Annotated in this window: 52 protein-coding genes and 7 pseudogenes; 29 read left to right on the top strand and 30 right to left on the bottom strand. The window is 68.9% G+C overall.

Annotated elements, in window-relative coordinates:
• Window positions 1-15 precede the first annotated feature (15 nt).
• Entirely contained in the window at window positions 16-2,229 is a 2,214-nt protein-coding gene (locus ACFWDI_RS26730; RefSeq protein WP_385307474.1) for an FUSC family protein, read from the top strand.
• Here the strand turns inward: ACFWDI_RS26730 and ACFWDI_RS26725 are convergent.
• The 6 genes from ACFWDI_RS26725 to ACFWDI_RS26700 form a co-directional block, all read right to left on the bottom strand.
• Window positions 2,157-2,693 (bottom strand): phosphate-starvation-inducible PsiE family protein, encoded by a 537-nt coding sequence (locus tag ACFWDI_RS26725; RefSeq protein ID WP_385307473.1) that lies wholly within the window; start codon window positions 2,691-2,693, stop codon window positions 2,157-2,159. The genes ACFWDI_RS26730 and ACFWDI_RS26725 overlap by 73 nt on opposite strands.
• 387 nt (window positions 2,694-3,080) lie before the next feature.
• The gene (locus tag ACFWDI_RS26720) at window positions 3,081-3,476 is read right to left on the bottom strand and encodes a hypothetical protein (RefSeq protein WP_385307471.1); all 396 of its coding nucleotides are present in this window, start codon (window positions 3,474-3,476) and stop codon (window positions 3,081-3,083) included.
• Window positions 3,476-3,724, bottom strand: a complete 249-nt coding sequence (locus ACFWDI_RS26715) for a hypothetical protein (RefSeq protein ID WP_385307469.1) — start codon at window positions 3,722-3,724, stop codon at window positions 3,476-3,478. The genes ACFWDI_RS26720 and ACFWDI_RS26715 overlap by 1 nt, the downstream gene beginning before the upstream one ends.
• The gene (locus ACFWDI_RS26710; RefSeq protein ID WP_385307467.1) at window positions 3,702-4,121 is read right to left on the bottom strand and encodes a hypothetical protein; all 420 of its coding nucleotides are present in this window, start codon (window positions 4,119-4,121) and stop codon (window positions 3,702-3,704) included. The genes ACFWDI_RS26715 and ACFWDI_RS26710 overlap by 23 nt, the downstream gene beginning before the upstream one ends.
• Before the next feature lie 243 nt (window positions 4,122-4,364).
• Complete coding sequence (locus tag ACFWDI_RS26705; RefSeq protein ID WP_385307465.1) at window positions 4,365-4,718, bottom strand: hypothetical protein; 354 nt, start codon at window positions 4,716-4,718, stop codon at window positions 4,365-4,367.
• Window positions 4,715-5,419, bottom strand: coding sequence for a DUF4386 domain-containing protein (locus tag ACFWDI_RS26700; RefSeq protein ID WP_385307463.1), 705 nt, complete (start codon window positions 5,417-5,419; stop codon window positions 4,715-4,717). Before ACFWDI_RS26700 ends, ACFWDI_RS26705 begins: the two co-directional genes overlap by 4 nt.
• 119 nt (window positions 5,420-5,538) lie before the next feature.
• On the opposite strand from ACFWDI_RS26700, the gene ACFWDI_RS26695 reads away from it, so the two are divergent.
• On the top strand, window positions 5,539-6,222 hold the full coding sequence (locus ACFWDI_RS26695) for a TetR/AcrR family transcriptional regulator C-terminal domain-containing protein (protein WP_385307462.1): 684 nt from the start codon (window positions 5,539-5,541) through the stop codon (window positions 6,220-6,222).
• Between the two features lie 515 nt (window positions 6,223-6,737).
• Here the strand turns inward: ACFWDI_RS26695 and ACFWDI_RS26690 are convergent.
• Both ACFWDI_RS26690 and ACFWDI_RS26685 read right to left on the bottom strand, forming a co-directional pair.
• Window positions 6,738-7,228: pseudogene (locus ACFWDI_RS26690) on the bottom strand (ATP-binding protein); the annotation flags it as partial.
• A gap of 12 nt (window positions 7,229-7,240) precedes the next feature.
• Entirely contained in the window at window positions 7,241-7,432 is a 192-nt protein-coding gene (locus tag ACFWDI_RS26685; RefSeq protein ID WP_385307460.1) for a hypothetical protein, read from the bottom strand.
• 388 nt (window positions 7,433-7,820) lie between these two features.
• Here ACFWDI_RS26685 and ACFWDI_RS26680 point away from each other — a divergent pair, with 388 nt between their 5' ends.
• Genes ACFWDI_RS26680 through ACFWDI_RS26670 form a run of 3 tightly spaced genes read left to right on the top strand, consistent with a single transcriptional unit; the run spans window position 7,821 to window position 10,338 of the window.
• Complete coding sequence (locus ACFWDI_RS26680; protein ID WP_385307458.1) at window positions 7,821-8,105, top strand: polyprenyl synthetase; 285 nt, start codon at window positions 7,821-7,823, stop codon at window positions 8,103-8,105.
• Entirely contained in the window at window positions 8,098-9,150 is a 1,053-nt protein-coding gene (locus ACFWDI_RS26675; protein WP_385307456.1) for a polyprenyl synthetase family protein, read from the top strand. Before ACFWDI_RS26680 ends, ACFWDI_RS26675 begins: the two co-directional genes overlap by 8 nt.
• Window positions 9,151-9,174: 24 nt before the next feature.
• Complete coding sequence (locus tag ACFWDI_RS26670) at window positions 9,175-10,338, top strand: oxygenase MpaB family protein (protein WP_385307454.1); 1,164 nt, start codon at window positions 9,175-9,177, stop codon at window positions 10,336-10,338.
• Between the two features lie 94 nt (window positions 10,339-10,432).
• On the opposite strand, the gene ACFWDI_RS26665 is transcribed toward ACFWDI_RS26670, so the two are convergent.
• Window positions 10,433-10,777 carry a hypothetical protein gene (locus tag ACFWDI_RS26665; protein WP_385307452.1) on the bottom strand — a complete coding sequence of 115 codons (345 nt, stop codon included), beginning with the start codon at window positions 10,775-10,777 and terminating at the stop codon, window positions 10,433-10,435.
• Between the two features lie 107 nt (window positions 10,778-10,884).
• Window positions 10,885-11,391 (bottom strand): annotated as a pseudogene (locus tag ACFWDI_RS26660) (ATP-dependent DNA ligase); the annotation flags it as partial.
• 268 nt (window positions 11,392-11,659) lie between these two features.
• Here ACFWDI_RS26660 and ACFWDI_RS26655 point away from each other — a divergent pair.
• A complete protein-coding gene (locus ACFWDI_RS26655; protein WP_385307451.1) occupies window positions 11,660-11,983 on the top strand; it encodes a hypothetical protein in 324 nt (107 codons plus the stop codon).
• 280 nt (window positions 11,984-12,263) lie between these two features.
• On the opposite strand, the gene ACFWDI_RS26650 is transcribed toward ACFWDI_RS26655, so the two are convergent.
• Window positions 12,264-13,826 (bottom strand): FAD-dependent monooxygenase, encoded by a 1,563-nt coding sequence (locus ACFWDI_RS26650; protein WP_385307449.1) that lies wholly within the window; start codon window positions 13,824-13,826, stop codon window positions 12,264-12,266.
• A gap of 483 nt (window positions 13,827-14,309) precedes the next feature.
• On the opposite strand from ACFWDI_RS26650, the gene ACFWDI_RS26645 reads away from it, so the two are divergent.
• Entirely contained in the window at window positions 14,310-15,338 is a 1,029-nt protein-coding gene (locus ACFWDI_RS26645) for a hypothetical protein (protein ID WP_385307448.1), read from the top strand.
• A gap of 224 nt (window positions 15,339-15,562) precedes the next feature.
• On the opposite strand, the gene ACFWDI_RS26640 is transcribed toward ACFWDI_RS26645, so the two are convergent.
• Together ACFWDI_RS26640 and ACFWDI_RS26635 are read right to left on the bottom strand one after the other, a co-directional pair.
• Window positions 15,563-15,991: a VOC family protein gene (locus tag ACFWDI_RS26640; protein WP_385307447.1), complete on the bottom strand. Its 429-nt coding sequence runs from the start codon at window positions 15,989-15,991 to the stop codon at window positions 15,563-15,565.
• Between the two features lie 281 nt (window positions 15,992-16,272).
• Window positions 16,273-16,689, bottom strand: a complete 417-nt coding sequence (locus ACFWDI_RS26635) for a peptidase inhibitor family I36 protein (RefSeq protein ID WP_385307445.1) — start codon at window positions 16,687-16,689, stop codon at window positions 16,273-16,275.
• Between the two features lie 545 nt (window positions 16,690-17,234).
• On the opposite strand from ACFWDI_RS26635, the gene ACFWDI_RS26630 reads away from it, so the two are divergent.
• From ACFWDI_RS26630 to ACFWDI_RS26615, 4 genes and pseudogenes are all read left to right on the top strand, one after another.
• Entirely contained in the window at window positions 17,235-17,357 is a 123-nt protein-coding gene (locus tag ACFWDI_RS26630) for a hypothetical protein (protein ID WP_385307443.1), read from the top strand.
• Window positions 17,358-18,100: 743 nt separating this feature from the next.
• Window positions 18,101-18,622: a hypothetical protein gene (locus ACFWDI_RS26625; RefSeq protein ID WP_385307442.1), complete on the top strand. Its 522-nt coding sequence runs from the start codon at window positions 18,101-18,103 to the stop codon at window positions 18,620-18,622.
• Window positions 18,568-19,029 (top strand): reverse transcriptase domain-containing protein, encoded by a 462-nt coding sequence (locus ACFWDI_RS26620; protein ID WP_385307441.1) that lies wholly within the window; start codon window positions 18,568-18,570, stop codon window positions 19,027-19,029. The genes ACFWDI_RS26625 and ACFWDI_RS26620 overlap by 55 nt, the downstream gene beginning before the upstream one ends.
• Window positions 18,921-19,262, top strand: a pseudogene (locus ACFWDI_RS26615) (group II intron maturase-specific domain-containing protein); the annotation flags it as partial. The gene ACFWDI_RS26620 and the pseudogene ACFWDI_RS26615, both read left to right, overlap by 109 nt.
• Window positions 19,263-19,296: 34 nt before the next feature.
• On the opposite strand, the gene ACFWDI_RS26610 reads toward ACFWDI_RS26615, so the two are convergent.
• Window positions 19,297-20,184: a GyrI-like domain-containing protein gene (locus ACFWDI_RS26610; protein ID WP_385307440.1), complete on the bottom strand. Its 888-nt coding sequence runs from the start codon at window positions 20,182-20,184 to the stop codon at window positions 19,297-19,299.
• Window positions 20,185-20,546: 362 nt separating this feature from the next.
• Here ACFWDI_RS26610 and ACFWDI_RS26605 point away from each other — a divergent pair, with 362 nt between their 5' ends.
• Entirely contained in the window at window positions 20,547-21,662 is a 1,116-nt protein-coding gene (locus ACFWDI_RS26605; RefSeq protein WP_385307439.1) for a serine hydrolase domain-containing protein, read from the top strand.
• Window positions 21,663-21,790: 128 nt separating this feature from the next.
• Here ACFWDI_RS26605 and ACFWDI_RS26600 read toward each other — a convergent pair whose 3' ends face one another.
• Window positions 21,791-22,426: a hypothetical protein gene (locus tag ACFWDI_RS26600; RefSeq protein WP_385307437.1), complete on the bottom strand. Its 636-nt coding sequence runs from the start codon at window positions 22,424-22,426 to the stop codon at window positions 21,791-21,793.
• Between ACFWDI_RS26600 and ACFWDI_RS26595 the strand changes: the two genes are divergently transcribed.
• Window positions 22,392-22,931, top strand: a complete 540-nt coding sequence (locus ACFWDI_RS26595) for a putative immunity protein (RefSeq protein WP_385307436.1) — start codon at window positions 22,392-22,394, stop codon at window positions 22,929-22,931. The genes ACFWDI_RS26600 and ACFWDI_RS26595 overlap by 35 nt on opposite strands.
• A gap of 188 nt (window positions 22,932-23,119) precedes the next feature.
• Here the strand turns inward: ACFWDI_RS26595 and ACFWDI_RS26590 are convergent, their stop codons facing one another.
• The 4 genes from ACFWDI_RS26590 to ACFWDI_RS26575 all read right to left on the bottom strand — a co-directional run bounded on the left by ACFWDI_RS26590 (window position 23,120) and on the right by ACFWDI_RS26575 (window position 24,977).
• On the bottom strand, window positions 23,120-23,521 hold the full coding sequence (locus ACFWDI_RS26590) for a patatin-like phospholipase family protein (protein WP_385307538.1): 402 nt from the start codon (window positions 23,519-23,521) through the stop codon (window positions 23,120-23,122).
• A gap of 101 nt (window positions 23,522-23,622) precedes the next feature.
• A complete protein-coding gene (locus tag ACFWDI_RS26585; protein WP_385307548.1) occupies window positions 23,623-23,823 on the bottom strand; it encodes a hypothetical protein in 201 nt (66 codons plus the stop codon).
• On the bottom strand, window positions 23,824-24,078 hold the full coding sequence (locus ACFWDI_RS26580) for a hypothetical protein (RefSeq protein ID WP_385307435.1): 255 nt from the start codon (window positions 24,076-24,078) through the stop codon (window positions 23,824-23,826).
• A 401-nt stretch (window positions 24,079-24,479) separates the two neighbouring features.
• Window positions 24,480-24,977 carry a hypothetical protein gene (locus ACFWDI_RS26575; RefSeq protein ID WP_385307434.1) on the bottom strand — a complete coding sequence of 166 codons (498 nt, stop codon included), beginning with the start codon at window positions 24,975-24,977 and terminating at the stop codon, window positions 24,480-24,482.
• A gap of 281 nt (window positions 24,978-25,258) precedes the next feature.
• Here ACFWDI_RS26575 and ACFWDI_RS26570 point away from each other — a divergent pair, with 281 nt between their 5' ends.
• The 4 genes from ACFWDI_RS26570 to ACFWDI_RS26555 all read left to right on the top strand — a co-directional run bounded on the left by ACFWDI_RS26570 (window position 25,259) and on the right by ACFWDI_RS26555 (window position 30,921).
• Complete coding sequence (locus ACFWDI_RS26570) at window positions 25,259-25,528, top strand: hypothetical protein (RefSeq protein ID WP_385307433.1); 270 nt, start codon at window positions 25,259-25,261, stop codon at window positions 25,526-25,528.
• 144 nt (window positions 25,529-25,672) lie between these two features.
• Window positions 25,673-26,272 (top strand): MBL fold metallo-hydrolase, encoded by a 600-nt coding sequence (locus ACFWDI_RS26565; protein WP_385307536.1) that lies wholly within the window; start codon window positions 25,673-25,675, stop codon window positions 26,270-26,272.
• A 115-nt stretch (window positions 26,273-26,387) separates the two neighbouring features.
• Complete coding sequence (locus ACFWDI_RS26560) at window positions 26,388-28,604, top strand: hypothetical protein (RefSeq protein WP_385307431.1); 2,217 nt, start codon at window positions 26,388-26,390, stop codon at window positions 28,602-28,604.
• Between the two features lies 1 nt (window position 28,605).
• The gene (locus ACFWDI_RS26555) at window positions 28,606-30,921 is read left to right on the top strand and encodes a toll/interleukin-1 receptor domain-containing protein (RefSeq protein ID WP_385307430.1); all 2,316 of its coding nucleotides are present in this window, start codon (window positions 28,606-28,608) and stop codon (window positions 30,919-30,921) included.
• Here the strand turns inward: ACFWDI_RS26555 and ACFWDI_RS26550 are convergent.
• Together ACFWDI_RS26550 and ACFWDI_RS26545 are read right to left on the bottom strand one after the other, a co-directional pair.
• On the bottom strand, window positions 30,899-31,792 hold the full coding sequence (locus ACFWDI_RS26550) for a DUF4231 domain-containing protein (RefSeq protein WP_385307428.1): 894 nt from the start codon (window positions 31,790-31,792) through the stop codon (window positions 30,899-30,901). The genes ACFWDI_RS26555 and ACFWDI_RS26550 overlap by 23 nt on opposite strands.
• Window positions 31,793-31,882: 90 nt before the next feature.
• On the bottom strand, window positions 31,883-32,062 hold the full coding sequence (locus ACFWDI_RS26545; protein WP_385307427.1) for a hypothetical protein: 180 nt from the start codon (window positions 32,060-32,062) through the stop codon (window positions 31,883-31,885).
• 23 nt (window positions 32,063-32,085) lie between these two features.
• Between ACFWDI_RS26545 and ACFWDI_RS26540 the strand changes: the two genes are divergently transcribed.
• A complete protein-coding gene (locus ACFWDI_RS26540) occupies window positions 32,086-32,721 on the top strand; it encodes a hypothetical protein (protein ID WP_385307426.1) in 636 nt (211 codons plus the stop codon).
• Here the strand turns inward: ACFWDI_RS26540 and ACFWDI_RS26535 are convergent.
• A complete protein-coding gene (locus ACFWDI_RS26535; protein ID WP_385307425.1) occupies window positions 32,646-33,227 on the bottom strand; it encodes a GNAT family N-acetyltransferase in 582 nt (193 codons plus the stop codon). The genes ACFWDI_RS26540 and ACFWDI_RS26535 overlap by 76 nt on opposite strands.
• Window positions 33,228-33,397: 170 nt before the next feature.
• On the opposite strand from ACFWDI_RS26535, the gene ACFWDI_RS26530 reads away from it, so the two are divergent.
• The 5 genes and pseudogenes from ACFWDI_RS26530 (at window position 33,398) to ACFWDI_RS26510 (ending at window position 37,435) form a co-directional block, all read left to right on the top strand.
• Window positions 33,398-33,898: a hypothetical protein gene (locus ACFWDI_RS26530; RefSeq protein ID WP_385307424.1), complete on the top strand. Its 501-nt coding sequence runs from the start codon at window positions 33,398-33,400 to the stop codon at window positions 33,896-33,898.
• 144 nt (window positions 33,899-34,042) lie between these two features.
• Window positions 34,043-35,170 (top strand): annotated as a pseudogene (locus tag ACFWDI_RS26525) (transposase); the annotation flags it as partial.
• A 275-nt stretch (window positions 35,171-35,445) separates the two neighbouring features.
• Window positions 35,446-35,760: a hypothetical protein gene (locus ACFWDI_RS26520; RefSeq protein WP_385307423.1), complete on the top strand. Its 315-nt coding sequence runs from the start codon at window positions 35,446-35,448 to the stop codon at window positions 35,758-35,760.
• Between the two features lie 636 nt (window positions 35,761-36,396).
• A pseudogene (locus ACFWDI_RS26515) lies at window positions 36,397-36,948 on the top strand (transposase); the annotation flags it as partial.
• Window positions 36,949-36,982: 34 nt separating this feature from the next.
• Window positions 36,983-37,435, top strand: coding sequence for a DUF4279 domain-containing protein (locus tag ACFWDI_RS26510; RefSeq protein ID WP_385307422.1), 453 nt, complete (start codon window positions 36,983-36,985; stop codon window positions 37,433-37,435).
• A 208-nt stretch (window positions 37,436-37,643) separates the two neighbouring features.
• Here the strand turns inward: ACFWDI_RS26510 and ACFWDI_RS26505 are convergent.
• The 3 genes and pseudogenes from ACFWDI_RS26505 to ACFWDI_RS26495 all read right to left on the bottom strand — a co-directional run bounded on the left by ACFWDI_RS26505 (window position 37,644) and on the right by ACFWDI_RS26495 (window position 40,530).
• A pseudogene (locus ACFWDI_RS26505) lies at window positions 37,644-38,733 on the bottom strand (IS630 family transposase).
• A 343-nt stretch (window positions 38,734-39,076) separates the two neighbouring features.
• Window positions 39,077-39,807 (bottom strand): annotated as a pseudogene (locus ACFWDI_RS26500) (IS110 family transposase); the annotation flags it as partial.
• A gap of 357 nt (window positions 39,808-40,164) precedes the next feature.
• A complete protein-coding gene (locus ACFWDI_RS26495; protein ID WP_385307421.1) occupies window positions 40,165-40,530 on the bottom strand; it encodes a hypothetical protein in 366 nt (121 codons plus the stop codon).
• Window positions 40,531-40,955: 425 nt separating this feature from the next.
• Here ACFWDI_RS26495 and ACFWDI_RS26490 point away from each other — a divergent pair, with 425 nt between their 5' ends.
• Window positions 40,956-41,927, top strand: a complete 972-nt coding sequence (locus ACFWDI_RS26490; RefSeq protein ID WP_385307419.1) for a zeta toxin family protein — start codon at window positions 40,956-40,958, stop codon at window positions 41,925-41,927.
• 41 nt (window positions 41,928-41,968) lie between these two features.
• On the top strand, window positions 41,969-42,805 hold the full coding sequence (locus ACFWDI_RS26485; RefSeq protein ID WP_385307534.1) for a zeta toxin family protein: 837 nt from the start codon (window positions 41,969-41,971) through the stop codon (window positions 42,803-42,805).
• Here ACFWDI_RS26485 and ACFWDI_RS26480 read toward each other — a convergent pair.
• Entirely contained in the window at window positions 42,781-43,086 is a 306-nt protein-coding gene (locus ACFWDI_RS26480; RefSeq protein WP_385307418.1) for a hypothetical protein, read from the bottom strand. The two genes, ACFWDI_RS26485 and ACFWDI_RS26480, sit on opposite strands and share 25 nt — an antisense overlap.
• A 222-nt stretch (window positions 43,087-43,308) precedes the next feature.
• Between ACFWDI_RS26480 and ACFWDI_RS26475 the strand changes: the two genes are divergently transcribed.
• The 3 genes from ACFWDI_RS26475 (at window position 43,309) to ACFWDI_RS26465 (ending at window position 49,657) form a co-directional block, all read left to right on the top strand.
• Window positions 43,309-44,427 (top strand): pentapeptide repeat-containing protein, encoded by a 1,119-nt coding sequence (locus ACFWDI_RS26475; protein ID WP_385307417.1) that lies wholly within the window; start codon window positions 43,309-43,311, stop codon window positions 44,425-44,427.
• 158 nt (window positions 44,428-44,585) lie between these two features.
• Window positions 44,586-47,258: an ATP/GTP-binding protein gene (locus tag ACFWDI_RS26470; protein WP_385307415.1), complete on the top strand. Its 2,673-nt coding sequence runs from the start codon at window positions 44,586-44,588 to the stop codon at window positions 47,256-47,258.
• A gap of 65 nt (window positions 47,259-47,323) precedes the next feature.
• A complete protein-coding gene (locus ACFWDI_RS26465; protein WP_385307414.1) occupies window positions 47,324-49,657 on the top strand; it encodes an NACHT domain-containing protein in 2,334 nt (777 codons plus the stop codon).
• A gap of 390 nt (window positions 49,658-50,047) precedes the next feature.
• On the opposite strand, the gene ACFWDI_RS26460 is transcribed toward ACFWDI_RS26465, so the two are convergent.
• The 3 genes from ACFWDI_RS26460 to ACFWDI_RS26450 form a co-directional block, all read right to left on the bottom strand.
• Entirely contained in the window at window positions 50,048-50,416 is a 369-nt protein-coding gene (locus ACFWDI_RS26460; RefSeq protein ID WP_385307532.1) for a hypothetical protein, read from the bottom strand.
• Between the two features lie 8 nt (window positions 50,417-50,424).
• Window positions 50,425-50,682 carry a hypothetical protein gene (locus ACFWDI_RS26455; RefSeq protein ID WP_351461799.1) on the bottom strand — a complete coding sequence of 86 codons (258 nt, stop codon included), beginning with the start codon at window positions 50,680-50,682 and terminating at the stop codon, window positions 50,425-50,427.
• A 131-nt stretch (window positions 50,683-50,813) separates the two neighbouring features.
• Window positions 50,814-51,224: a winged helix-turn-helix transcriptional regulator gene (locus ACFWDI_RS26450; RefSeq protein WP_385307413.1), complete on the bottom strand. Its 411-nt coding sequence runs from the start codon at window positions 51,222-51,224 to the stop codon at window positions 50,814-50,816.
• 110 nt (window positions 51,225-51,334) lie between these two features.
• Between ACFWDI_RS26450 and ACFWDI_RS26445 the strand changes: the two genes are divergently transcribed.
• On the top strand, window positions 51,335-52,258 hold the full coding sequence (locus tag ACFWDI_RS26445) for a zinc-binding dehydrogenase (protein WP_385307411.1): 924 nt from the start codon (window positions 51,335-51,337) through the stop codon (window positions 52,256-52,258).
• A gap of 465 nt (window positions 52,259-52,723) precedes the next feature.
• On the opposite strand, the gene ACFWDI_RS26440 is transcribed toward ACFWDI_RS26445, so the two are convergent.
• Complete coding sequence (locus ACFWDI_RS26440; RefSeq protein WP_385307410.1) at window positions 52,724-54,070, bottom strand: hypothetical protein; 1,347 nt, start codon at window positions 54,068-54,070, stop codon at window positions 52,724-52,726.
• Window positions 54,071-55,528 lie beyond the last annotated feature (1,458 nt).

The following is a 55,528-nucleotide window of genomic DNA, read 5'->3' as shown; positions in this document are numbered from 1 at the left end:
GCTAGGCTCACACCCGTGACATGGCTGCGGGCCTTCGGGGAGGTGCTGCGATCCGGGCTCACGATCGAGGAGACGCGGCTGGAGCCTCTGCTCGCGCTGCGCACGGCTGCTGGGGTGGCAATCGTCATCGGGTCGGCGCTGTGGCTGGTCTCCCCTGCGTACGCAGCGTCCGCCGCCCTCGGTGCCTACTCCGCGGGTGGGGCCACCTTCCAGCGCACCTGGCGTCCGCGCAAGGTGATCGCGCTCGGCGCGGGCGCGGGTCTGGCGCTCAGCACCTTTGTGGGCTACCTGGCGGCGGGGCGACTCGTGACGTTCCTCCCACTGCTGGCCGTATGGGCCTTTGCTGCGGGGATGGCGTGGGCCGTCGGATCGACCGCTGGGATCGTCGCAGCGACGACGGTCGGCAGCATGCTGGTGACCATCACCCTGCCCACGAGCGTCGGGCGAGCCCTGGAGCACGCCGGGATCATCGCGCTCGGAGGCGTGGCGCAGGCCGTGCTGATCTTGCTGTTCCCGATCCGCCGTTGGGGGGCGCATCGTGACGCGCTCGCCGACGCCCTGGCTGCCGTGGCGGACTACGCCCGCCGGCTGCGGCACGACCCGACCGCCCCGTTTGACCCGGAGCCGTTGATGACGGCCCGGGACGCGGCCGCCGTGACGCCATCACAGGCCCGCACCCGTCCCCCCGTCCTCCACGGCCCCCGGGGCCTCGCCGAGCGCATTCGGCCGGTCGTCGCCGCGCTCGCCGACCCGGACGTCGGCGCCCCGGCGGAGGGACCCGGGCGGGACCGCGCGCGGGAGTTGCTCGACGCGGCCGCCGACGTCCTGGACGCGGCTGCCCGTTCGATCCGCCGCGGCACTCCCGCCGAGGTGCCGCCCGGGAGCGCGGACGTCCTGCGCGTCGACGAGGAGCACGAGGTGCTGGAGGGGCCCGCCCGGCAGGCCGCCGAGCGGCTCGTGGAACTGCTCGGCGAGGCGTTGGAGATCGCCGGGAGCGGCGGCGCGCGCGGGAAGACGCCCACGCCGCCCGGCCCCGCGGGCGCCCAGTTCCTGGTGCGCCCGACAATGTTCCGGCTGGTCCCGGTCGTCGTCCGGGCGGTCCGCCGTGAGCTCCGCCGGGACTCGCCCGTGTTCCGGCACGCCGTCCGCCTGGCGGCGGTGGCCACCCTCGGCTATCTGATCGCCGCCCGGCTACCCCTGGGCCACGGCTACTGGGCGCCCATCGCCTCGGTGATGGTGATGCGGCCGGACTTCCACCGGACGTACGCGCGTGCGGTGGCCCGTCTCGCCGGGACCCTGGCGGGGGTCGCGCTCGCCACCGGGATGGTGCGGGCCCTGGGACCGGATGCCCATGTGTTCGGCGCGCTGGCGGTCGTCTCGGCGGGCCTGTCATACACGCTGATCCGTACCGGCTACGCCTACTCCCAGTGCTTCACTGCCGCGTACGTCGTCTTCCTGCTCGGCATGGGCGGCCAGGCGTGGGAGCAGACGGTCCCGGAGCGGGTGGTGCTCACCCTGATCGGCGGGGCCCTGGCAATGCTGGCGTACGTGGTGTTCCCCGCGTGGGAGACGCCCCGGCTGCCGGGCCGGCTTGCGGACTGGCTCGCTGCCAACGGCCGCTACGCGGCCGCGGTGCTCCGCAGCTACGCCGAGCCGTCCCGGGAACATCGCGCCGACATGCGCAGGGCCCTGCTGGCGAGCAGGGAAGCACGTGCCGCCTGGCAGGAGGCCTACGACCGGGCAAGGCAGGAACCGGTCCGCCCCAGGGGTCTGACGTCGCGCGAGGCGCAGGAGGCGCAGGAGGCGCTCAAGCAGTTCGGCCGGGCGGCGATGCTCATGGAGAGCCATGTCCCGAGGGCCGACAGCCGTTTCGTCCCCGAGGCGGAGCGGTTCGCCGAGGCCCTGGAGGCCGACACCGAGCAGGCGGCAGTCGACGTGCGCGAGCACAGAAATCCGGACTGGGGGCACGTGGACGAGGCGCTCCAAGCGTGGGAGGGCGCGGCCGGGGACCGGAGCCCGGTGGTGCGGCGCGGGGCGGAACTGCAGAAGCGGGCCTTGGAGGACCTCGCGGCGGCCGTGAGCCGCACACCCCTGGAACGGGACGTCGGCTCTGCTCGCGAGGAGCAGCGGGTGCGGGCGGCCGTGGCTGTGACGGATCAGGGCCCGCGCACCGGGGTGGGTGACGGCTCCGGCGACGGGGAGCGCCCCGCCTCCTGGAGCGGGAAGTAGTCTCCCGGCCGCGTCGAGCGCCGCCACACGTACACCGCTGTCGCCATCACGAGGATCAGCCCCGCCAGGATGAGCAGTTCGATCCCCTCGACGTTCCACCGGAAGGACTTCTCCGCCTCGGCCGTCACGATGAGCACCTTGCGGATGCCGGCAATCAGGCCGACGACGAGGAACGGCTCCGCGTCGAGGGTCTGGTTCCTGATGGTGAGGCGGACGGTGTGGAGCAGTTCGGCCACGATGAACAGCACAAGGCCGTTGTCCAGGGCGGAGAGAACGACCGTCTCCTCGCGGTACGGCCCCTGGATCGACCTGATGACGTCGTGGACGACCCCGACGGTCAGGAGCCCCGCGAGCAGTACGAGGAGCGCCGCGACGACGAGGTGGATGCCGTCCTCGATGAGCTGCAGGGCGCCCTGTACCCGGCCGCCCTCGATCTTCGGGAGAATGGGTCGCACAGTCAGCATGCTAGGGGTGCCCCGGCCCGCAGGCGCGGCGTGCTGCCGAACGGGTGGACGAGCGGCTCCCTCCCTGTGGTGGCAGCCTGAGGGAAGGGGCGAGGCGCGACATCACCACCCGCGTCTCCAACCGCCTGCGAGGCCTGCTGACACAGATCCATCCGCACCTTGAGCGGGTTCTCGGCCCGCGCCCGCTCGCTGTAGTTCCCCCGCGGGTGGTTGGCCTGCTCAGGATGATCTCCACGGCGTGCTGCCACCTCATCGCCAGGCCGCTTTCCTCGCATCGCCGCCAGGGCGTGGCCGACGAACGTGGGTCGGGAGACGAGGGTGTACGTGCGCGTGCTGCCCCCTCTCATCGGGTCACCCTAACGAGACACATGATCGCGTGGATAAGTCCTATTTGGCGGAGGGGAAAGGTGCGAGTCTCCGGTTGTTGTCGCGCTTCTTCAGGGCCAGGTTCTCGTAGTACAGGTTCGCGGTGACCGCCGCGAGTGCGTCGAGTTTGCTCTGAAGTTCGGTCACCGTCGCCTTCGCCTCACGAAGCTGTCTGCGTAATACGGCAATGGTCTCGTCGCGGGCAGTCTCGCCCGGGGTGCGCAGCACGGGGCAGGCGACCTGGGCGTCCCATTCGGCCAGGACGTTCTGGGCCCGGTGCATGGTGGCGTGGCTGACTTGGGCCTCGCGGGCGAGGTTGGATTTGCTCAGTGCGCCGCTGGTGTGCTGAGGCTGGCCGGCCAGCAGCCGGGCCATGGCGGCGTGTAGTTTCGACTCGGTGGCGGCAGAGACGGGCATCAGGGGCTGTCTTCCTGTGGGTTGAGCGCATGGGTGATGCGCTGGACGTCGGCGAGGCGGGCGAGGACGGCCTCGCGGCGGGCCGGAGCCAGGCGCTGGTCTTTGAGAGTGGCTATCAGGTCGTGTTCCTCAGCAATCCAGATCGGGGTGTGGGCCGCGGTGATGGCGGAGTTGCGGCAACGGGCGGGCTGGCAGACCCCGATCAGTGGGGCCTGGCCTCGCTGGTCATCGGCAGGCCGCTCTGGCATTCGGCGGTCTCTGGTTGCCACAGGCAGTGGTTGAGGGTGCCCAGGCGCAGGTCGGTGAACTCGTCGCGCAGCAGGGCCTGTGCGGTGCGTCGGCGCGGTGGGCTTGCAGTCCGCCGTGAGGGCCGAGGGCGTCAAGGACGTGGTCGAGTCCGTAGTGCAAGCGGCCGGCGCCGGGGCCGACCGCCACGGCGTTGCCGCTGGCCCGGTCGTACAGGAGTGCGGCGAGCTGTCCGGCGGCTGCCCACTCGAGCTGATCGTCGAACTCTTTGGCCCAGGTGGCGTCCGGTTGTCCGTAGCCGTGGGTGGTGCGGTTGGCCAGGGCCCGGCGGGCGGCGTGCTTGAGCTGGATGCCGAGCGCGATCTCTCCGTCCGGCTGTTGGGCGGTGATCACGGACATGGTCTTGCGCAGCTGGTGGGGGCGGATCGGTGCGGCGGGAATCTTGGTGAGGCCGGTCTGGTCCCGGTGGGCGTTGATGTGCGCGATGAAGGCGTCGATGGCGTCGTCGGCCGCGATGCCGATGCGGCCACGGGGTGGCGCGTTCGTCAGGGTGGGTACCGCGACGGTGGCGAACAGGTGGCTGGGGTGCCAGGACAGTTGTTCCAGGATGGCCAGGACCCGGGCGACCGGTTCGATGATCCATCACATCTCTTCGCGGGCCGCGTTCTCCGCTTTGTGCTTGAGCGAGCGGAGGGCGGGGGATCCGAAATGCTCGGCCAGGGCACCGCGTTGGAGTTCCTGGATCTCGCTGTCGCGCATCATCGACAGGGCGGTCGCGAAAACGTAGCAAGCTGCCTGCAGGGCACGCAGTTCGGCTCCGAGCTGTTGCGGTGTGATGGAGGTGCGCCAGGGACCGCTGGTGCCGTCCGGGAGCGGGACGTGGACGAAGTGGGCGCCGTCGACGGGCAGGTCGCGGTAGCCAGCGTTGCCGTCGGTGATGCGATAGCGGCCGGCCTGCACGGCGGCCAGGGCTGCCGCCCGGCGGGTCGGCCTCACCGACGGACACCTGCCGGATCAGCCACTTCTCCGTCTGCCCGGGACGCGGCGCCTGAGCCGGGCCCGAACCCCCTGACGATCAGCCACCCGGCCAGCCCCAGCTCCCAGGCGAACACCGGGAGCGCGGCGGCCGACCCCGCCACGGAGAGCTGCGCGTAGGCCCCGAACATCACGGCGACGGCCGAGGCGCAGATCAGCGGCCCGCCGACCAGCCCGAGCACGGCGATGAAGCGCGGCACGAGCCGTGCGCGGTACGCCAGGTACGCAAGCAGGACGGTGTTCAGGCCGAGGGCGATGTTGGGCCCGAGCAGGAACGTCCAGTCGTGCACGGCCGCCAGCGCGACGTCGGCGCCGGCCGCTGCCCCCGCGTCCCGCCGCAGGGTGACGAGCGCCAGGACGGCGACGATCCCGAGGGCGATGACGGCCGCCTCCAGCAGCCGCCCGAAGGCGTACCCGAGCGCGAGCCCCTCGCCGTGGCGCCGCAGGACGGGGAACAGTGCCGCCCCGGTACCGGCCACCGCCACGACCAGCACCACCTCGCAGAGCACCCCGAGCAGCGCCCGCGTGTCGGCGCCCTGCGCGAGCCGGCCGTCCGCCGCGCCCAGCAGGGGGCGGTACAGAACCGCCCCGGCTATCGCGGCGGCCTCGGTCAGCAGGAACAGCGACCCGGCGGCCACCGCGGTTCTCCGGTCCGGACTCATCTTTTCGGTACCCCTCGCTCGGTGGTGGTGTACGCCGTACACCTGGCAGCAACCATAGGTGTACGGCGTACACTCGTCAAGGAGAGGGCGCTGTCGAGGAAGGAAGGGGCCGAACCGGAATGACCCGGCAGGAAGCCACGAACACGCAACGGATCCCCCTGAACAGGGACCGCGTCCTGCGCGCCGCCGTCGCGCTCGCCGACGCCACCGGCATCGACGCGCTCAGCATGCGCAGGCTCGCGCAGGAGCTGGACGTCGTACCGATGGCCCTCTACAAGCACGTGGCCAACAAGGAGGAGCTGCTCGACGGCATGGCCGACGCCGTCATCGGCGAGATCGACCCGCCGGCCGCGGGCCCCGACTGGCAGCGCGTGGTCCGCGGGCGGATCCTCTCGGCCCGGCGGGTCCTGCTGCGCCACCCCTGGGCGGCCCGGGTCATCGAGTCGCGGACCGGCCCCACCCCGGCCGTGCTGGCGTACCTGGACTCGATGGCCGGGAGCTTCCGGGACGGCGGCCTCTCCGCCGACCTCACGCACCACGTCATGCACGCGATGGGCAGCCGCCTGCTCGGCTTCAGCCAGGAACTGTTCGACACCTCGGGCCCCTCCGGCCCGCCGGACCCCGGGCTGGCGGCGCGCTACCCGCACATCGCGGAACTGGCCGCGACGGCCGCACACGACGGGGGCTCCACGGTCGGTGGCGGCTGCGACGACCAGTTCGAGTTCGAATTCGCCCTGGACCTCCTCCTGGACGGCTTCGAAAGCCTCCGCCGCCAGGGCTGGACGTCCGCGCGGAAGGCGTAGCGGGTGCGGGGGGCGGGGGCTGATCTAGCGTCGAATGGGAGGGAAACCCAGCCGAGCCGGGGCCAGTGGTTGCGCGGGCCCGCGTGCGCTCGGCGCCGTTCCCACACGGATCCGGCAACACTCAGCTCCCGGGCCGCGCGACGATCCCGGAGAGCAGGCACGTCCCATGCGCACGTCCATCCGTATCGCAAGTGTCCTCACCGGCCTGACCCTCGCGCTCGGTGGCGTGGCCTTCACGGCCCCCGCCGCCCACGCGGACGTCACGCGGCGCGCACCAGGTCGGCGAGAAGCATGAGGCGCCGCTTGTGGATGCGGTGGTCGACCCAGGCACCGAGGACGATCGCGAGCAGGTTCGGGATCCAGATGAGCGCGGTCAGCCACGCCACCTGATTGGCCGAAGCGTGCAGCGCCCCCACAGCGATCAGTGGCAGGGCCAGTTCGGTGATCCGGTCGCCGAACTGCGAGATCGACTGACCGGCCCAGAAACGCCGGAATCGCTGATCACGCCACAGCGGGGTCAGCAGCTTCTCGTCGGGGGCTTCGACCAGTTCGTTGACCAGCTTGGTGGCCTGGACGTACTTGACCCGGAAGCCGGCCATCGCGGCCTCGGTGCCCAGCGCGATCAGCAGGTGCGACTTGCCGGTGCCGCTGTCGCCGATCAGACACAGCGGCAGCCCTTTGCGGACCCAGTCGCACGAGGCCAGGGTATGGATGGCCGCTGGGTCGATGGCGGGGTTCGCGTCGAAGGCGAACGTGCGCAGGGCCTTCTCGCGGGGGAAGCCTGCGGCCTTGATCTTCGTTCGGAGCGGCGACGGTTGCGGTCGTCGCACTCGGCCATCAGCAGCTCGGCCAGGAACCCGCGGTAGGTCATCTGGTCGCGGGCCGCGGCGTCGGCGAGCTCGGAGAACTGGCCGTGCATCGTGGGCAGTCGCAGGTTTCGGCAAGCCGCGTCGATGGCCGCGTCAGCAGCTGGCTCGGTCAGACCACGGGGACGGGTGGCGCTCATGGCGGGACTCCCTTAGCTGGTGGGGCGCTCGGCCGGAGGCCGGGTGTGACGCAGGAGCTGGTCGTAGGCGGTCACCGAGGGCAGCGGCGGCCTGGGGTCTGGGGGCAGCGCCGCCAGCCTGCGCGCGGTCAGCGACACCACAGGAGAGGCGATACGGCCCACCGCTGGGGAGAAGGTCGACCTGCCCGCCCTGCTGGAGCGCACCCGGGACCTGCACCCGCGGGAGACCGCGTTGACGCTGACGTCCGCAGTCCGGGACGCCGCCGGCGGCCGGCTCGAAGACGATGCCACCGTGATGTGCCTGGACTGGCACGGCTCCCAAGAGACACAGCGGCACGTCAGCTCCGGCGCGGACACTCGGCAGGCTTCAGCCGGCCGCCCGAAGCACTAGCCGTGACCAGGTTCTTGTCCCGTAACAGGTGCCGCTTGCTGTATGTGGGGATCTTTGAAGAAGATCACTCGATGGTGCATAAGGGCTGCCTGGGGTGTGTTCGGTGGCCAGACTCGAATCGTGTTGTGCCGAACACCGCTACGCGCTGCTCTGTGCCGACCGGCCGGAGCCGGTGCGGGCCTTGCCGCAGGGGGACATGCTGTGACACACCATGACGGCCGCAAGCCGGGCCTGACCGAGGACACGGTGGCCCTGGTGGCCGGCCTTACCGATCTGGCGGTCTGCGGGCTGAGCAGCGCGGTGGGCGGCGTAAGCGGCCTGCTGCGCCGCGCCGATCTCGGGGACCTTCTGGTGGACGGCCAGGAGGAGACCAAGGCCCGCGGCCGCCTGCTCCTGGACCGGCATGCGGCCGCTGCGCCGGCTCACCTGGAGGTCCTCGCCCGCACCGTGACCGCTCGCACCCAGGCGGAGCGCGGCAGTGAGTGAAGGGGAAGAGCACGCCTTCCTGAAGAAGCGCATCGACCGAGTCCTCGGCGAATTCGTTGCAGCGGAAGCACGGGCGCTGGCTGACATCGATGCCTGTCTGGCGCCGGTTGCAGAGCGGCTTCATGCCGCGACCGGGCACGGCAAGCGGCTCAGGGCGGCGTTTTGCTACTGGGGCTGGCGTGGGGCCGGCCAGCCCGACAGCGAGGCGCTGGTGCGCGCCGCCAGCGCGATCGAGCTGGTCCATGCGGCCGCCGTCGTGCACGACGACCTGATCGACCACAGCCGCACCCGGCACGGCCAGCCCACCGGGCACATCGCCCTGCGCAAGGTCCTCACCGATCATGTGCGGCCGAAGGCCGGCGCCCGGGCCCTGGCCATGCTGGTGGGTGATCTGCTGATGTCGATGGCCGGGCAGCTGTTCACCACCTCGGGCCTGCCCGGCGCCTTCCTGGGCAGGGCCCGGCCTCTGTGGGCGGTTCTGGCACGCGAACTGGTGGCCGGTGAGTGCCTGGAGGTATTGCGCACCGGAGCCGAGCCGGACCCGGACGCGTCGGTGAAGGTGATCCGCTACAAGACCGCCAAATACACCGTCGAACACCCTTTGCAGATCGGCGGCCTTCTCGCCGGTGCCCCACCGCGGCTGCTGCAGGCGTACAGCGACTACGGCGTGCCGCTGGGCGAGGCATTCCAGCTGCGCGATGACCTGCTGGGCCTGTTCGGCGATCGTGAGCAGACCGGCAAGGACCCGGCCGATGACCTGGCCGGGAATCGGCCCACCGCGCTGATGGCCCACGCGCTCACGTCCGCCACCAAGGCGGAACACGGCGAGCTGCACCGCCTGCTCGGGCAGGCGAACCTCAGCGAGCAGCAGGTGGAACGGGTCCGGGAGATCGCTCACCGCACCGGGGCCGTCGCCCGCGTCGAAGACATGATCACAGCCCGGCTGCGTGAAGCACACGAGGCTCTGTCCGACGCCAATCTGACCACCGAGGCCCGCCGCGCACTGTCGGCCCTGGCGACCGTCTCAGCCACCCGCACTCACTGACCGCCATCCCACCGGAGGAGCACCATGACCTACACCCGAGCGTCCATGGACGCCCTGCGCACCCAAGGGGACGAACTCGCCGACGCGACTGTGGCGACACTGTTCGAGCGCGGAGAGGTCGGCAAGTTCAACACGCTCATGCGCTACGTCTCCACCGTCGGGCAGGACCTTCCCGAGGGGCTGCCGGACGTGGCCCGCGAGTACCTGAACGAGACCAGCACGCCGCCGGCCTGGGTGGACTGGGGTGAGATGGAGAAGGCACGGCTGTTCTTCATCGACAACAACGTGCACATCTCCACCGCGCTCTCGTTCGCCTCGATGCCCGCCTGCTACGTCCTGCCCCACGTGGCCAAGCTGCTGTCGTCCACCCATTCGCTGAAGTACCCCTCCAAACGGATGGCTGAGACGGGCCAGTTCACCGTCTACCTCATGCAGCCCGGCGCGTTCGAAGCCGGCAGCCGTTTCATCCCAGCAGCCCAGAAAGTACGGCTGCTGCACGCCTCCATCCGCCACCACCTCCAGCGTGAGGACCGCTGGGACACCGCCGCCCTGGGCACGCCGATCTGTCAGGAGGACATGATCGGCGGGCAGATGATGTTCTCCATCCAGGTCCTCGACGCCCTGCACCGCCTGGGCATCCACATGAGCCACGAAGGCGCCGAGTCCTACTACTACGCCTGGCGGGTCGTCGGCGCCATCCTCGGCATCGACCAGGACCATGTCCCCAAGGACCTGCAGGCAGCCCGCGAGTTCTCCGACCTGTACATGACCCGCCACATGGGCCCCAGCGAGGAAGGCGCCCAGCTCACCCGCCAGCTCATCGACCTCTACGAAGAAGTCGTGCCCGGCACCTTCTTCGACCCGATCGTCTCCGCCCTGATCCGCTACCTGATCGGCGACACCTGCGCCGACTGGCTGCAAGTCCCCCGCACCACCTGGGACACCGTCGTCAAGGCCGCCCCCGCCCTGCTGGGGCTGCTGGAAACCATTGAGGACCGCTCACCCCTGGCGGGCTGGGCCCTGGACCGACTCGGCCACCTGACCAGCATCTTCGAACTGTCCTCCCTCACCCGCGGCCGCGTCATGCACTACGCCATCCCCGAACAGCTCAAGAACGACTTCGGAGTCAGCAGCACCATCCCGCCCAAAACCCGCTGGACCCCGCCGTCGGCAGCCATCAGCCAGTAGCGAGAACTCCTTCCAGGGCACCGCGGCGCGGACGGCTTCAGGACGCGCTGGCCGGTGTTGCGCGTCGGCCAGGGCCGCCGCGCCCGGGCCGCCGTCAGTGCGGCGGTGACGTCAGGCGGGGGATGTCGGCGGGTGAGAGGTCGGGGCGGGCGCGGTGCAGGCGTGCAGGGTGGCGCCACCGGCCGGAAGCATCGCGGGCGACGTCGGCGCCGACCTCCACCACCAGCTCGGGCCGCACCAGTGTGACGTTCAACGTCTCCTTGATGCCCCACCCGGCGGAGAACGACCAGCCCGTCCAGGGATGGCCGCGCCGGGACGGAGTGAGTAGGCCGTCGAACGTGCTGCTGGCCGTCCGGGCGAGGTTGGTGGTGCGGCCGGCGTACTGAAGGCGCCCATCGTCGTCGTACCTGCCAAGCAGCAGACTGCGGGGAGCGGCCACCGGGCCGGTAGACCGCACCGACGACCGCCTCCGTCGTCTCGCGCACCTTTGTACTTCAACCAGCCCCTCACCGAAGGCTCGTAGGCGCCGTCCAGCCCTTTATAGACCACCCCCGCCATGCCGACCGCCGCCCACGACAGCCACTCGCGCACGGTGTCCGGGTCGGTGGTCGACGGGCACAGCGCCCCCGGCGCCGACAGCCGCCGGGCGGCAAACACCGATTCCAACGCTGCCCTGCGCCGCCAGTACGGCCACCCCGTAGTGTCTGTGCCGGACAGCCGCAACAGGTCGAAGGCGACGAAGTGGACCGGCCACTCGACAGCAGCCCGGGCCGCCCCAGCGCCGCGCCGCCGCTGCAGCCGGTTCTGCAGCCGCTCGAAGGCGAGCCGACTCTCCTCCCACACGATCAGCTCGCCGTCCATCGCGGTCGCGTCCGGCAGCTGCGCGGCCCCGGCCACCACCTCCGGAAAGGCCGGCGCCATCTCAGTGCCGCGCCTCGAGCGCAGCGTCACCCGCCCCGCGTCGACGGAGACCAGAGCCGGGAATCCGTCCCACTTCGGCTCGCCCGCCCAGCCCGGCCGCAGATCGGGCCCGGGCACGGGCGTGCTCAGCATCGGCTCCGGCAGCGTCCACGTCATACCGCATGCCTTCCACCAGGCTGGTACGCCACCTGGGTCGCTGCGACCGACCGTGGTTGGGTCCGTGGTCGCACCCCGACCACGGACCCAACCACACCGGGCAGACCGCCGACCACGCTGCCGATCGGGTGTCCGGCCTGAGGCAGCGGTGCCAACGCGCCGGGGCGGCGGAGGGCCGTTCCGCGCCATACAGCGGGACGTCGTCGGGGGTGAGGTCGATACGGAGCCGGTGGAGGGTGACGGGGTGGCGCCAGCGGCCGCGGTCGACGGCGGTGTCACCGTGAAACTCGGCGACGAGCTGGGGCGCGACGGGGGTGAAGGCGAGCGGTTCGCTGCTGCCCCAGTGCGAAGTGAAGTGAACGTCGTGCCAGGGGTGATCGGCCCCTGCGGGGGCGAGCAGGCCGCCACCGAGCTCCGCACGAAGCCGCGGCGCCAGGGGTGTGCTGCGGGCGACCAGCAGGAAGTGCCGTCGCTGGTGCAGCGGCCGAGCAGGACAGTCTCCGGTCGGATGACACTGCCGGTGACGGCGCCGATGACCGCCTCAGCGGTGTTGCGGGTGCACTGGTGAAAAGGCAGTATTCCGACCTTGCGCTATTCGCCTGGGGACGATCAAACACGAGTACGTCCGCGACCGCGCCCTCGAAGGCCACGAGTCCGCCCGCCAGCGGGGCAAGACGATGGGCGGCGCCGGTCCGCACTCGCACCACGGCCGGTGCGGGGGCCTTGCCGCTGCTGCCCGACGCGGCTCCCACGATGCCCGGCGGCCGGATTCCCGGGCCATCGTGGAAGACCACGAACACAGCGGGCAGGGGCACAGTTCACGCCCCCGCCCCACCCGGAGCGGCGGATCAGCCCGGCGTCACCGCGCCCTCCGGCACTCCGAACCACTCCTCCAGCGCCTCCGCCAGCCCGGCCGTCGACGTCGGCGCCTGCGCCCCCGCGTCGGCCGCCCAGGCCGTGAAGCCATCCGGACGGACGAGGACCGCCGCCAGTTCCGGGCGGGACGGGCAGCCGGCCCTCAGGGTGTCGACGCGGCCGGCGTACCCCGCGGCGAGGGCCCGGAGCTCCGGGTCGTCGGTGAGGTCGAGCAGGAGCGCCCGGCCGCCGTGGACGTGGTCCGCGAGGCGGCCGCCGTCGGTGAGTTCGAGGTCCGGGGCGCTGCGGCCGGTCAGCGGGTGCTCGCCCGGCAGCTCGTACCGCACCCCGGCACCGTTGAGCCGCGCGGTGAGGTACGTGGTGCCCACGACGGTCCCCGCCAGGTCGCTGACGATCTCGCGCAGGGCCCGGGACTGCGGGTCCGGGCGCATGGCCGCGACCTGGGACCGGGTCCAGTCCAGGACCCACGCTCCGACCGGGTGCCGCTCGGAGGTGTACGTGTCCAGTAGCCCTTCCGGCGCCCGGCCGCCGATCACCGCGGCGAGTTTCCAGCCGAGGTTCATCGCGTCCCCGATACCCAGGCTCAGCCCCTGGCTCCCGAACGCGGAGTGCACGTGCGCCGCGTCGCCCGCCAGCAGCACCCGGCCCTTGCGGTACTCGGTGACCTGGCGGGCGTGGTCAGTGAAGCGGGTCACGGTCCGCACCCCGGTGATCGTGACGTCCACGCCGGATACGCGGCGCAGCCGCGCCTGGAGGTCCTCGGTGGTGACCGGCGCGTCCCGGTCGGCCGGCGGGCCGTCGAACTCCACGGTGACGACGCGGCCCGGCATCGGCCCGTGGGCGTACACCCCGGTGTCCGTGGCGGTCCAGCCGACCTTCAGGTCCTCGGCGCCGGTCATTTCCACGACCGCCTGGTGACAGGTGATCTCCGGGTCCGTACCGGGAAATTCGAAAGCCGCGAGCTTGCGGACCGTGCTGCGGCCGCCGTCGCAGCCCACGAGCCAGCCGGCGCGTATCGCCCCGCCGCTCGTCCGCACGGTGACGGCCCCGTCGTCCGCGTCGAAGCCGGTCAGCTCCACTCCCCGGCGCACGTCGACGCCGAGCTCGTCCGCCCGCCCGCCGAGCAGCCGCTCGATGTCCTGCTGCGCCACGAGACCGATCTCGGCGGCGGGTCCGGCGTCGCCGAAGCCCGGCTCCGTACGGTCGACCAGGTCGGCGCGCAGCATGATCCCGGCGAAGTGCCCGACGAACCCGAGCCCTTGGCCTGCAGCCCCGCCTCCGTCCCCGCCGTTCCGCTCGCGCATGAACGCCTGGAAGCGGTCCATCGCCTGCCGCTGCACCTCGGCCAGCGCGGGCAGCATGCCCCGGCGGTAGAGCGCCTCGGCGCTGGGCGTGGTGATCGCCCCGCCCTTGATCGTCGGGTCCACTTCGGTGAGACGCTCCAGGACGGCCACCCGCGCGCCTCCGAGCCGGAGCTCGCAGGCCAGCATCAGTCCGACCGGGCCGCCTCCGGCCACCACTACGTCATAGTCCATGGCGCCCACTATGACCGAGGGCCAAAAAGGCCCTTTCACCGCCCTGACCAGCCACAACAGGCGCCGCGATGTCAAGGGACCGGACCCGCGAGGAGGGACGGGAAACGGGCCGTCCGCGCACCTCCTCGGCTACCTCACCCGCCCCCGCCGGTCACCTACACGGGGGAAGTCCCCGGCGGCCACCGCTACGGCGCCGGTATGGGCACGGCTTGACGGAGGGCCGCAGGACGCGGTGTCCGGGGAAATGCGATCACCGGTCAGCACCTGGCCGTCATCCCGCTCAAGCAGGCCGCCGGCGGCCTGCCAGCCGACGAAACACAGCAACGGCCGCGGACGCTTCCCTCCGGCCAGGAAATCCCCCACCAGGCCAGGCACCTCACCCATCGCCCCACCGGCCACATCAGCACGGGCCCTATCCCGCAGGAAAACCCTGGCAAAAAGTGCAAACTTGTCTCTATCGGAATGAAGGGTGCTGGTTGAGCTGTGGATCTGGAGAGCATCGCCGAGGAGCTGTACGAGCTGCCGCCCGCGGACTTCATCGACGCCCGCAGCCGGCACGCGGCCGCTGCCCGCAAAGCGGGAGACCGACAGCTGGCCGTCAAGATCGGCGCGCTGAGACGGCCGACGCTCTCCGCATGGGCCAGCAATCTGCTCGTACGCACCCAGCCCGACGCCGCCGCCGGTCTGCTCCGCCTCGGCGAGGGCCTGCGAGAAGCACACCAGGAACTCGACCGTGAGCAGCTGCGCGAACTGTCCAGCCAGCAGCACCGCCTGGTCAGCGTGCTGGCACGCCAAGCCCGCCAGCTGACAGCAGAGGCCGGGCATCCGGTCAGTGAAGACGTGCAGCGCGAGATCGAAGCAACCCTGCACGCGGTCCTGGCCGATCCCCAGGCAGCACAGGAATGGGCCTCCGGCCAACTCGCCAAGCCACTCAATCCCCCGGTGGGCTTCACCGCGGCCGCGGTCAGCGCCACCGCGCAGAAGGCCGCTTCCCCACCCCCAACACGATCCAGCCGCCCGGCCAGTCAGGACCAACAGGACGGTGCCGACAGCCCGGTCCGGAGCGCCAAGGAGCAGCGCCGCGAGGCAGAGCGGCGCAAGGTCGCCCAGGCCCGCCAGGACGCGGAGAGCGCCGAGCAGCAGGCACGCGAGGGGGAGGACGAGCTGCGGCGAGCCGAATCAGCACAGGAGCAGGCCGAGAAGCAGCTCCAGGCGGCAGAGGCACGGTCCGCCGCCCTCGCCGAGGAGGTAAAAGCCGCCCACGCCGGCGAACCCTTCTACGTCGAAACCCCGGTCCGCGCCGCGGTCCTGCTGCAGATGTTCGTGGCTACGACTTCGCTGACCGACTACAACGGTCTTGTCGGCAGCGCTCTTGCCATCCGCTACCTGCGTGAGTCCGGTGAGCCCGTCAAACCGCCCGCCGGGGGCATGGCCCAACTGGTTACAGGCCTTCGAAACGGCACCCTCGCCCTGCGCGAGGTAGCCGCCCAGTTGCGCGCCTGGGCTCGCTGACCGGCTCTGCCACGCGCTCGAGCCGCAGCCGCCCGGGCTGCGGCCAGACCCAGGCGAGCGAGTCATGTCCCGTCTCAGATGATCTGGTCCCTGGTGATGCCTGTGACCTGCAGCGACCAGAAGAACTGAGAAGCTGTGACACTGGAAATCTCAGTGATTCTGGTGCCGGACGCACGGTTGCCCGGTGCCGTCTCAGTTGATCTGGGAGGACACGTTCGCGGCTCTCAGTCGATACAGAACTCGTTGCCCTCGATGTCCTGCATCGGGATGCACGAATCATTGCCGTCATACAGCGTTCGCACGTGTACCGCACCGAGCGGGACCAGTCGTGCGCATTCGGCCTCAAGTGCGGCGAGGCGCTCCTTACCCACGAGACCGGTGCCGACCCGCACATCAAGATGCAGCCGGTTCTTGGCGGCCTTCCCTTCGGGGACGCGCTGGAAGTACAGTCGCGGGCCCACACCTGAGGGATCACTGCAGGCGAACCATGAATCCCGCTGCTCAGGTGGCTGCGAGCGCTTGAAATCGTCCCACGTGGCAAAACCCTCCGGTGGCGGCGGTACGACGTACCCCAACACCTCGCACCAGAAACGAGCGAGTCGCTCAGGTTCTGCGCAGTCGAAGGTGACTTGGAACTTCTTGATCGATGCCATCGGTCCACCATATTGGCGCGTGCTACTCACCGAGATCCCGGGGTTTCATCGCCGTGCGCCCGTTGCGCGCCCCACGTCGCTATTGATCTGCGGTGCGAGCGCGCAGACGGGCGAGGATCCCGTTGCTGCGGGCAGGGTCCTCCGCGGCTGCTCGTTCCGCCTGGAGTTCGCGGTGGACTCGCTCACACGTCGGGCACCGCCCGCCTTCCGCGTAGCCGTCGCTCACCGTGTCAGGGGTGACGTCCGTACCGCAGCCCAACTGGAAGGAACTGTCCCGGTGTTCAGCCGCAGTCGTTGTTATTGATCTTCAGTGAGCGGGTCTGGTCGTTGAGGTTGTAGGAGCGCAGGTCGTGGATGGAGCCGCCGCTGCGTGTGACACAGACCCACCGTCCGTGGTGATTGCGCTTCTCGTAGACGCGGGCGGTCTTGCCGGAGTTGTTCCTGATGGAGCTGCCGTCGTCGCGGATCTGTGAGGGCAGGTCCTTCACGCTTCCGTCAGCCGCCCGACGGACCCAGGGCTGCCCTCCGAAGTTGATGTCCGGGTAGATGCAGACGTAGCCATCGGGGCAGCCCACAGCACGCGCAGTGGAGGTTGTCGTACCTGTGCTGGGCTTCATCACCGTACCGGTGGCCTGAGCCGACGACGGCAGACTCAGAGGCACCAGAGCAAGGACTGCGGCTACCGCGGAACGCGTCATGGTTGTCATCACACGGATACATGTAGCGCGCCCCGCGCCGCTCCACACCCCGCAGACCGCCCGCTCACCCTCGCGGGTCGCGACGTTCACCGCAGAAACGATCCCCCTGACCTTCGCCGCGGGCTCTTTGGGACCAAACGCGCCCGTCTCCTGTGCCCGGCGGTCTGCCTGGGTGTGCATGGGTGCGGCGTGCCGCGGCGGGTTTGCCGTGGCACGCCGCGTGCTGCGATAACTCGGCCGCCATGGCGGGCCCCTCGGGCGGGGACGACGAATGCCGGGAAAAGCCCCACCACCCGAAGGCCATGCTCGAGGCCGCACGGGGCGACGGCGACAGGTGCCAGGAGGGCGCCATCGGCCCAACCGGCGCAACCGGCGCAACGGGGGCCACAGGCGCGACGGGTGCCACCGGGCCTGCAGGCAATCTGAACACCACAAGGGTGCTCGGGCCGATCATGTCAGCAGATCCGGGGGGCAATAACACGAGCACAGCCGTATGTGACCCTGGACAGACGGCAGTCACTGGCGGTTTCGAGTTGGGAGGTGTGATGTTTCCCCGTTTCTTCGACCGGACCACTACCAATACCCCCAATGACAGCTGGCAGGTCAGCTTCACCAACCCCAGCACCGATGCGGCGGGCGGTCGCGCCATCGCCTATTGCTCGTCCTGACGCCGGAGCAACACACGGCGCGTCAGCCTCTCCAAGAGGGGCCCCTTGGCTGCGTAGGTAGAAACCGGTTCTGGCTCAACTTGTGTTTGCGCCGTGAGGCGCTGTTGGTTCGAGTGGAGGTGAAAGACCTGCACCAACCCGCTGTCGCAGCAGTCGGGTTGAAGCTGAGGACAGCCTGATCCGGGTGATGCCGGGGAGGGCGAGAGCGGCCCTGACAAAGCCGGGACGTACCCAGAACTGCCAGATGGGGCGGGTCCGGCAAGCATGATGGAGAGGAGTACGCGAGGAACCGGCGTCTTACGTCTCTTAAAGGGACACCGGCTCGAACCTGGCGGATCAGGGCCGGAAGCGGCGCGTACTCGGGTCATCCTTTCGGGTGGTCCGCCAACTCCCGGGTCGGTCTACTGAAGCTGGCCGGGAGGCCACGAGGAAAGCCTGCGGCGTACTCGTGGCGATGCCGCAGGGACACAGTCGGGCTCCTCCTTCATCGAGCGAACCACAGTGAACACGGGAACCGTCCCGAACCTCGCCCCCGTCACCTGTGGCCAGCAGACTGCCGGGGCTGAGCGCATCGACCGCCGATCGGTTGGGGACGGGGCGGAGCCGCCGTAGTACTCCGAGGCCGGGAGAGCCGGCCACATGGGGAAGGACGGCAGCGGTATCGAGAAGGGAAGGATGCTGCAATGCCAGAAGATGCCCCGCCGAATGGCGGAGCCCCAGGTCCTCGGGCCCGGGTACTGGAGATGCAGACCAAGCTTCGCCGTTGGACGGTGGCCGATCCCGGCCGCCGGTTCGATGACCTGTTCAACTTCGTGCACGACCCGGCGACGCTGTTGGTGGCGTTCGACCGGGTCGCGGGCAACCGGGGAGCCAGGACTCCCGGCGTCGACGGCCTGACAGCCACCGATGTCGAGGAATCGATCGGTGTTCCCGGGTTCCTGAACGACCTGCGGACCGCACTCAAGGACGGCTCGTTCCGCCCTTTGCCGGTGCGGGAACGCAGCATCCCCAAGCCGGGAGGCTCGGGGAAGGTCCGCAAGCTCGGGATTCCGACGATCGCGGACCGGGTCGTTCAGGCAGCGCTGAAGCTGGTGCTGGAACCCATCTTCGAGGCCGACTTCGAGCCGGTCTCCTACGGGTTCCGGCTCCGACGGCGGGCCCAGGCGCGATCGCCGAGATCCACTATTTCGGCACCCGGGGATATCGCTGGGTGCTGGATGCGGACATCGAGGCGTGCTTCGACTCGATCGACCACACAGCCCTGATGGACCGAGTGCGTCACCGGGTGAAGGACAAGCGTGTCCTGACGCTGGTCAAAGCCTTCCTCAAAGCCGGGATTCTTACCGAACTCGGCGAGAGCAAGGAAACACTGACCGGCACCCCGCAAGGCGGCATCCTGTCCCCGCTACTCGGAACATCGCCCTGTCGGCGCTCGACGAGCACCTGCATGGGCCCTGGGAACCAGGCGGGACGATGGCCACCGAAGGCAAACGCGCCTACCGGCGCCGCAAAGGTCAACCGACGTGGCGGGTCGTCCGCTACGCGGACGACTTCGTCGTCCTGGTGCACGGCACCGAAGGGGACGCCGCGGCACTGCGCGAAGAAGTCGCTGACGTGCTCGAACCTCTCGGCCTGCAGTTGTCGCAGACCAAAACGAAGATCGTGCACATGAGCGACGGATTCGACCTCCTGGGCTTCCGCATCCAGTGGAAACGCAAAGGAGGCACGAACAAATGGCACGTCTACACCATCATCGCCGACCGGCCCATCCGGTCGCTGAAGGCGAAGATTCGTGCTCTGACAGGCAGGACATCGCAGCAGGATCTTGCCACTGTGCTGATCAGACTCACTCAGATGATGCGCGGTTGGGCCAACTACTTCAAGCACGCAGTCGCCAAGCATGTCTTCGACAGGCTCGACGCCTTCGTGTGGTGGCGTCTTATCCGCATGCTGCGGGAACGTCGCTGCTCCGCTCGACCGGGATCCACAGCTGGGAGTCCGTCTCCGCGCCGATCTCCACCGGCTGCGTCCGCAGAAGCTCCGGACCTGGCCGGCTCGCGTACGGGTTCGAGGGGAACCACTGCGTGAACACGTCCCGCCACAGCTCCTGGAGGGCGCTCGGATAGGGCCCGTGGTTGTCGAAGACCGCCCAGGTCCCGGCCGGCACGTCGAGGGCGTCGAGCTCCTCGGCGGCCGCCTCGGGGCCGGTCGCCACGCCGATCCAGTAGTCCGCCTCGGCGCCCTCCTCCCGGCTATCGGTCAGGTACACCGCCGCCGACAGGATCCCCTCCGGCTCCCGGCCGGCCAGCTCCTTCATCCGTACGATCGCCTGCTCGTCCAGGCTTTCCACGTACGCCGCGGCGGCCGCGTTGACCCCCTCGTGCACGAGCGGGACCCGGGCCTTCCTGCCGACGACCCGAAACGACTCCTTCTCCACGATCCGGTACCGCATGGTCGTACTCCCTTCAACGACGACACGGAAGGACATGCGCGGCTGTGCCGTGAGCACCGCACCCGTGCGCCGGGCCTCGCCCGGCCCGATGCCGTGCACCGACCGGAATGCCCGGGCGAACGCCTCGCCCGAGCCGTACCCGTACCGCACCGCGACATCGAGCAACGTCAGCTCCCCGGCCAGCACCTCGGCCGCGGCGAGCGTCATCCGCCGGCGCCGCACGTAGACCGGGAGCGGCATCCCGGCGAGGGCGGAGAACAGCCGCCGGAAGTGGTACTCCGACACCGCGGCGATCCGGGCCACCTCGGCCACGTCGACCTCCCGGTCGAGGCAGGCCTCCAGGTGGTTCAGCGCCTGATTCAGCCGCTCCAGCACGCGTATCCGTCCTTCCGTCTTGTGTCTCCCCTGTAGCAACGCACACCCAGCCGCAGCCGCATGAGCCGCAGCGTCCGGCACCCGAGCCCAAGCCGGAGTCGTTTGCCGCGCGTGGCGCCCCGGGTCATCGGCGCTGCGGTCTCGGGCGCCGGCCGGCTGTCGTGACGCACATGCTCGACGAGTGGTCCCAGGGCGTTCCCTGTGGGAACAACTACCGATACGGCCGGTCGACCGACGGGCCGACCGCGCGGCCGTCAGGCCGCCTTGCTGGAGTTGGAGAAAATTTGATCCTGCCCCGCCCGACAAAACCAGTGCGGGAATTGTTGGGCAGGAAGCCCCGGCGTTACCTGAGGCTTACGCCCATGACTGATATTAAGGGACTATGCGAGCCGCGGTTCGCCGCAGTCCGTGCGGCCCTTGCAGCTTCGCTCGGCAAGGACGACGTGGGCGCCTCGGTCGCTGTCTACCTCGACGGCGAGCCGGTGGTCGACATATGGGGCGGGTACGCCGATGCGGACCGCTCTGTCAGCTGGGAGCGCGACACCCTCACCGGCGTGAACTCGACGACCAAGAACATGACCGCCCTGTGCGCGCTCATCCTGGCCGACCGAGGTCAGCTCGATCTGTCCGCACCGGTCGCCGCCTACTGGCCCGAGTTCGCCGCGGCCGGCAAGGAGAACGTGCTGGTACGGCACGTGCTGTCCCATACCGCGGGGCTGCCGGACCTGTCCGGGCTGACGGCGGTCGAGGACCTCTACGACTGGCAGAGCGTGACGGCAGGGCTGGCCGCGCAGGCCCCCGAATGGGAACCCGGAACGGCCGCCGGCTATCACGCGCTCACCTTCGGGTTCCTGGTCGGTGAGATCGTCCGCCACATCACCGGCCGCAGCCTCGGCGAGTTCTTCGCCGAGGAAGTGGCCAAGCCGCTGGGCGCGGACTTCCACATCGGGCTCTCCGCCGAGCACGACCGCCGCGTCGCACCGCTCATCCCGCCGCCGTCACTGACCGACGAGTACGCCTCCAGCGCACCGCCCGGACCGGACGGCACACGCCGGGATTACACCGGTGCCGCGGTCCGGGTCAGGGATGCCAACTCCGTGGCGTGGCGCCGTGCGCAGATCCCTGCAGTGAACGGCTTCGGCAACGCTCGGTCTGTCGCCCTCGTCCAGTCGGTACTGGCAAACCAGGGTTCGGCCGGCGGGGTGCGACTGTTGTCCCCCCAGGGCTGTGAGCCCGCGTGGCAGGAGGTGTTCCGCGGCGAGGACCGCGTCCTGCAGTCGCCGATGTCCTGGACCGTGGGCTTCGGCAAGTTCGGCAGCACCTTCGGCTGGGGCGGCTGGGGCGGCTCGCTGGTCGCGAGCGACCCCGACTCTCGCATGACGGTGGCCTACGTCATGAACCAGATGATGGACCGAGACCAGCAGGAGGACAACCGCGGCATGGAAATCATCATGGCCGCCTACAGCGGACTGCAGTGACAACCCAACGGGAGGGGGCAGTCCATGCAGGCACGGACTGCCCCCTCCCGCTCTCAGTTCCGCAGGTGAGCGGAACCACTCCACCCGCCGCAGCCAAACCTGCGGCCGGAGCGTGAGGCGTAACCACATCACCGGACCACCTGGCCCGAGCGCGGGCCGCGGACTCCGACCGCCGACGGGCCCGTGTCCTCAAGGTTCTCGACAAGCTGACCGCAGACGGCGAGGAGATCACCACCTCGTCCTTCGCCCGCGCCGCCGGCGTCCACCGCAGTCTGATCCACCGGCACGGCGACCTGCACGCGGCCGTCCTCGCCCGCGCGTCCGAGCCTCCGCCCAGCACGGCGACCGGGACGCATGTCAGCCGCCAGTCGCTGCTGGCTGACGTCGCGAATCGCACGGCCCGCAACGGCCGTCTGTCCGCGCACATCAGCCGGCTCGAACGGCGGCTCTCCGAGGCACTCGGACAGACCGCCTGGGAAGCCTCCGGTCTCGGCGCCCCCGCCGACGTCGAAACGCTCACCTGCCGAATCGTCGAACTGGAGCAGCAGATCCTCGACCTTCGTGACGAACTCGCAGAACGGGACGAGGACCTCGCCGCCGCACGCGCCGCGAACCGGGAGCTGATGGCGCAGCTGAACCGCATAGAATCTATTTGACGCCCCTCGTCGAACGGTCTGATCGTCCGGATGCTGGGGCTTCAGGCGGTCGATCGGTGGGAGAATCGGATCCGTGACGACCGGATTTGGGGACTTCGAGCTGACCATGGATGAGCTGCGCGTTGTCGCACGCTACGTTGTGGAGAGCGCTGAGGAAATTCTCCCTGTGTTCGAGGCCGCCAACCCCAGCGATCCTCGACCTCGTGCCGCCATCGACGCCGCACGGGAGTTCGTGAACGGCGCGAGAAGGACCAAACTCCAGCGCATCACCTCCTTGGATGCTCACCGCGCGGCGAAGGAAGCGGCCACCGAAGCCGAACGGCTCGCCGCGCGCGCCGCCGGCGACGCTGCCTCTGCGGCTTACCTTCATCCGATTGCGAAAGCCACCCAGGTAGGTCACATCCTGCGAGCCGCTGCAAGCGCGGCGCTCGTGGGGGAATTGAACACAGGCGGTGATTTCGCCGTCGGGCTCAAGCTGATCGAGCAGGCTCGACAACGCGCCACACCGGTCTTGATCGATGTCCTCAACCGGTACCCCCTCGCACCGACCGGCAAGAGCCGTACTGCACAACTCATGACCATCCTCGACACATCCTTGCGCACGTCCCGCTAAGAGGTGGCGCAGATAGGCGTGGTGGCGCTACCCCGGAAGTAAGACAGGCACAGGTCTTGGTGATCATCGAGTTGCGACGCTCTGTGATCACCGAGGAGACCTTCGCCTGTGCTGCCGGAGAGGTCGTCCTGCGCGGCGACCCCTCCGGTGGGCTGCCAGCGCCCACACATCACCGACCTGATCAGCGGTCAGCCCGCGTCGACTTCTGCCCTCCACATGGAGCGGAGTTGCGCGTCGACGTCGCCTGCCTGGCGAAGACCCGCTTGGTAGGCCGGTTCCCAGGCTGCCAGGTCGCCCATGTCCGAGCCGAACGCGCGCACCGAGGCCGGATCGGGGCCGATGGTCACCACGGTGCCTGCCCCCACGGCCGCCAGCTGCTGGTTGAGTGGCTCCCGGGGAAACAGGTGGGCCATCGGCTCGACCACGACCAGCGTGCGGGCTCCAACAGCGAGATCGGCGTTGGGGCCCGCACGCAGCGCACCGTCCATGTACCGCCGGCCGTCGATGGCAACGGGCGGCGCGGCCCCGGGGAAGGCGCTACTCGCTGCCACCGCGTGCACCAACGGCACGCCGCTGTCGCGGTCCCACACCACGGGCTCGGATCAGGCACAGATTCCGTGAGGACGATCAACGGGGTTCGGCCTCGGTTACGCAACGTCATCTGGGACCGTGGTTGACGTTCAGGACGGGGTTATCGGAGCGGTCCTTGTTCGTCGATGAACACGGGGGGCGTGGACAGGAACACATCGGCGTTCACGGGGCCGTAGGCGATGTTGAACGTGTCCAGCCAGTACGACCAGCCCCGGGTCCCCAGTGCGCTGCTGAAGCGGTAGTTGAGCTGCCAGCGCAGCCTTGGTCCACGACCACTGCCGACGCTCAGGCCTGGTCGCACCTACGCCGACTTCCCGGGCGAGTGCGGCGGCTGGTGCTGTACGCGCTCACCGATGCCCTGGCCCACACCTATCTCCTGGTCGGCACTCTCGCCGCCTACCTCCAGCAGCAAGGCGTCGACGACGACCTCATCCGCCGCTATCTGCAATCCCCCGACCCGGACCGCTACATCAGCCAGGACGCCCTCGACCACCTCTCCGGACTCATGGGACACCCCGTCCCGGACGGCGAGCTCGAATCCACCTGGGCACTTCATCGGCCGGCAGATCGCAGCTCACAGGCAGCGAGTAACCTCGCCTGTGAGCCCGCGTCGCCCCCACGTCGCAGTTGCATCGGCCACAAGACGGCCCCTTGCGGTCGCAGGGAGATCCGGAGACGCATGTATCTCCCCCGATCAAGACTTCGTGGCAGGCGCGAAGGCGATGGTGAGCTCGATCGCGTTGTGAGCTTCGAGGCGCTCCAGGTCAGCGGGCTTCGGTGCCAGGGCGCGAGTGTTGGTGGCGAGGTGGAGGGTCGCTGCGGGGAGCGGCCTCGGTGCGGCGGGACGCGCGGTCTCACGTGCCGGTCCAGGAGTGCGGCGCGGTGGGGACGCCGGAAGCGGGAGTGCTCATCTGGTCCTCGCAAGCACCGCGGAACGAAGGGAAACCCCAGCCAGTCTCAGTGTGCCCGTACGTCGTTGCGGATCGCGTCCACTTCGCCAGCGAGGGCATCAAGGTCCACGTCTTCGTAGCTGACCGTCGAGCGCAGAGCCTCCGACACCGTCACGACCGTGGCGGCATCGGCCCAGCTGCACGACGCCTCCAACGTATCGAAGTCCACGTCAGGCATTCGGCGAGTGGTCACGCGGCACTGCAGCGGCTCCTGGGAGCCAGGAGGAGTGATCGTGCGAGGCCCCGCCAAGGGACGCGGCCCGTTGTCCCGGTGGTCCAGGATCCGCAGCAGTTCATCGCGCGCTGTCACAGGGCTCAGGACGGTGCCGTAGACACCGGTGACCGACAGGACCAGCGCCTGTGAACCCTTGCCTCCGGGGTGGTAGGCGCCGAACGCGGCTGTCGGGTTCTCGACCTGACCCGTCATGAGCTCGGCCAGCGTTTCGTCCGGGCCTGCTGCATCGGGGGCACGTCGGTATCGGCCGTTCGCCAGGGTGTCCGGCATGACCAGTCGTTTATACGCGGTCGGCTGCGGTTTCGGGGCGCCCTGCGCTGTGCCCGGGTCAGAGCTACCAGCGCATCCAGTCGCCGCCGCTGCCACGAGAACAACAGTCCACCATAGGTGCCTCACCACAACACTCCCCGTACACAGAACCGCAGTTGACCATCACAGCTTCGCAGAGCGGATCAGTGGCACGCACGCGCCGGGCCAGCGCGGTCACATCTGGGCAGGAGGCGAGAGGTTCGCCAGGGACCGGCGCAGCAGCCCTTGTGAACCATGTCTTTGTGGCATCCAAGCGCGCTGTTGGCCGGAACGTCCGGCAGCATGACATCGGCATCAAGGGTCGTCAGAGCCTGAGCCATGGCCGCGGCGACGGCGGGCTGCTCGGCCTGTGGGCCAACGATCCGCACGTATTCGGCAGCCGGAGCGGACAGCGGCAGAACCTCCATCCGACCGGTGACGCTCCGCTCTCGGACCACAGCGAGCGCCGCCCTCGGGGTCCCGAAGCGTCCTCAGCGACCAGGACCAGCAGTTCGGCGCCGGCGGGCAGTTGATCCGCGTGGGCGGCGAGCCACCTCGGTGACTGATACGAATTGGCAGCCGAGTCGTCGTGGGCTTCGAGCGGCCAATCGATGGAAGCCACAAGTGGCAGAAGTTTGAAAGCCACACTCGACGCGGTCGGCGTACGTTTGGACGCCATGCGGATCACGAAATACACCCACGCATGTGTACGGCTTGAACACGATGGCCGGGTGCTGGTCATCGATCCCGGGACGTGGAGCGAGCCAGCTGCCCTGACCGGCGCGGACGCCGTGCTGGTGACGCACGAACACGCCGATCACGTCGATGTCCTTCGCCTGGCGGGGCTCGGCGTGCCGGTCTACGCCCCGGCCGAAGCGGATATTCCACGGCTGGAGGTCACCGGGGTTGCCTCCGATGCGGAGTTCACCGCCGCCGGCTTCCGCGTACGAGCGGTCGGCGGGCGTCACGCGTTCATCTACGGCGGCCAGCCGGACTGCGCGAATCTCGGCTACATCATCGACGAGGCGGTCTATCACCCCGGTGACGCGCTGTATGTCCCCGAGCAGTCGATCGAGACGCTCATGGTTCCGGTCCAGGGATCGTGGATGAAGATGGCGGAGGCGATCGACTTCGTCAAGGCGGTCAAACCGCAGCGGGCGTTCGCGATACACGACGCCCAAATCAACGATCGCGGCCTCAGCAGTGTCAACGGCCGGCTCGCCGAGGACCCGGCTCCGCCCGGGGGAAGGGCTCATGCCAGAGCGGTAAGGGCTTGAACACGGTCTGCGGCCGGGTCCCGCCCTGCTGGCGGTCGCGCACCCTTCCCGGAGCAGTGATGGTGAAAAGTCGTGATCCGCTGAAAGAAGGACGTGTAATCGGATGTAATGACGCATGGTCGTCAACAGACTTGTTCCTGATGTCGCTTTAGTGGCCGTGACCGAGGACGCTGGCACCGATCGGTCGTTACGTGACTTCCTCAAGAACGCCGGGCTGCGCCTCGTGGACGAAGGTCCAGCTGACGTGGTCGTTGTTCTGATTTCGGTCGCAGCAGTGGACGATCCCGAATGGCGGGAACAGGTCGAGCAGCACCAGGACGTGCGGTTAGTCCCGGTTCGCATCGACGGGGTCCGCAGCAGTCGAGCACCCGAGCACCTGCGTCCCATCAACTGGGTCACGTTGGATCCCGCCTCGCCAGTCACCGCATTCGGCACCGTACTCGTCGCCGCTCTCAGCGATCCCGAGCAGATGCGCGAACTACGGGATCTGCGCGGGCAGACAGAGGCATGGATCCGGGCTAGCCGAGGACCGGAGCATCTGATCGCCGACCACCGGCAGGCGGCAGAGGCCCACGGACTGATGGCCGTACTGCGGGAAGACGGTTACATCGACACCAGCGGTCCCGTCGGTGAGTTCGTCGAGACGTCATATCGGCACACCGCACAAAAGCGGACCAAGAAGAGGCGGCGGCGCATCGTCGGCACCGTGCTCGCCGTCGCAATGCTGCTGTTCGCGGCGGCCGTTCTGCCGCGGATCCTGAAGACCAAGGGTACGGACTTCAACGCCCTCGTGTCGTTCGGCGATCCGGCGAGCGCACGGGTCATGCCCGAATGGATGTCGTTGCAGTCGGCGTCGCTTCTGCTGCGCGGCAATGCCCAACAGAAAGTGCTGGCCCGTCAGACGCTCGCTTCTCTGCTGTCCGTGCCATGGTCACTGCGCGGGCCCGCCATCGGAATCGAAGGGCGCAGGGAGGCCGTCGACGGAGTGGCTTCGCTGCCCGGCGGCCGGCGCGTCGCCCTCATGGTCCGCGACGTCTCGACCAACGTCGAGAACCTGGCGCTCTACGACGTGCACGAGGGCACGGTGCCCTGGCAGTTGCCGCTGGGACCCGGGTACATGACCATCGACGCAGGCCCCGACGGCCGTACGGTCGTGGCGGTGGGCAAGCGGGACGTCGCCGTCGTCGACACCTGGTCCCGCAAGGTGCGGCGCCTCGCTCGCACGGAAGGCGCCAACGCAACCGTACGGATGACCAGGCGCGGAGACGTGATCCTGGCGGAAGCGCATCGCCTCCTCGTCGGCTCGTCCACCCACGGACGTTTCCACACGGTCGGTGGCCGTTACGACAGTCTGCTGTCTGTGGAGCCGACCACGGACGGCGGCGCGCGAGCCCTGGTAACCGCGGGCCCCGGCCGGTACCAGCTCCTGAACGCGCTCACCGGGGCAGTGCTGGCGAGCGCCGACACCGGCAAGCCGATCCTCACCGCCGGCGCCGTCGCGCCCGATGAGGCGTACGCCGTCTTCATGGGAGCCGACCGGCAGATGTGGACCATGCGCCCAGGCCGATCCCCCGCTCCCACCGGCATCGCCGTACCGGAACGCACCACGACCGTAGGTCTACTGGCGAAGGACCGGGTGGTTGTGGGCGGCCAGGACCAGCCGACGCACGTGATCCGGCTGACCGACGGAAGCGACCTCGGGGTGGTGTGCCGTGACATGCCCCAGCTGGACATCCTCGTGATGTCCTCCTACGGGGATCTGCTCGGTTGCCGGGGCCCGTACGGCCTCACCTTCTGGCAGGCACCGGCCGGACCTCGGCACGCCCTGGCCGGCGACCGTCTGCACACGGGAATCCGGGCCGCTCATGGCTCAGTCGTGGTGCAAAGCAGCGGCGACAGCGTGCACATGGAGCTGACCGGACACGGCGAGGCGACCATGAAACTGTTCACCACCGACGTGGAAGCGCTGGCCTTGTCACCGGACGGTTCCCAGGTGGTGGCCGCGACGGCGCGGGGAGATGTGGCCGTCGTGTCTCTGTGGACGTCGGACGGATACGCCCGTGAGGTGGCGCGATGGCATGTCCCGGGCGGCCGTTCCGCAGTGGCCGTCGGCTGGTCCGGCTCTGCGCCGCTGGTGCGGACAGCGGGCAACGAGGTCTGGCAGGTGCCCGGCTGTCCCGGCTGCACCACTGACCAGGGCATCGTCGCTCGTCTCAAGGAGCGTCTGTCAGGCTGCTGGACCACCCGCCAGCTCAATAATGTGGACGACGACACTCGCCGCGCCCTCGGCGTCACCCAGTGCCGGCCGCTGCCGGAACCCGAGGAGGACTGAAGTGCTGCATCACGTCTTCATCTCCTACAGTCGGCTCGACAGCACCTGGGTGGACAACCTGGTCCGGGAGCTCGAGGCACGCGGCATCGACTACTGGATCGACCGTCGAGGGATCCCCTTCTCGGTGCCCTGGCGGGAGGAAGTGGAGGACGCGGTCCAGGCGGGAGGCCTGTTCCTCGTCTGCGACTCCGAACACTGGCGCGCCTCGGCACCATGCGCCACCGAGGCCGCCTACGCGGTGCAGTACGGCAAGGTACGTCTGGACATATCCGTGGGCCAGGACCTCGGCTCCGCCGCCGATCAGGTGGGCCGAGCGTTGCAGCACGCCGTCCGCCGCCACGGAACGGCAACGGAACTGTCCGTCAAGGCCCGGGACTGGAGCCGTCATGGGCGTGGAGGCAAGGGGCTCGCACCCCTGAAACTGGGCCGGAAGTTCGCGGCTCTGCGGAAGGAACGCGACCTGTCACAGGTCGAGCAGGCATACCTGGTCGCCAGTCGTCGCCGTACCCAGCGGCAGGTCGCGGTCTCCGCGGCGCTGACACTGCTGCTGGTGGTGGCGTACACCTCCGCACGGGTCGCACCGGGCGTGGAGAAGCGGGTCAACGAGCAGCTCGCGGAGCAGGCCGAGCAGTTCATGAAAACGCAGGCGGCGCTCTCTGTGATCGACCGTGATCCGTACCAGGGCCTGCGCCTGGCCGCCGCGCTCGGGGGCAACGAATCCGCCAAGGACGCTGCCGTCCTCGAGACGGCGCTGGCAGTGAACCTGCCCGACGACGCCTTCAGCCTGTCCGCCGAAGGACGGCAATTCACCGATCCCACGATCGACGCCCAGGTCCGGGTCACCGCTAAAGACGGCACGGTCTGGGCCCGGCGAGCGGACGACCGTACCCGGCGTTCGGCCTCCCACCTCCCGCAGGCGGAGGCCCCCTCGGCGGCTGGGGCCGGTGCAGGAGACAGCACGAGCCCGACGGTGAACGTGCAATGGCAGCCCGGAAGCACCCGGATTCAGGTGCTGCGCCACGGCAAGCCCTGGCGCACCGTCGTCCTCGGGTCCTCCGCACATGCAGCTCGCCTGTCCCCCGACGAGAGATGGTCTGCGGTGGCCACCGATACGGGGGTCACCCTCGTCGATCTGACCCGGGGCACGGTACGCGAGGTCCTGCGTGGGGCGCCCGCTCCCCTGACAGACCTCGCGTGGACTGCACGGGGCGACCGGATCTGGGGGCTGAGAGGCCGGTCGGTCTTCTCCTGGAAGGTCTCCGACGGCGAGGTGGTCCTCGACAAGCCCGACGAATGGTTCCAGGACGTTCTCCCGGCCCATGACGGTGCACACCTGTGGGTCGTAAGCAGGGAAGGCAAGCTGCGGCTGGTGGCGCGTGCCACGGGAGCCGTCATCCGCACACTGAACGTCGGGGGCACGGTCAACTCCGCTGCAGTCAACCCGAGCGCGACCGACGCGGCGGTCGCGGGCGCAGAATCGAACGGGATGCGGATCGTCGATCTCACCACGGGCAGGACAAGCCCCGTCCGGATCCCCTCGGGATGCGCATCGGCGAGACCCGTCTATTCCCGTGACGGTCGCAGCCTGTACGTGCCTTGCCTGAGCGGCAACGTACTCGTGATCGACGCCCGCACGCGCCAGGTGACGGGTGAGATCGATGTGCCCGAGCCCGGTGTCAACGCCCTCACCCTCGTCCCCTCGGGAAACCAACTCCTGCTCGGGACGGGGAAGGGTTCCGTCTATTCCGTAGCCCTGCCCCCCAGCTCCTCGCCGGCCTTCCTCTACCAAGTGGGCTGCGGACCGCGCATCGCTGACATCGCCACCGCGCCCGGCCCCTGGATCCTGCCGGTCGGCGAAGGCACCGGTCTGGCCGGCTGCACCCAGGTCGCCCGTCCCAAGGACGACGGCAGCCTTCGGTGGGACAGTCTCATCGACTCTCCGCCCGACTCCGTCCTCGCCCTAGCGGCGGTGTTCGATCCGTCCGGTAGTGCCTTCGCCATCGGCTTCAGCGACGGTTCCGTGGCCCTCCACCCGAGCACCAACTTCTTGCCCCGCCAGATGCTCCCCCACATCGTCGGGGGCGTGCGGTCTCTGCTCTCCCTGCCGACCGCTGGTTCCGGCGGGAGAGGGGGCGACCTCTATGTCGCCACCCGGTCGGGACTGGTGATTCGAGTGCCATGGTGCACGAGTTGCCTGAGCAACAAGGCCATGGTGCGGACCGCCGATCAGCGGCTGCGACGGGCTCAGACCATCGGCCTGTACAGCCCTTCGGCCCCCTCGCCCACCCCGACTCCTACGGTTCGGAAGTCCACTTGACCATCCATGTGTCGTTGAGGACCGAGATGACCTGCTCGCATCGGCTGACGAGCGCGTCTTCGGCCTGCTCCGTCCGGTCCCCGGACAACTGCCACTCCGCGATGAGCCGTTCCAGCTCATCGGCGGTACGAAGGAACTCCAGCTCCTGGTATTCGTACTTGCCGGCCATCGAGTAGGCGGCCACGGTCGCTGAGACGGTGGAGACCACTGCGACCCAGGCCGCGGCCGACTGCACATGAAAGGCCCCGCTGCCCGCGCCGAGCACCACGGCCAGACCTCCGAGTGACAGTTCAGCCCGTCGTATTGAGCGCAGCCGGCCGCGCATCCGAAGCGCCCTCGGCCGGTAATAGCCCACGATCTGGCCTTGCACTCGGACTCGCACATAGGAGTCGAGGTCGTGGACGTCTGGCAAGGGGCGCGAGGAGTCAGCCGGAATGTCAACGACATGATGCAACAGATCCACGGCCTCCGCCCGCACGGCGGCCAAGGCGTTGTGCAGCACTGCCGACGCATCCGCCTCCCGGTACGGGCCCGCCTTGGCCAGACAGGTGTATACCTCCGCCTTGAATGCCTCACTCACCGAGCGCAGCCGGGTCCAGTCCTGGATCTGCCGCTGGCCCACCTGGCCGTTCAACAGAGGGACGACGCCCGCAGCGATCGCCGCTCCGAAGGCGAACCATGCAGCGGTGACGGCGTGCGCGGGCCCGGCCTGTGCTGCCGCCGCTCCCAGCAGCGCCGCCAGGACGCCGCTCAGCAGGGCGGCGGCTCTGACCCTGCCGATCAGTCGTTTCTGGCGATTGGCAGCCGTGGACCAACTGGCCTGCTGCGCCCAGGAGTCCGAGATTAGTCGTGTTGCTTGAGCGGGCTGCATGGACTGATTATGCGCAGCGGCAAGGTAGTTCGATGCCCGATGGGAGAAACGCCGCCCGCTCCACCGACCGGACCGGCCTGCCAAGCCGACTCAGTCCATATCGCCGTCCGGCCCGGCGGGCGCAGCGGGTACGTCCGTTGTGCCCAGCGTGGCGCACTGCCGGGAGTGGAGGCGGGGCACGTCCCAGCAGGAACGCACCACTACGACCAGGGGTTCGGGAGGCAGTACCCGCGGCGGCCGGGACGCGATGTTCACGAGTTTCGACAGCACCGGCCGCTTCTGGAGTGATCCACATGCCGATACCCGTACATGCGCTCGCCTACCGGCCGTTGACCGCCGGAGCTGTCGCCGAGCTCCTCGCCCTGCCGGCCGCGCCGCACGTCCCCGATGACGTCGATGCCATCGGCGCGGAGATGCAGCAGCGCGGATGGAGCTGGGAACACGAACTGGTCTGCGACTCCTTCCGCACCGGATACGGACACGTGCTCTGCACCGATGGCCTCAGCCCGTTCGGGCATCCGGACGTCCGGTACTTCCTGGTCTTCGGTGAGCTGTATCCCGTCGACCCGGACGACGAGCAGGTGACCAACGTGCCGTGGCTGAACGACCTCATGGCCGACCGGCAGCAGTTGCCCGGCTGGAGCAGCTGCAGACCGGGCACCGACCAGGACTGCGAGACCGTGCTCGCACACGCAGCGCAGGCAGCGACCGAGCACCTCGGCACAGCCCCTGCGGTCCCGACCTGCCCACCGCCAACGACGAAGACGGCCTGGCCAGATGGATCACCGCGCACGTCGACTGGTAACCCGGCCCTCACACGGGCCAGGCGCCGACGTCGATCTCGTCTCGACCATCAAGACGTTTTGGCGGCGACCCTGGCGCGCAGCCTGTCGCGAACGGTGGGCCATTCGTCTGAGAGGAGGCTGTAGTACAGCGAGTCGCGGCGAGTGCCGTCCTGACGCCGCATATGGCTGCGCAGGGTTCCTTCGTAGACCAGGCCGAGGCGGGTCATGGCGTGCTGGGAGCGCTCGTTGAGATTGTCGGTGCGCAGGGCGAGCCTGTCGAGTCGCAGTTCATCGAAGGCATACCCGAACAACAGCAACTTGGACTCGGCGTTGTAAGGCCCTCCCCAGCAAGAACGATCGAACCAGGTCGCGCCGATTTCGGCGCGGCTCTCGGCCAGGTCGAGGTCATACAGACTGGTCGACCCGATCACGGCGTCGTCGTCGTTGCGTTGCACGGCGAAGCACCGGCGGGCCGGGTCCGCGATCATCTGGCTGAGCAGCGCGTGCATCTGCGTCACGGATTCAGGACGCCGTCGCGGCATCCATCGCCACACCTCCGGGTCGGACGCAGAGGGCAAGAGGGCTTCGGCGTGATCGGCGGATAACGGCACAAGGCGGACAGTGCTACCGAGGAGAGAGTTGTTGTTCACCGCAACACCGTAAAGCCAATGATCACAAGCCCACATGCCTGCCGGATCGCAAACAGGCACTGAGCTTGTTCTTTAACCTCCATCCGGCCCCGGCAGGGTGGCTGGCGGGCCTGAGCGCGAGCGGTCGAATCGGGATGCGCTGTTCTGCGAGGCAGTTGCATACTCACCGCATGGCCTTGTTCTCTGCTCGGTTCCGGGACCCGCGCAACACCGAGTACGACTTCATCAGCTTGATCATTGTGCGGTGCCCCGGTTGCGAGAAGGCCGCCCGTGTCGTTCCAGCGCCCGAAGACTCCGGTCCCGGGGGGCGGATTCTGTTTAGGCCGCGGCGCCTGGTCTGTCATGGCTGCGGACTGTCACGGGTGTGGAGCGGCCGTCTTGTCACGCTCTCTGCCGGCACAGCTCAACCAGCGACGGATCCGTACTTCGGTATGCCGCTGTGGCTCCAGGTCGAGACCCGGCACGGGTGGTTGTGGGCGTACAACCTCGAACACCTCGACTTGATCCGTCGTTTCGTCCAGGCATCGCTGCGGGAACGAGCGCCCTGGTACGACACCGGACAGAAGATGACCTTGGTGGCCCGTCTTCCGGCATGGATCAAGCGGGCGAAGAACCGAGACGAGATCCTGCGTGCCGTCAACCGGATCCACGCCTCACTGGTTGCCGCCTGACCTGACCCCCTTCCAGCGTCCGAACGGTACTCGAACTTGATCTCTGGTTCTGCTGTTCAGCGGACGTGCGGGCGGCCTCCGCACGATCATGTGCTCCGACCAAAGAGGCACTTGACCAGTACGAAGGCCGTGAGGGTGAGTCTGATGCCTGATGCTGTTCCGGCGGAGGGGTTCGCGAACGCCTCACGCTTTCGGGGCGACCTATTCGACTGCCTGACCACGCGCGGGGACGAACTGTTCGAGCTGGTGGACGCGTTGCTGTGCGCAGACGGTCCGGTGACCTCGCCGGTGGACCTCACGCTGACGGCTGAGCACCGGCGCGGGCACGGCGCAATGTACGACGCGTTGAACAGCGGGAACATCGACGTGCCCCGGCTGCGGCAGGTGCTGGCCGGACTGCCGATGCCGCAAGCGGCCGACGGGCGGCTTGTCCTCGCGGTCGACATCAGCCACTGGCTGCGCCCCGACGCGCCGACCAGCCCGGAGCGCCTGTTCTGTCACGTCTACGGCCGCAGCGGACGCTCCTCGGACCAGTTCGTGCCCGGCTGGCCGTACTCGTTCGTCGCTGCCCTCGAATCGGGCCGGACGTCCTGGTGCCAGCTGCTGGACGCCGTCCGCCTCGGCCCCGAGGACGACGTCGCCGAGGCGACCGCTGCCCAGGTCCGCCGTGTGGTCGAGGACCTGATCGAGATGGGCCGGTGGCACTTCGGCGACCGCGACATCCTCATCGTCTTCGATGCCGGTTATGGCGCCCCGCGCATGGCCCACCTCCTCGACGGCCTCCCGGTCGAAGTGCTGGGACGGATGCGCTCCGACCGCGTCATGCGACGGCCGACGCCCTCGCTCAAGGAGTACGCCCTGGCCTATCCCCAGGGCGGGCGACCGCCGAAGCACGGCAAGGAGTTCCGCTTCGCCAAGCCGGACACCTGGGGCGAGCCGGACGCGGCCACGACGCAGGTCACCGACCGGTACGGCACCGCCCGCGCGATGGCCTGGGACCGCATCCACACCCGCCTGACCACCCGCTCCGCGTGGATCGACCACACCGGCGAACCCCCCATCATCGAAGGCACGCTGATCCGCCTCCAGGTCGACCGCCTGCCTGGCGGAGGCGACCCGCTCCCGCTCTGGCTCTGGTCGTCCGCCACCGGCCTGAACAGCGAGGACGTAGACGTGCGCTGGCAGGCGTTCCTACGGAGATTCGACCTGGAGCACACCTTCCGGCTGATGAAACAGACCCTCGGGTGGACCCGGCCGAAGCTGCGGACCCCCGCGTTCCCTGCCCGAACCAGCGCGATGGCACGGGCGCGGAACTCAGCGGGATAGGCGCGGGGCATGCCGGCAGCCTTTCGTGAAGGCCGGCAGTTAGCCACCAGAACTGGAACTTGAGAGGTGGGGCACGTCAACCTGTAATTGTCGACGGTGTACCTGTCGCGCACCTGGTCCGTTGCGTCGGCGATCCCGTCGCTCTGGCTGCCGAGGCGCGCTTCCGTCTGGTAGACGCCGTCGCCGGCGCAGGAGTAGACAGCCAGGTCGGGATAGCGGTCGTGGTTGTAGTCGGCGACGGCGATACCGCGTGTCTCACCAAGGTCGAGGTCGCGGGCGCGCTGGCCGCCGCCCGCGGCGGAGAACGGCCCCCACCGAACCTGGGCGACGCGCGGGTCGATCGGATCGTCGCCGCGCCACTCTCCCGTGGCCACCACCACAAGGTCGGTCCACCCGTCTTGGTCGAAATCTGCGACAGCGGCCAGGACATCGTGCTGATCCTTCCCCGCACTGCCGGCCAGTTGCCTGGCCCCCACTGGTATGCCGTAACCGGAGTCTTTGCCGAAGGCAATGGTCAGCCGCTTCCCGACACGTGACGGAGGGGAGACGCGATCGGCGTGGCCGTCGCCGTCCACATCCAGACGAGATCGTTCGATCGCGTCAGACAGGACTCGATCGAGGGCCTTCCGGTGGGGCGCGGGGGTGCGGGCGGGTCGCCGGCGCACGCCGCGATCGGCAGCAGTGCCGCTCCCATGGCCGCCGCCACGGTCCCCCGCGTGATTCGGATCCGGACAAGCGGGTGCGTGTGGGTCTCCATACGCGTCCAGACGCCGGTGGATCACGAACAGTTGCTGTGCACGCTGGTTAGAGAGGGTTCACCACGATCACTGGCACCCGGTGTCACCACACCGCCCGTGAGGGGACCTCCGCTTCAGCGACAACTACTGACAGGAACACTGCTCATCGGCGCCGGATTCAGGCGCTTCGCAGGATCCAAGGACGTCTCGCCCCTCTCGTAGCCGCGCCAGTTTCAGCCCCAGGTCGACGACCTCCTGTTCCAGGGTGATGATCCGCGCGGCAAGGTGGACGACAGCGGGCCAGTGAATGCCTCCCCTGGCGGTACATGTACCCGTCCGGCGCTGCCACAGGTCACAGGTTCGGGCAAGCCTGGCCGGCAGGTAGCCAAGCTGGTCGGTGCGCACCACTCTGGAGATGCCATGAGATTCGTCCCGAGAGCGGGCCTCAGGCGGGCCGGCCGCAAACGCGGCATCGAAGCCGACGCCGAACGGCTCCGCGAGGTCTTTCGCGCCGACTGGGCCCACCAGCCCACGCTGGTCGAGAAGGCTTTCCCTCAGCACCCGGACGCTGAAATCCTTCTCAGCTTCCCCGGCCTCGGTGTCCAGCTCGGCGCCCGGGTGCTCGCCGAGATCGGAGACGACCGGCAACGGTTCGCTGACGCCCGCGGCCTGAAGGCATACGCCGGGTCCTCGCCCATCACGAGAGCCTCCGGCAAGAAGTCGAGCATCACCCGCCGCTGGGTCAAGAACGACCGCCTGAACCACACCGGCTACCTCTGGGCCTTCTCCGCGATCACCGCCTCGTTCGGCGCCAAGACCCACTACCGGCGCCGCCGCGACCAAGGCGACTGGCACGCCGCTGCCCAGCGCAACCTCTTCAACCGCATGATCGGACAGCTCTACCACTGCCTCCAGCACAACCGGACCTCTGACGAGCCCCTGGCCTTCCCCGCAGCAGGAGCGATTCCAGAAGCAGTCGACGCCTGATCGTTCAGGCCCTCGCCGGACTATCCTCCCCGCGATGACTCTTCGCCAGTACACCTACTTCGCGATGTTCAGCTATCACGTTTCCGCTGCCGAGATGACGTCGCAGCTGGACATCACTCCCGATGAAGTGTCCGTTCGCGGCAGTCGGCACACCGATCCGCCAGTACCGGTCAACCACGTTTGGCAGATCGCTTGCCGAGACCCTGGCCTGCGCGTCGACGAACAGATCGCCCAGATCCTCAACAGGCTCCAACCACACACGGACCGGATCTCCGAGGTCGTCAGCCGCCTGGCCAACCACGGCGGCGGAGCTGTGCTCCAAGTCGTCCGCTACTTCAACGACATCAACCCGGACCAGTTGCCGTCGGACGCACCCAACCTCTTCGGCTGGCACCTGGACCGCAATGTCCTGGACTTCCTCACCGCCACCGGCGCCGAGCTCGACATCGACGAGTACGACATGACCCCAGGCGAGGACGCCGGCTGACGCCTCGCTCAGCACGACGGGCCGACACTCCCGCTGTTCGAACACGCCGACAACCGGCTTGACTCGCAAAGCGCCTGAGGTGTCTATGCGGTCACAGCACTAGAAGTGGACGAAGGCACCCCCATCTACCAGGCTCGGCCGGACAGCGAACCATCAGACACGATGTCCAAGGCGTGCACTGGCGCTCTGTCCATCCGGAAGAACGGTCCTATTGACCTGAGTCAGAGATTCGGTGGCAGTAGGCGGCGACTTTGTCGAGGATCTCGTCGGCGGTTTTGGTCCAGACGAAGGGCCGGGGGTGTTCGTTCCAGTCGGCGAGCCAGTCTCGGATGTCGCGTTCGAGGGCCTGGACGGAGCGGTGAACGCCGCGTCGGAGTTTCTTGGTTGTGAGCTCGGCGAACCACCGTTCCACCAGGTTCAGCCAGGACGAACCGGTGGGTGTGAAGTGCAGGTGGAAGCGGGGATGGGCCACCAGCCATTGTTTGATCGCGAGTGTTTTGTGGGTGGCGTAGTTGTCCAGGATCAGATGCACTTCCAGACCCGCCGGGACTTCCTTGTCGACCTTGACCAGGAACTTCTTGAACTCGGCGGCCCGGTGGCGTCGGTGGAGCGAGCCGATGACCTTGCCGGTTGCGGTGTCCAGGGCCGCGAAGAGGGTGGTGGTACCGGCCCGGATGTAGTCGTGGCTGCGGCGCTCGGGAACGCCCGGCATCATCGGCAGGACCGGCTGCGAGCGGTCCAGGGCCTGGATCTGGGACTTCTCGTCGACACACACGACCAGGGCCCGCTCCGGCGGGTCGAGGTACAGTCCGACCACGTCGCGGACCTTGTCGATGAACAGCGGGTTGGTGGACAGCTTGAACGTCTGCGAGCGGTGCGGGGCCAGCGCGAACGCCGCCAGATCCGCGAGATCGCCGACTGCGACATCCCGGTGGCCTGGGCCATCGACCTGGTCGACCAGTGGGTAGCGTTGGCCGGCTTTTCTTCCAGCGTCTTGACGATCACCGTTCAACATCGGCATCCGTGATAGTCCGTGGGACACCCGGTCTCGGCTCGTCACACATTCCGTCCAAGCCCCGCTCGAGGAAACGCCGACGCCAGGTGCGGACCGTCTCCGGAGCGATCCGCAACCGACGCGACACCTCCATGATCGAGTGACCCTCGGCGCACTCCAGCACGATCCGCGACCGCTGGGCCAACGCCTGCGCAGTCGATCGACGACGCAACCAGCTCTCAAGCACCCCTCGCTGAGCATCAGTTACCGACAACGGCGGGATCTTCGGGCCAGGACGATTCACACCCAACCAGCGAGAAATCTCTGACTCACGTCACTAGGTTCGTGCCACCGATTCCTAACGGTGGTTTGTTAGGCCGGGAGGTAGAGGTTAAGACGTCTGCCGGTGCCGACAGCGTTGATCAGGGCTTGGAGCTCGGTGGGCGGGGGCTTGGCTGTCCAGGCTTGCCAGTAGCGTTGCAGCGTGGCTCAGGGCGTCAGCCAGCCACGGACGGCCCGGAGGGCTTGGGGCCAGCAGGCCTGCTGGGTCTGGTGGGACGGAACAATGCCCCCTCTCTGGCCGGCTGGGCACCGGCTCCTCCCCATCCATGGCAGGTGGGGGCGGGGCGAACCAGGTGTCCCAGCAGAAGGCTCATCACTTCCTTCGCCAGCGTGTGCACCATCTGGGCGGTCAGCTTTTCCCCGGGGAGGCTGGTGTGCTGGCGGCCGGCGGCCTGGACGGCTGTCTCGGCGAGCCGGTCGGCGCGGAGGACCTTGCGGTTGCGGAGCCAGGTCTCCAGCCGCTTCGTGCCGATCCGGCGGAGGGCGGCCGGAGTCTGGTAGCCGGTCAGCAGGGTAAGTGGTCCGGTGTTAGTGAAGTCCAGCGCACGCTCCAGACCGGGAAAGATGCCGGCGAGCTGACCGCGGAGGCCGTTGACGGTGCGGGTGCGGTCGGCGACCAGGTCCATGCGACGCCCGGTGAGGATCTTGAGTTCCATGACGGTCTCGTCGCCGGTCCGTAAGGGGTGGAGGTCGCGTCGGATGCGGACCTGGTCGGCGATAACCGCGGGTCCTTGGCATCCGTCTTGCCTTCGCCGCGGTAACTCTCGGAGGCGCGGTGGATGGCTCGGCCGGAGATGTAGTGGACCGGCTGGTCATGGTCGAGAAACATCGTGATGGCGAGGGCTGCGCCGCCGTCGGCCAGATCGATGCCCCAGGTCACTTCGTCGCCCAGGGCCAGGACGTCGGCGAGGAGTTCGAGCAGTTCAGGCTCGTCGTTGGCGACGCGTCGGGATAGCAGCCGGCGGCCGCTCTCGTCGATCGCGACGCAGTGATGATGGGTCTTGCCTGCGTCAATGCCGGCCCAGATCGCGGCCATGTGCTGCCTCCGTACGGTGTGCTGCTGATACCTCCCGACGGACGACGTCGCTGTCGATTCCCTACGGAGCGATCATTCGCAATTCCTAATTGGCAGCCGAGTCGTCGTGGGGCGTCGGGCGGCCAATCGGCGCAAGCCACAAGCGGCAGAAGGTTGAAAGCCACACCCGACGCCCCTGGGTGGGCCAACCATACGAAAGGCTCGCCCTGTCCCGGACAAGAACGTAGGGAAGGTTGAGCGGGCATGCCTGGATCTGCACGTGACGAGGTGCGCGTGGATCGCCCGCCCGCGAGCGGTCCCGTACGCGTAGCCGCTCGAACGCTGCCGACCACTCCGTCGTCGGCAGCCGGCGGAGGGTCACCCCATCTGCGACTTAACGTGGTCGATGACCTCGTTGAACTCCTTCGTCGGCGAGAAGTCCATGTACTCACAGTCCTCAAGTGCTTCTGGAGCATGGCCAGGTGCCCAGTAGAACGCCTGCCCTGCCTCGTAGATCTCGTCCCCGTGTTTCGTCTGCATCTTCAGGCGCCCCTTGAACAGATATCCCCAGTGGGGGCACTGACACAGATCATCGGGCAGCCCCTTGACGGCCGGCGCCATGTCCGTGCCCTTGGGGAACTTCGCAAACGCGACGGTCACGTCTCCCCCGACTTCCTGCATGCGCAGCTCCACACCGCCGCCTTCGATCGCGATAGGAGCGTCGTTCCGCGTCGTTGTCGCCATAACTCCTCCGTTTCCGGTCCCTGCGGGACCTGGGAACTCGCTCCCCTCCAGCCTGGGCCCGATAGTTGCGCTGCGCGACATGTGGGGCGACAGCCGACGGATCTGACGACTCTCTCCTCTTGGCGCTCAACCTTCCCTATGTTGTTCTGCGGGACCGGGCGAGCCCTTCGTATGGTTGGCCCACCCAGGGACGGGCCTCCGCAGGCCACACCGTTACCGACAAGCGCGCTCGCCAGCTCCTGCGGGATCTGCGCCGGGACGGCGTCCTGGTGAAGACCGACGAGACCCGAGCGATCTACCGCACCGCGTCGTAACTGCGCACGGACGATGCACCACGAGCATTTCGGTGCCGAAGGCCGCTCTTACAGCAAAGAGAAACCCTTGGACATGGCAGCTCGGGAGCATCGGTGAAAGAGAAGGACGTCGTGTCGGTCGTTCTGACCGGCAGGGAGAACCGCGAGGTTCTGGCCGGGCTCATCGTGCCGACATGGACGAGGGGCGCGGCCCGACAGGAGCAGCCGGTCGTCATCTTCGTGGCAGGTCAGCCGGGCAGCGGAAAGACACGGCTTGCCGATCTCGTGCATACGGTGCTGGACCGGCGCGGCGGTGCGGTCCGGATCGGCAGCGACCTGTACAAGGGCGCGCACCGCCACTACCCGCGCCTCCTGGCCGAGGACGTCCGTACCGCGGGGGTCAAGACAAGGCCGGACACACGCCGCTGGCAGGCCGCGGTCGAAGAGCACGCCCGCAGTCACCGGTTCGACGCCGTGGTGGAGACCGCCCTGGCGGACCCCGACGAATTCCGGACGGCCGCTGCCGCCTATCGGCAGGCCGGCTACCGCATCGAGGTCGTCGCGCTCGCCACCCACGAGTCGCTCAGCCAACTCGGCCTGCTGGACCGCTACCTCAGCGAGATCCCCGCAGGTGGCGGACGGTATGTGTCCTGGGAGAACCACGACGGTTGTGCGAGGCGGCTGCTGACCACCCTGACTGCCGTCGAACAAGAGCGCCCGGCCGACCGCATCACCATCGTGCGCCGCGGCATGGAGGCGTTGTACGGCAACGAGCTCATCGACGGCTCCTGGAGCTGCCCGCCGGCCGCGGACAAGGCAGTCGCCGCCGAACGCTCACGCCCGTGGACCGCCCGTGGACCGCCCGGGAGACCGCCCAGTTCCGCCACGAGCTGTCCCGCGCCGAACGGCGCCTCCACCACGAGCAGGTGCCGCCCGACCGGCAACTGGCGGTCCACAGAGATGCCGAGCGCGCCTTCGCCCTCCCCAAGCCCGTGCGCAGGGTGGCCCAGGCCCGACCGGAGCCACCGGGCGTCGACTACCACCGCCTGTCGGCTGAGGAGCACCGGTGGACGTTCGAGGAGCTCATCGTCCCCTCGTACCTGAGCGACATCACCGCCCAGGAGCAGTCGGTGGTGACGTATGTGATGGGTCAGCCCGGTGCGGGGAAGTGGAGGGCCGCCAACCTCGTAAAGCGTGCGATGAGCGGCCGCGGCGTGATCCGGTTGTCGGGGGATGACTTCAAGGTGAACCACCCGGACTACCTCCAGCTCCTCATCGACAACCCGCGTGGCGCGGGGGCGGCGATCCGGGCCGACTACCGGGCCTGGATGGCCGAGGCTCAGGCGTACGTCCGGGCGCGCCGCGGTGACGTGCTGATCGAGGCCGCTCCGGGCAGCGTTGAGGAGTTCTGGCGCAGTGCGCGGCCCTTCTCGGATGCCGGCTACCGGATCGAGCTGGTCGTGCTGGCCGTGCTGGCCGTGCGGGAGGCGGACAGCCGGCAGGGCACAGCGCACCGCTACGCCCTGGTGACCAAGGGCGGTTTGCCTGGCCGTTTCACCTCCAAGGCGGGTCACGACACCTGCTACCGGGCCCTGGCCGACATCGTGCAGAGCACGGAGGCGGATCCGGCCGTCACGTCGCTGATGGTGCTGCGGCGGGATTTCCATGCGCTCTTCCGTAACGAGCGAGCAGCCGACGGCTGCTGGAAGGGGGCGGCGCGGGCCGCCCTGGCCCTTGCCTTGGAGCGGCGCAGCGCCTACACCGCACCGGAAGCCGCGCAGTTCGTCGCGCTCCACCACGCTCTGTGCAAGGCGTTGCCGCAGCACCGTGCGGAGCTGGAGGACATCGCCTCCCAGGCCCGCCTGATGCTGCCCGACCATCTGCGTCCACAGCCGCTTGCCCGGCCCCAGAGGACCAAGGTCCTCCTGCCCACGCCGACCGGGCAGCGAAGTGCGGCCTACTCCCCCATCAGCTCCGTATAGAGGGCCTCGTACTCGGCAGCGATCCGGGCCGCCTCCTCAGGCCCGGCATCCTCCCGGGCCCGCTGGTCAGCAACGGACTTCTGCAAGGCGGCCATCAGCTGCTCCAGCCGCGCGCTATCCGGAGCGCCGGACTGGCGTTCCTGGAAGATCGCCTGCCGGTACCAGCCGGCCACTGCGCGCACCTTCTCCAGCGCCGCGTCGTGATCAATGCTCTGCCGCTCGTCACCGGCGGGCGAGGTTTCGGAGTGGTCGGGCTCAGGGATACCGGCGTTGTCGTGCACAGAAAGCCAATCTCATGGTCGAGACAATCAGGTCATTCTTTGGCGAGCACGCCAAGCCCGGCAAGGCACCACCACCTGACGCCGCATAGGGGGTTGCGGAACCGCGGTGTTGGACCGTGCGTAAGCCCGCGCCGGACATGGTCGGGCGGCCGATGGAGCGTCGATGGATGGCGGGAACGTGCTGGCTGCAACCAGCCCGGCGTCTGAACAGTCCTGCGGTGTGTGACCTCAAACCTGCCCCGGCGCCGGACGGAACGGCGCGGCCTACGCCTTTGGCCCGTCGGCACCGCCCTCACTCTGACCTTCGCCACCGCGATCACCGTGGCCGCCGCGGCGTTCTTCACCGGGTGGGACCTGCTCGACGCCCAAGGCATCAAGCCCGAGCGCCGACTCACCTCAAGCACCCTTTTCGACCTGATGAAACTCTCTTTCGGCGTGGTCGCCGGAGCCGGTGCCCTGGTCGCCCTGGTCGTGGCCTACCGGCGCCAGCGCGTCGATGAGGACGGCGCCCTGCGCGATGCCACCCGCCTGCACACCGAGCGCTTCACCACCGCCGTCTCCCAGCTCGGCGAGGAATCCGCCGCCGTACGCCTGGGCGGCGTGCACGCCCTCGCCGGCCTCGCCAACGACGCCCCCACCCGCGACCTGCGCCAGACATGCATCGACGTCCTCTGTGCCTACCTCCGTCTGCCGTACACCGCCGAGGCCGACTTACCGTCGGGCAACGCGGATGCACGCCACGCGTACCTGGCCCTGCGGGAGGTCCGGCACACGGTGATCCGCCTCATCCGCGACCACCTCCGCCTCGCGCCCGAGCACCCCCACTCCTGGCAGGGCCACGACCTGGATTTCACCGGCGTCGTCTTCGACGGCGGGAACTTTTCCCTTGCGGTGTTCTCCGGCGACAGGGTCGACTTCCGCGACGCAAGGTTCTCCGACGGCATGGTCGACTTCGGCGGCGCGAGGTTCCTCGGTGGCATGGTCCACTTCAACGGTGCGGTGTTCTCCGGCGGCACGGTCCACTTTGACCACGCGGAGTTCTCCAGCGGCACGGTCACCTTCAGCGGCGCGGAGTTCTCCGGCGGCACGGTGGCCTTCGACCACGCGAAGTTCTCCGGCGGCACGGTGATCTTCAGGGGCGGTGAGTTCTCCGGCGGCACGGTCCGCTTCGACCGCGCGGAGTGCGGCACGGTTGACTTCGTCGACGCGAGGTTCACCGGCGGCACGGTCGACTTCTCTGATGCGGACGGGGTCGCGCCGTCTGGCCTGGTGCCTTCGGGCGGACAGCCTCTGCCGAACGGGCTGAGCTTGCCTCAGGCGTGGTGCCCGTCGACACCCTGACGGCACACGGATCCTGCGTCCAGCGTGGGGTGCGGATCCATGCGATAGCACCCGACCGGTCTTGCCGATGGTTTCGGGACGTCCCTTGTGCCCAACTACGCGGCACGGGGGGCCAGTCGGGCGTAGGTTGGGGGCCAGGTGATCATCAAGGGGGCGCTGTGGCAGGTCGGGATCTTCGCGCGTTGTTCGGCTCGAACGACCGGCGGCTGTCCGCGGACGAGGCGTTTACGAACCGGCAGGGTCAGTGGCAGACGGTCGCGGACGCGCTCACCGAGCACCTGCGGCACATCGCCGCCCCCGGCTTCAACGTCGAAGACGTCGAAGCGCCCAGGCGTAACGTTCTCGTCTTCCATGGCGTGGGCGGCATCGGGAAATCAACCTTGTCGCGCAAGCTGGAGGCTGCTCTCGCCGGCGCTGAGCAGCGTCCCGCTCAGTGGGGCGAGCCGACCTGGCCCGACGGCCCGTCGATCCTGCCGGTACGGATCGACCTCTCCCGCTCTGTCGGCACCGACTTCGAACGCGTCATCCTCACCATCCGGCTCGCGCTCGCCGAACTGGGGCGCCCGCTGCCCGCCTTCGACCTCGCTCTCCGCCGCTACTGGGAGCAGCAGCATCCGGGCGAACCGCTGGAGGAGTATCTGCGCCGCGGCGGCCTGGCAGGCCGGTTCGGCAAGGCGATGCCGCAGCAGATGCAGTCCGCGCTCAGCGACGTTGCCCAGGCGCTGCTGCTGCCCGGAACGGTCGGCTCTGTCGTCGGCCAGGTGACCGGCTCGCTGGTGCGTGCCCTGCGCGAGCGCCGCCAGACCGTACGCGCCCTCGCCGGCTGCACGCGTTTGGCCGACTTGCTGGAGGCCGAGCCTGACCTGGACAGCCTCTCCTACTACCCGCACCTGCTGGCCTGGGAGCTCGCCCAGCTTCCCACCGACAAGAAGGTCGTTCCGGTGATCCTGCTGGACACCTTCGAGGACATCGGCGACCGCACGCACCGCGACTTCGAGCGTCTCCTTCAGCGCGTGGTGTGGCTCATGCCGAACGCGTTCTTCGTTGTCACGGGCCGCTCCCGGCTGCAATGGGCCGACGAAGGCCTCCAGGGCCAGCTCAACTGGACGGGACCGGCGGCCTGGCCCGGCCTTGCCGCCCACGACATCCCGGTGCCCCGCTCCGCCTCGTCGGCTGCGGCGCTCGGCCGGCAGATCCTGATCGGCGACTTCAGCCGTGAGGACTGCGAGGACTACCTCGCCCGCCGCCTCACGCGGGACGGACAACCTCTCATCAGCGAGGACCTGCGTAGGAGCATCGCCGCCAGCTCCTACGGCCTGCCCCTCTACCTCGACCTGGCGGTGATGCGGTTCCTGGAGATCCGACGAACCGGCCGCACACCGGAGTTCTCGGACTTCGTAGGCGACTTTCCCGATCTGATCGCCCGCACCCTGTCCGACCTCACCCCCGAAGAGCGGCACGTCCTGCGCGCCGTCGCGCTGTTCGACGCCTTCGACCTGGACCTGGCGACCCGGGCCGCGGGCCTTACCCGCCAGGCGCCCGCACTCCGTCTCGTGCAGCGACCCTTCGTCCTGGAGAACCCCTTCGGCCTGTGGCGCTACCACCTCCACGCCCGAATCCGGTCCACCATCCGCACCGTCCAAGACCCCACGGACGACCGCTGGTCACCGGACGACTGGGCCGAAGCCGCCGAACGCGCCTTCACCGCACTCGGCCGGCAGTGGGCTGCAGGCAGCGGTCGGCCGCTGCTGGTCGGCTGCCTGCGTCAAGGGCTGCCCCTCGCCCGCGACTTCCGCCTTGACCTCGGCTGGCTCACCGACGCCGCCTTCGCCTACGTCAGCGACTCCATCTGGGAACCCCTCGTCCAGCCCACATCCATCGGCCAGGCAGCGGGAGTCCACACGGCTGCTGACGCACTGGCCGAGCTGCTCAACACCCTCGCCCGTCGACAGCACGAGCACCGCGGCCGCACCGTGCAGCGGCTCAGTGCCGTGATCGACACCGGCCAGTTGCCGGACGAGCTGCATCAGATGGCCATCTACTACCGGGCCAAAGCCCACCGTGATCTTGGCCGCTCCGAAGACTCGCGGCACGGAATGGAGTACGTCGCCGACCGTGGTGGCCGCCTCGCGCCTCGCGCCCGCCGCGGCCTGGCACACCTTGCCCGCCTCGCCGGCGACTTCCCCACCGCCCTCGCCACCGCCGATACGCTCGGCTGGGACGGCCGCCAACATCGCGTGCGCGGAGACATCTGGTGGCCCCACGGCGACATGCACCGAGCAGCCGCCGCGTATGAAACCGCTCGCACCGAAGCCGAGGAACACGGCATCGCCGGCGAACGCGCCACCAGCCAGGCCCAACGCGCCTTCGCCCTCGCCTTCATGAGCCCCGACCAAGCCGCCGACGAAATCGAGCTGGCCGAACAACTCCTGACCGGGCTCGTCCTGCGCGTGACCAGCGCGACCGTCCGCATCGCCGCGCTCATCCGCGACGCCGGCACCACCCAGGACATCGAAAACCGGGCCGAGCTGCTGCGCACCGAGATCGGTCTCGCCGGCGTCACCATCGCCGAGCCCATCCTCGAACTCGCCCTGTGCTTCCACCACGCCGTCCTGGGCGCCGACCACGCAGTGTCCGCCTCGATCACCCGCCTGAACGACCTCACCCGCAGCGGCGACTATGCGTACTACGTCGACATCGCCCGCTTCATGGCCGGCCTTCCCCTCGATGCGCCCTCACCAGCACGGTGGCTTGATGGAGAACAGCCCACCCGCCAGCGGTGGCGGGACCTGGTCGCCGCCCGGCGCGATCACCTGCGCGCCGCGCTGTGAGTACCTGAACGGCGATCGTCCCGATCGGAGTACGGCACTAGCCGGGGCTCCCTAGGGTTGTGGCCATGGCGAGGCGCAGGGGGGCGGGTGGTGTGTCGTGGCGCACGCTGGTGCTCGTACTCGGGCTGAACGCGTTGGCCTGGTTGCTGGTCTGGGTGGGAGTCGCCGGAATCCGCAGGGATTTGGCGGCAGCCGGGGTGGTGGCCGGGATCGTCGCGACGCTGTTGGCGGCCCCCATGCTGGCAGTGGGACTGTGGACCTGGTGGCGGCGCACAGCCGGACCCCAACTGGCTCCCACGGGCGAGGAGATTGACCAGGCCAAGGACATGCTGGCCGGTTTGGTGGCTGAGCAGTGGCGGGCCGAGGCGGTGCTGCGGTCGCTGGACGACCCGGTCCCGATCCCCGTGCACTGGCGGATTGCCCGCCGGGCTGACCTGATGGACCATCCCGCCAACCTCACCCCTGGTGTACTGCTATCGGTGTCCAGCGGCGACATCGGCGGCCTGGTGGGAGAGTTCCGTCGGATGGAGCGCCGACGGCTGGTGGTCCTGGGTGGACCGGGGGCGGGCAAGACCACGCTTGCGGTGCAGATGGTGCGTGAGTTACTGGCTTCCCGGGAAGGCCATGGGGACGATCCGGTGCCGGTGCTGGTGTCGGCGGCCGGGTGGGACACGGGGCGCTATCCAAGGCTGCAGGAGTGGATCAGCGACCGACTGGCCACCGACTATCCCGCGCTGCGCGCTCCCGGTCTCGGCTCCGACATGGCGGCGGTGCTGGCCAGGCGAGGGCACATCCTGCCGATTCTGGACGGCCTGGACGAACTGCCCCCGCCTGCCCAGGCGGAGGTGATCACCGCACTCAACGGATCCCTGGCCGACACCGACCAGCTCATCCTCACCAGCCGTACCGCCGAGTTTGCCCACGCCCTCCAGCAGGCCGGGGACGCGCTCACCTCGGCCCTGGTGATTGAACCCGACCCCCTCACACCGACCGTGGCTGCCGACTACCTCGAACGCTGCTTGCCGCCCCGTCCGGCCCCGGCCTGGGAACGCATTCTCCGGGAACTTCGCACACCCGACCTCGCCCGCCCCGTCGCGGCGTTGGCCGACCTGGCCGCCACTCCGCTGGGGCTGTGGCTGCTGCGTACCGTCTACGTCACCCCTGGTGCCGATCCTGCCCCGCTGCTGGACCCCGGCCGCTTCCTCGACGCCCCAGCCCTGCGCGCTCACCTGTTCGACCACCTAGTCGGCAGCCTGATCACCACCCGCCCGCCCGGCGAATACCCCACCGAGGTTTTCCGCCCGAGCACTCGCCATGACCCCGACCAGGTCCGCCGATGGCTGGGCTTCCTGGCCCACTACCTCCACACCAGTGGCACTCGCGACCTCGCCTGGTGGCAACTGGCCCGCAACACCGACGCTCTCGCCCCCAAAACCCGTATCGCCTTAGGCGCTTTCACCGCGCTCGCCTTCGCGGTCCTGATCGTGCTCCTCACTGCGCTGACGGGGGCGGGCGCGTCCATGGAAGGACAGATCTTCGAGAACGGACTGACGGCCGTCGTCTTCGCGGGGATACCGATCGGATTCGCCGTCGGGCTCCTGGTCGGCCCCGCAGCCGCGGTCGCGGCCGGTGCCTGGGCGCGGGAGGAACCGGGCTTCCTCAATCTCCGCCTCCGCGGCCGTCTGACCCTGCTGCTCCGGAGATTCGCCGTCGAGATCCCGTCGGGCTTCGCTTTCGCCTCCGTGCTCGGGACCACGGTCGTGTTCGTGACCGAACTGCCGGAATACCTCTCCGGGACCGGAAGCGCGCCCGGCGAAAGACTCGGCGAGGCGCTTGTTCTCGGAGGCACGGTTGGGCTCTGGGCCGGTCCGGTGGTCGGAATCGCGAGAGGGGTGGTCTCCTGGGCAGAAACCCCGACTCCGGAAGAAATTGCAAGTACTCCACCGGTCAACTGGCGGGCCGACCGCGCCCTGAACCTCCTGCGCGTCGGGACGTCCGGGATTGCGGTCGGGATCCCGACCGGGGTGCTGTTCGGAACCGATTACATCGGAATCGCGTATGAGGGCGGGTTCGAGGAAAGAGTCTGGATCGGCCTCATGTTCGCCCTCGTCTTCGGATCCGTCTCCGGGTTCGTGAACGGGCTGGTGCTCGGAAGGCACCGGGCGTGGTTTGCCTACCTGGCGGCCACCCGCCGTCTGGCGGCGAGGGGCCGGCTGCCCCGTCGGCTGATGGCGTTCCTGGACGACGCCCATCGCCTCGGCCTGCTGCGGGCCGTTGGACCGATCTACCAGTTCCGGCACGCCGAGATGCAGGACCACCTGGCTGCCTGGTACACGGGGCAGGCGTCCCCGGCGGCCGCAGGCGACACCGCCGGTGTCCCGTCGGCGGCCGTCCCGTGATCAATCCCCCTGTCCTGCCTGGTGATCAACCGGTCACGGCCGTAACCCGCTGGCTCAGATCTGCGCGATCAGCGTCGTGCGCCGCTCCCACGAACTCGTGCAACTCGCTCGTGCCGTACCTGCCTCCGCGGCCCAACAACTAATCAGTGAGGTACGGCCGTCGGTTCTCTTCGAGGACTGGGCGCACGCCGCCTCGCTCATCCCGATCAGTCTGTGGCCAGTCTTCGGCTTCCGACGGCGCAACACATGCCAAAAGGATGGAACGGCCCGACAGTCGGCCCCACTGCGGTTGACTACGTCCGGGCTGTCATCACCGATCGCGGTGCGGTCACCATCAACGCACTGCGGCCCTGCCGGATCCGGCAGGGCCGCAGTCGTCTGCTGCTGTGATCAGGGGGTGAGGTCCAGTACGCGGACCGGCTCCCCCGCCCACCGGTGCGGGGCGGTGGTGGCGATGATCGCGCCGTCGGGACGGTCCGGGGTGGGCTGCGCCGCGTACTGGCTGTGCGCAGCGGCCCAGGTCTCCTGCCGCGCGACGGCCAGGGCGGCAGCCAGGTCCAGATCGAGGACAGTGATGTCAGGGAGGGAGGCCAGATGCTCGGCTGTGCCGGGCCGGGCGCGATCGGCTTCGACTAACGCGCACGCCGGGGCGTACAGAAACCAGTCAGCTTCGGCGTGGGCGCGGTGGATCAGGCGTGAGGCGAGGACGTTGCCCTGGCCGGCTGCGGCCATCGCGGTGTCGTCCAGGACGATGTGCATGGCGTCGCTCACCGGCCGGTCACCTGGGCCAGGCGCCGGTCCAGCTCGCTGTCCAGGTCCTGCTCCTCGGCCGCGGTCGGGGCGTAGCCGTTCCATTCCTTCAACGCGGCCAAGGCCTTCTCGGCCCGCTCGGCCCGCTCGGCCGGAGTCAGCAGCGTCTCAGCGAGACGGGCGAGATACGCGCGCAGCGACAGACCTTCAGCGGCAGCTATAGCGGCCAGCCGGTCCTTGGCTTCCTCGGGGATACGGACGTTGGCATCGGACATCGTCGTGCTCCTTCCCATCCCGCCAGGGTACGGGTACGTACCCGTACCCGTACCCGTCACGTGAACTATTCCAGTTCCAACCCTGCTACGTGGCCCCCGGCACCCTGCCCGCTCGGGGGCCTCTGCTGTCGTTACTGGTCGGTCTGCCGGGCGTCGTAGCGTGCTCGCGCGCCGTCGACCTCATCAGTTTTGTCGGCGGCCCAGTCACGCACCTGAGACAGCAGGCCGTACAGGCCTTGGCCGAGTGGGGTCAGCTCGTAGTCGACCCGTACCGGCACAGTCGGTGTGACCGTCCGTTTCACCATGCCGTCGCGCTCGAGCATGCGCAGGGTCTGGGTGAGCATCTTCTGGCTGACACCCGGTATCTCGCGGCTGATGTGGCTGTATCGCATCGCGTCGCCGTGTGCGCCGAGGGTGCACATCGTCAGGCTGACCCACCGGTTGCTGATCGTCGAGAGCAAGGCCACCGCGGGGCAGTCATGCATGTATGCCTCGTACGTGCCGGGCTCTATCCGGCGCGCCGACCTCGCCGTGGTGGTCATCCATCTCTCCCGTCAGGGGCGTAACGCACTTTGGAGTGCCTACTTACCAATCGATCGTAACTCACCTAGCGTTCGTAGCATTCGGATCAGACAAGGAAAGAACAGGCATCATGCGCGCAGCAGTCGTCAAGAAGGTCGGTGGACCTGAGGCCGTCGAGGTCCTGGAGGTCCCCCTCCCGGAACCAGGTCCCTTGGAGGTCCGCATCAAGGTCGCGGCCGCAGCACTCAATCCCGCCGACGCCGCCGTGTGGGCCGGGGTCTTCCGGCCGTTGGAGGAGGTCGAATACACCGGTCTCGGTCTGGATGCTGCCGGGACGGTCGACGCGGCCGGCCCGGGTGTCCTCCTGGAGGTCGGAACCCCGGTGATCGCGTTCGATGCCCCCGTGCTCCGCCCGACGAAAGCCCAGGCCGAGTACCTTGTGACCGACGTCAACTCCATCGCCCCCGCCCCGCAGGGTATGGACCTGACGCTCGCGGCGACGATCCCCCTCAACGCGATGACCGCCTCACTGGCCCTGGACCACCTCCCCTTGCGCCCCCGCGACACCCTGCTCGTCACGGGCGCCGGCGGGGCCGTTGGCGGCTACGCCGTCGAGTTGGCCAGGACACGGGGCGTGCGGATCGTTGCGCAGGGGCGGCCTGAGGACGAGGAGTTCCTCCGCGGTCGTGGCGCCACCTGGTTCGTGCCGCGCGACGAAGAGCTGAGCGAGGCGGCGCGCCGGTTCGTGCCGGAGGGCGTGGACGGAGTGCTCGACGCGGCGGCGCTGGGCGCCCCCGCGCTGGCGGCTGTCCGCGACGGCGGCATCTTCGTGAGCGTGAGGAGTGACGTGCTGCCGGCGCCGCAGCGGGGCGTGATGGTGCGACACACGACCGCCGGTCCCGAAGCGACCCGCCTCGCGTACCTCTCCGCGCTCGCCGAAGTGGGCGTGCTGACGCCGCGCGTGGCGCAGGTCTACCCCCTGTCGCAGGCCGCGGAAGCCCACGCCCAGCTCGCCCGGGGCGGTCTGCGCGGTCGGATCGTGCTCGTGCCGTGAGCGCCGAGACCGACCCCGACGACTCCGGAAGGAAGCCGATCGTGCAGCAAGCCCCTTTGGTCACCGCAGCGACCAGGATCTCCGCTCCGGTGGAGGACGTGTGGCGCGTGCGGAGACGGAAGTACGGGCGAGGGTACTCAGGCGCGTACGGATCTCGGGTAGAGGCGCCGGTCACCCGCGCTGCTTCAGGGCCGGGGTCAGCTCGGGCGAACAGGGCCCCTGCCGGAGTCCGGCAGGGGCTTTGATCGGCGTGGACCTGGGGGGATTTGAATCCTTGGCCCCTCGATGCGAACTCCCGGCGGGGCGGTTGCTGAGGTCCGTTGGACTGGTCAGCCGTGGGCCTGTGGCCGATGCCAGTCGGCTGTGGTCGTACGGCGCCGCTGTACGGCCGGACTCAGTAACCACTGGGTTAGGAGTTCGATCACCGGTGCGGATCGTTCCTGTGCCTCGGAGCCTTCCGTGCCGTCAGCGCTGGTGGGGCTTGTGGTGGGGCTTGTGATGGTGGTTCTGGCAGCGTTTCTTGGGCTGGATGGTGGTGGGGTCGGTGGCGGTGTGGGTGGCACTGTCGCCGCCCCCGGTGACCGTGGCGGTGTTGGTGCCTCGGCTCAGAGCCTTGCAGGACACGTCGGCCTTTAGCGTGATCGGCGGGTAGTTGCTCCCGGCGGCCAGCGCGTCACTGCGGGTGCAGGTGAGGGTGGCAAGGGTGCAGTTCCATCCGGAGCCACTGAGGTCGGCGGCGGTGAGCCCTTCCGGCAGGGTGTCGTGCACGGTGACCGTGCTGCCGTCGGTCGCGCCGGGCCCCTCGTTGCCGACCGTGATGGTGTACGTGCCCTTGCCGCCTTGGGCGAATTTCCCGTTGTGGGTCTTGTCGATGGTCAAGGAGGGCTGCTGGGGAATGCTGCCGCCGTCCTGGTAGCGGGCCAGCGCGAATTCGAAAGCGCCGCCCGAGAAGTCAAGGCCGGCGGCGATGATCTTGCCGTCGGCCTGCAGCGCCACCGCGCGAGCCTCGTCGGTGCCGCCGAAGTTGGTGGTCACCTTGCCGCCGGTGCCGAAGGTGGAATCCAGGCTGCCGTCGGTGTTGTAGCGAGCCAGCGCGAAGTCGGCGGTGCCCGAGGTGCTAACGCCAGCGGCGATGATCTTGCCGTCGGCCTGCAGCGCCACCGCGCGAGCCTCGTTGCCGCCGCCGAAGTTGGTGGTCACCTTGCCGCCGGTGCCGAAGGTGGAATCCAGGCTGCCGTCGGTGTTGTAGCGAGCCAGCGCGAAGGCGATACCGCCCGCGCTGCCGACGGCGACGATCTTGCCGTCAGCCTGCACCACCACCCCGAAAGCCACGTCGAAACTGCCGCCGAAGTCGGTGGTCACCTTGCCGCCGGTACCGAACGTGGTATCCAGGCTGCCGTCGGTGTTGTAGCGGGCCAGCGCGAAGTCGAAAAAGGTGCTGCCCGAGAAGTCAAGGCCAGCGGCGATGATCTTGCCGTCAGCCTGCACCACCACCCCGAAAGCCAGGTCGCCGCCGCCGCCGAAGTCGGTGGTCACCTTGCCGCCGGTGCCGAAGGTGGAATCCAGGCTGCCGTCGGGGTTGTAACGGGCCAGCGCGAAGTCGATGGTGCCGCCCGAGTCGCTCTGGCCGACGGCGATGATCTTGCCGTCGGCCTGCACCGCCACCCCCCGAGCCTCGTTGTCAGTGCCGCCGAAGTTGGTGGTCACCTTGCCGCCGGTGCCGAAAGTGGGATCCAGGTCGCCCGGGGCGGCCAGCGCGACTCCGGGGCAGAACAGCACGAGCGCCGCGCCCAGGGCCGCTACCGCCCCCACCCGGTTGTTCCTCGACCGCTGCCAGCCTGGGGCACGTCTGCTACGTCGTCTGAACGCGAAGCGCAGACCAGGAAAAAACGTAGACATGGCCATGCAAGCTGCCTTCCATGTTCGGGCCGCCACGTGCCACCGCAGCCAGCGGTCATGCCAGTGACGACATTTCTCGCGGGTGCCTCTTGCACCCGCTCGGGAGGCAGACTGCAGCAGGATGGCGCGCCGACCCCGGGGCGCTCACAACCACCGCTTTCGTTCACCCTGATGGCGCTTCATGAATTCGGCCAAGCGGCGCCCCGCAGCACCTGACGGCCCAGTCCCCTTCGTATCCGCCGGGCCGTGCCGGCGACAGCCGAGGCGGACTGCGGCCTGGTGCTTTCGTCTTCGCCGGAACCGTCGGCATGTACTTCCTGGGCTGGGAGCTGTGGTGCAAGCCTGAGGACGAGAAAACCCCACCGCCGTCTGAATCTGCCGCCTGTCACCCTGCACGAAACCCCACCTTTCGTCCCAACTCATCGTGACATCTGCGGTGTTGGCCCCATAGGTGATCGCTCTGTTCAAGGGAGCAGGCTGCGCGACAGCAGCCGCCCGACGGCGCTGCGCGCGGGGCCGGTTGATCGACCGGCGCCGCCTTCGGCTTCGGGAACGCCCGTCGGCTGAGCTCGCGCATGGCTCGGTTCTGCCGCTCGACTGCTGCCGCGATGCCCGGATCCACCCCCTGTGCAGGGGTGACGGCCTGGAGCGCTTCGAGAACCCGAACGGGCCCCCCGGGGGCAGGGGCGCCGTGGCGGAACTGGGCGAGCTTGTCGTTCTTGTACAGGTGGTGGGTCGCCCCCAAGACGCGCTCGCTCCCAGCGGGCGGAAGGCTGGTCACCGGCTGGACGAGGTGTGGTGGATCAGGCCCCGCTCCGGTGCGCGCCGGCGTATGCAGGGGGCGGTCCGGCCACTTCTGACAGGTTACTTTCGCCCTGCGCTCGGTTTCGACCGTCCATGGTCGCCCCATCGCCCGTATTAGCGTCCGGGAACGTTCACCAACCGCAATCGCCCCATTAACGGACAGCGTTCGCGGGCACGAGACGGCTCCGGCACGGCGCCAACCAGGACCAGAGCCGACTCGCCCACTCGGAACCTTCAAGCACGGAGGGCGCAGTGCCTCCTGAATACATGTCCCGACGACTGCCACAAAGCACCTGGCCGGGGCGGTCTGACCGTAGCATCCCTCGCCGACACGCCGCCGAAACCCTTGACCTGCGTGACAATTAAGTCAACGTCCAACTGGGGCCGTTCGTTGTTATGCCAGTCCTCGGCATCATCCTCATTTTCCGCCCCGAACTCCTAGAAGTGAGCCTCGCGGTGACAGCCGCAGCGATCGCCTCGTTGCGCCGCTCTCACGTGCGCTACCGGCGCCTTCGCGCCGCCTGACGCTCTGACGGCTGCCGGGCCGCGAACCTGCCGGCCCGGCAG

Source organism: Streptomyces sp. NPDC060064, from assembly GCF_042736455.1.
GTDB lineage: Bacteria > Actinomycetota > Actinomycetes > Streptomycetales > Streptomycetaceae > Streptomyces.
The sequence above is the reverse complement of the archived record's forward strand: the minus strand, read 5'-3'. Positions and strand labels throughout refer to the sequence as shown.

Bases quoted from the DNA above. Each gene is read 5' to 3' on its own strand.
- ACFWDI_RS26640 (WP_385307447.1), bottom strand. From the start codon at position 15,991: ATGGCATCGATCAAGAAGTTCCAAGTCACCTTCGACTGCGCAGAACCT.
- ACFWDI_RS26725 (WP_385307473.1), bottom strand. From the start codon at position 2,693: ATGCTGACTGTGCGACCCATTCTCCCGAAGATCGAGGGCGGCCGGGTA.
- ACFWDI_RS26450 (WP_385307413.1), bottom strand. From the start codon at position 51,224: ATGACCACCACGGCGAGGTCGGCGCGCCGGATAGAGCCCGGCACGTAC.
- ACFWDI_RS26670 (WP_385307454.1), top strand. From the start codon at position 9,175: ATGACCTACACCCGAGCGTCCATGGACGCCCTGCGCACCCAAGGGGAC.
- ACFWDI_RS26580 (WP_385307435.1), bottom strand. From the start codon at position 24,078: ATGAAGTGCCCAGGTGGATTCGAGCTCGCCGTCCGGGACGGGGTGTCC.
- ACFWDI_RS26565 (WP_385307536.1), top strand. From the start codon at position 25,673: ATGCGGATCACGAAATACACCCACGCATGTGTACGGCTTGAACACGAT.
- ACFWDI_RS26605 (WP_385307439.1), top strand. From the start codon at position 20,547: ATGACTGATATTAAGGGACTATGCGAGCCGCGGTTCGCCGCAGTCCGT.
- ACFWDI_RS26465 (WP_385307414.1), top strand. From the start codon at position 47,324: ATGGCGAGGCGCAGGGGGGCGGGTGGTGTGTCGTGGCGCACGCTGGTG.
- ACFWDI_RS26630 (WP_385307443.1), top strand. From the start codon at position 17,235: ATGTTTCCCCGTTTCTTCGACCGGACCACTACCAATACCCCCAATGAC.
- ACFWDI_RS26575 (WP_385307434.1), bottom strand. From the start codon at position 24,977: ATGCCGGACACCCTGGCGAACGGCCGATACCGACGTGCCCCCGATGCA.
- ACFWDI_RS26445 (WP_385307411.1), top strand. From the start codon at position 51,335: ATGCGCGCAGCAGTCGTCAAGAAGGTCGGTGGACCTGAGGCCGTCGAG.
- ACFWDI_RS26530 (WP_385307424.1), top strand. From the start codon at position 33,398: ATGGCCTTGTTCTCTGCTCGGTTCCGGGACCCGCGCAACACCGAGTAC.
- ACFWDI_RS26550 (WP_385307428.1), bottom strand. From the start codon at position 31,792: ATGCAGCCCGCTCAAGCAACACGACTAATCTCGGACTCCTGGGCGCAG.
- ACFWDI_RS26720 (WP_385307471.1), bottom strand. From the start codon at position 3,476: ATGCCCGTCTCTGCCGCCACCGAGTCGAAACTACACGCCGCCATGGCC.
- ACFWDI_RS26495 (WP_385307421.1), bottom strand. From the start codon at position 40,530: ATGGCGACAACGACGCGGAACGACGCTCCTATCGCGATCGAAGGCGGC.
- ACFWDI_RS26485 (WP_385307534.1), top strand. From the start codon at position 41,969: ATGGGTCAGCCCGGTGCGGGGAAGTGGAGGGCCGCCAACCTCGTAAAG.
- ACFWDI_RS26455 (WP_351461799.1), bottom strand. From the start codon at position 50,682: ATGTCCGATGCCAACGTCCGTATCCCCGAGGAAGCCAAGGACCGGCTG.
- ACFWDI_RS26510 (WP_385307422.1), top strand. From the start codon at position 36,983: ATGACTCTTCGCCAGTACACCTACTTCGCGATGTTCAGCTATCACGTT.
- ACFWDI_RS26650 (WP_385307449.1), bottom strand. From the start codon at position 13,826: ATGGACTATGACGTAGTGGTGGCCGGAGGCGGCCCGGTCGGACTGATG.
- ACFWDI_RS26710 (WP_385307467.1), bottom strand. From the start codon at position 4,121: ATGTCCGTGATCACCGCCCAACAGCCGGACGGAGAGATCGCGCTCGGC.
- ACFWDI_RS26635 (WP_385307445.1), bottom strand. From the start codon at position 16,689: ATGACGCGTTCCGCGGTAGCCGCAGTCCTTGCTCTGGTGCCTCTGAGT.
- ACFWDI_RS26540 (WP_385307426.1), top strand. From the start codon at position 32,086: ATGCCGATACCCGTACATGCGCTCGCCTACCGGCCGTTGACCGCCGGA.
- ACFWDI_RS26600 (WP_385307437.1), bottom strand. From the start codon at position 22,426: ATGGTCAGCTCGAAGTCCCCAAATCCGGTCGTCACGGATCCGATTCTC.
- ACFWDI_RS26695 (WP_385307462.1), top strand. From the start codon at position 5,539: ATGACCCGGCAGGAAGCCACGAACACGCAACGGATCCCCCTGAACAGG.
- ACFWDI_RS26460 (WP_385307532.1), bottom strand. From the start codon at position 50,416: ATGCACATCGTCCTGGACGACACCGCGATGGCCGCAGCCGGCCAGGGC.
- ACFWDI_RS26715 (WP_385307469.1), bottom strand. From the start codon at position 3,724: ATGCCAGAGCGGCCTGCCGATGACCAGCGAGGCCAGGCCCCACTGATC.
- ACFWDI_RS26560 (WP_385307431.1), top strand. From the start codon at position 26,388: ATGGTCGTCAACAGACTTGTTCCTGATGTCGCTTTAGTGGCCGTGACC.
- ACFWDI_RS26700 (WP_385307463.1), bottom strand. From the start codon at position 5,419: ATGAGTCCGGACCGGAGAACCGCGGTGGCCGCCGGGTCGCTGTTCCTG.
- ACFWDI_RS26625 (WP_385307442.1), top strand. From the start codon at position 18,101: ATGCAGACCAAGCTTCGCCGTTGGACGGTGGCCGATCCCGGCCGCCGG.